The organism is Bacillus sp. PK3-067, from assembly GCF_056738645.1.
In genome coordinates, this window is sequence record NZ_CP096490.1 from 4,251,762 (window position 1) to 4,309,432 (window position 57,671).

The following is a 57,671-nucleotide window of genomic DNA, read 5'->3' on the forward strand; positions in this document are numbered from 1 at the left end:
GAACCGCCACCTGTAAAGACTATTTTCTTCATACGTCTCCCCCTTCTAGACTATAATACACTAAAATATCTTGCCTCAGGGTGAGAAAATACCATAGCCGTTACGGACGCTTCTGGCTCCATCATGAATCCTTCTGTTAATGAAATACCTATTTCCTCTGGATGAATTAAGCGAAATAGCTTTTCTTGATCTGCAAGTTCTGGACACGCCGGATAACCAAATGACACTCGTATTCCTCTATATTTCGTACGGAAACGTTCTTCCATCGTCAGTTCAGGTGAGTCCGGAATGCCCCAGCGGTCACGAATGAGCATATGTGTTTTTTCAGCAAGTCCTTCCGCTAATTCAAGCGCTAACGATTGAATGGCATGACTACGTAGGTAATCACCTTTCGCCTTCCACTCTTCAGCAATATCCCGAACTCCTTCCCCAACCGTAACAGATAAGAAAGCAACATAGTCCATCTCATCTCCTATTGGGCGCAAATAATCACCTAAAGTACGATAGGGAGCCTTTCCTTGTCTAGGGAATGTGAAACGCTCTATAACACGCGTATGATCTTCTGGATCATATATTACAATGTTTTGTCCGTCGCTTTGCGCTGGGAAAAATTGATACACTGCTTTCGGCTTTAACCAAGATTGTCCTTCCTGCAATAATTCATCTATTAAATCATTTAATTCATGTGCTCTCTTATCTCCCTCTTTCAAAAGCTTCTTCACATTTCCTTTTAATCCAAGGTGATGCCCAAGTAGCATTTGTCTATTCAGAAATGGTGCGAGATGAAGGGCGGGAACATCTCGTAATACAATTCGTTTTGTTGAATCAGGCACCATAACCTCTGATTTTGGTAATGGCTCAATTACTGCTGGAATTTCTACTTTCTTCTCCTCTTTTTTTACGATATGAAGATGACGTTCTTTTTTATCCTGCTTCATCTTCTCACGCTCTTCTTCTTTTTGAAGCTTATTAATAATATCGAGCCCCGTCATCGCATCACTCGCATAACAAACGAGTCCTTTATATGATGGTGAAATCCGATTATCTGTAAACTTTCTCGTTAACGCTGCACCACCTACAACAATGGGCACATCAATATTTGCCGCTTTTAAATCTTCAGCAGTCGTTACCATTTGTTGAGCTGATTTTACTAATAAACCTGAAAGGCCTATAATGTCCGGCTTCTTTTCTTGTACTTCTTGAACAATTCGATCCGAACGTACATTAATTCCTAAATTAATAATCTCATATCCGTTATTCGCTAAAATAATTTCAACGAGATTTTTCCCAATATCATGCACGTCACCTTTTACAGTTGCTAACAATACTTTCCCTTTTTTCGCACTATCACTAGATTCCATATGTGGCTCTAAATAGCTTACAGCGGCTTTCATACTTTCGGCACTTTGCAATACTTCAGCAACAATAAGTTCATTATTATTAAATAGTCGTCCTACCTCGTCCATCCCTGTCATAAGCGGACCGTTAATAATATCAAGAGGTTTTCTTCCTTCTTCAAGTGCAAGACTTAAATCCTCGTGTAATCCTTGTTTCGTACCTTCTACAATATAATTTGCTAGTCTTTCATCAAGCGTTAACGTTTCTTGCACAACGACATCTTTCTTTTTAGCAACTCGGTAAAAGTTTGTAAATTCTTCTAACGTCTCTTTCGTCGTTTCAAACAGTAATGCATCTGCAAGGCGTTTTTCTTCCTCTGGAATCGACGCATAGCGTTCTAATTTTTCCGTATTCACAATCGCGTAATCTAATCCTGCTTTCGTAGCATGATATAAAAAGACTGAATTTAATACTTCACGTCCAGCCGGTGGTAAACCAAATGATATGTTACTTACACCTAAAATCGTTAAACACTCTGGTAACGCTTCTTTAATAAGGCGAATTCCTTCTATAGTCGCTGCCGCTGAGCCAATATATTCTTCATCACCTGTCCCTACTGGAAACACAAGTGCATCAAAAATAATATCTGACGGGCGTATCCCATACTTCTTTGTAAGTAATTCATAGCTTCTTTTCGCAATTTCTATCTTTCGTTCCGCACTAACCGCCATACCGTCTTCATCAATTGTTCCTACAACTATAGCGGCACCATACTTTTGAAGAAGCGGTGTCACTTTTTTAAATCGTTCTTCTCCATCTTCTAAATTAATTGAATTAATAACAGCTTTTCCTTGAATATAAGTAAGAGCTCGCTCCATCACATTTTCATCTGTTGAATCAATCATAATCGGTACTTTTAAAACTTTCGTAACTTCTGCTAAGAAGTTTTCCATATCTTCTATTTCATCGCGATCAGGATCTGCCATACAAATGTCAATAATATGAGCATTTTTCTTCACTTGCGCTCTTGCCACTTCAGCAGCCTCTTCAAATTTCCCTTCTGCTACTAAGCGTTTAAATTTACGTGACCCAATAACATTCGTTCTTTCACCTACAAATAACGGTCTCATAGACTCATCATATTGCAGTGCTTCTAATCCACTAATTCCATGTCCTTCTCTCTCATGATGGTCACGAGGCCTAAGAGATGCTAGCGCGGATTTCATTGCTTTTATATGTTCTGGTGTCGTGCCACAACAACCACCAATAATATTAACCCATCCTTCTTCAGCAAATCGCTTCACCTTTTCAGCAAGAGAAGATGGAGATTCATGGTAATGTCCATCTTCATCAGGAAGACCTGCATTTGGATAACAAGAAATGTAACACTCCGATAAATCAGATAGTGAACGAATATGGTCCCTCATAAACTCCGGACCAGTCGCACAGTTTAACCCAACAGATAATGGTTTCATATGTTCTACTGATAAATAAAAAGCTTCAATTGTTTGCCCAGCCAGAGTCGTTCCCATTGGCTCAATCGTTCCTGAAATCATAATAGGAACCGTTTTTTTCAGTTCTTCAAAAGCGGCTTGAATTCCAATATAAGCTGCTTTCACGTTACGCATATCTTGACTCGTCTCAACGAGTAATACATCAACTGCTCCTTTTAATAATCCTCGTGCCTGCCTTGTATAAGCCTCAATCAATTCTTCAAAAGTCACACCACCTGTAACACTAATTGCTTTCGTTGTTGGTCCCATCGCTCCCGCAACATATACTTCCTTCCCGCTTTCTTTAACAGCTTGCTTCGCCAAAAGTGCTGCCTTTTCATTTAGTTCTTCATCTAAATGAGACAGATCATAATCACTTAGTACAATATTCGTTGCCCCAAATGTATTTGTTTCAATAATATCCGCTCCAGCTTCAATATAAGCTTTATGAATCTTTAAAATAACGTCTGGTCTTGTTTCCACTAAATATTCATTACAGCCCTCGTACTCTTCTCCTCCGAAATCTTCAGCAGTTAAATCCTCTTGCTGAATCATTGTCCCCATTGCACCATCTAATATTAAAATGCTATTTTTTAATTTTTCTTCTATACACTTCATCAATTAATACCTTCTTTCACTTCTTGCTTTTCTCTTACATATTTAACAAGATGTTCTGTAATTTCATACTTTAAAAATGGTGTAATAAGATAAATACCATTAAAATATTTCATCGCTGCGTCGACCAATTCTTGTGAAATGCGGATCCCTTCCTCAATTGCTGCCTCTTTCGTTTCATGTCCATCCATTCTCTCTCTTATTTCTTCAGGAAGAGTAATACCCGGCACCTCAAAATGAAGAAAATCTGCATTCCGCTTACTTACTAACGGCATAATTCCAATAAAAATAGGTTGTTCCAAATGCTTTGTCGCTTCATACACTTCTTCAATTAACTTGATATCGTAAATTGGCTGAGTTAAAAAATACTCCGCTCCAGCATCTATTTTTCGTTCCATTCGCTTAACCGCTGCTTTTAAGTGCCTCACGTGAGGATTAAATGCGCCGCCTACAGAAAACCTTGTCGCCGGTCCAATTGATTTCCCTAAAATTGAACGTCCATCGTTCATTTCTTTAATCATTTTAATAAGCTCAATAGAGGATAAATCATATACAGAAGTGGCACCGGGAAAATCACCAACGCGCGCTGGATCACCAGTTAAAGCTAACACTTCTTCCATCCCTAACGCCGATAAACCTAACAAATGAGATTGTAGTCCAATGACGTTATGATCTCTACACGTTAAATGCGTCAATACTGGGATATCATGCTTCGTTAATAACGCACCCATCGCCATATTAGAAACACGAGGCGATGCTAATGAATTATCTGCTAGAGTAATAGCATCTGCTCCCGCTCTTTTTAACGCTCTTGCTCCTTCAAAAAAACGCTGTGTATCTAACGTTTTCGGTGGATCTAATTCCACTACAACTGTTGTTTGTTTTTTCGCTTTCTCTGCTAGAGTGACGTGAGCCTTCGAACGTTTCTCATGCGTATGAACGACTTTCGGCCTTTGAATCGTGTCTTTTTCTATTACAGGGGTAATATTCGCAACAGCGCGCTTCATACTTTGAATATGTTCTGGAGTCGTACCACAACAACCACCCAATAACCGAATACCTTGCTCAATAAATCTCGGTGTCATCGCTTCAAAATAAGCTGGACTTCCCTCATATACGTAACGTCCATCCACATAATTCGGGAGGCCTGCATTTGGGTATGCTGATAAATAGCCATTTTGAGGAATCGATATCATTTTGAAAGCTTCCGTCATATGAAGCGGCCCTAGTTGACAATTCAATCCAACAACATTTGCACCGTAATCTATAAGTTGCTTTAATATTTCATTGACATCATTTCCATTTTGAGTCGTACCTGCTTCATGTAACGCTAATTGCGCAACAATTGGAATATTCGTTTGCTTACGCAATACTTTAACGGCATGAAGTAATTCAAATTCATCGTAAAAAGTTTCTAATAGTAATCCATCAACCTGTTCTTCTAGTAAAGCCCCTGCCTGTTCAAGTAACATAAACTCTCTTTCCATATCAGTCGTTGTAACAGCTCCGATATGTTTCATACCACCAATTGTTCCTAAAATTGCATTTTTATCTGTCACAGATGCTTTCGCTAGTTTTACTGCCGCTCTATTAATTTCTGTAACTTGATTTTCTAAACCATACATACGTAATTTCGCCTCATTTGCTCCATACGTATTCGTTTGAATTACATCTGCTCCAGCAGCTACATATTGTTTATGAATCGATATAATTAAGTCTGGATCAGATACATTCAATTCTTCAAAGCTACTTTGCAAACCATGTGAATGCAATAACGTCCCAACCGCACCATCACCTATTACAATTCCTTTTGATAATAAATCTAGTAATTTCACGACTCTCCCTCATTTCTATCAATATAAAAACCCCCTCTTCACTTTGAAGAGGGGGACATAATCGTTCCTCCTCTTATTATGCAAAACATTCGTTTTGCAGGTATTAGCACCGTTTCAAACATTTCGTTTGAAGGTTGCCGGGTTTCACAGGGCCTTTCCCTCCACCGCTCTCAATAAGAGTTGTCTTTATTATTTTATTTATGTAGCTAAAAGGAAATGCGTTCCCCTTTTAACAATGTTTGTTAATTTTTTAATAAATTTAGCATGCACAAAAGTAAAAGTCAATGACACTTGCGGAAAAATAAAAATTATTTAAAATAAAGTTGCAATTCAGTTATATTTTATTGTAAAGTTAAAAACATAATAAAAATTTCATACGAACATTCTTATCTAGAGAGGTAGAGGGACTGGCCCTGTGACGCCTCAGCAACCATTAACATTTTGTTAATAAGGTGCTAATTCCAGCAAATTGTGAAAGATTTGACAGATGAGAAGAAGACTCTATTCAAACCGAAAGCCTTCTTCTTAGAAGGCTTTTTTTATTTTATATTCACTTAATGTTTCAATTTAAAAAGGAGGAATTTTCATATGTCAACAATCGAAACAAAACTAGCACAAATCGGAAATCGCAGTGAAACTACAACCGGAACGGTTAATCCACCAGTTTATTTCTCAACCGCTTATCGTCACGAAGGAATTGGTAAATCTACTGGCTTTGACTATTCACGAACTGGCAATCCAACTCGAGGTCTTTTAGAACAGGCGATCGCAGACTTAGAATATGGCGAACAAGGTTATGCCTGTAGTTCAGGGATGGCGGCTGTTCTCCTCGTCCTTTCTCTATTCCGCTCTGGAGACGAACTTATTGTATCTGAAGATTTATACGGGGGAACGTATCGATTATTTTCTGAGCATGAAAAAAAGTGGAATGTTCGATGTAGATACGTAAATACACAGTCTATTAAACAAATTGAGCAAGCTATCACAACTGAAACGAAGGCTATTTTCATAGAAACTCCAACTAATCCATTAATGCAAGTTACTGATATTGCTGCTGTCGCAACTGTAGCGAAAAGGAACGGACTACTCCTTATTGTAGACAACACTTTCTACACACCTTATATACAGCAACCATTAACAGAAGGTGCTGACATTGTACTTCATAGCGCAACGAAATATTTAGGGGGACATAACGATGTACTAAGCGGGCTTGTCGTTGCAAAAGGAAAGGAACTTTGCGAGGAAATCGCTCATTATCATAATGCATCAGGTGCAGTTTTAAGCCCATTTGACTCATGGTTATTAATTCGCGGTATGAAAACGTTAGCGCTTCGCATGAGGCAACATGAAGAAAATGCGAAAGCAGTTGTTGCGTATTTAAATGATGAAGACGGGGTGACAGATGTATTTTATCCAGGAAGAGGTGGCATGATCTCATTCCGCCTTAAAGATGAAGCTTGGATTAATCCATTCTTACAATCTTTATCCTTAATTACATTTGCCGAAAGTCTTGGTGGTGTAGAAAGTTTAATGACTTATCCAGCAACGCAAACACATGCTGATATTCCTGAAGAAATTAGAACAGCAAACGGCGTATGCAATCGTCTTCTTCGATTCTCAGTTGGCATTGAAAATAGTAACGATTTAATTCAAGACTTAAAGCAAGCAATTAAACTCGTAAAAGAAGGTGTAAGAATATGAGCTATTCTATAGATACACTCTTACTACACAACCAATATAAACACGACTCGCAAACAGGCGCTGTGAACGTTCCTATTTATAACACATCAACTTTTCACCAGTTTGATGTAGATACGTTCGGAAAATATGACTATAGCAGGTCAGGAAACCCAACTCGTGAAGCTCTTGAAGATATCATTGCTTTATTAGAAGGCGGAACAAAAGGATTCGCCTTTGCATCAGGCATTGCAGCGATTTCCACTGCATTCCTCCTTCTTTCACAAGGTGATCACGTACTCATTTCAGAAGATGTGTACGGAGGCACTTACCGAGTGATAACTGAGGTACTCTCCCGTTACGGTGTTTCACATACATTTGTTGATATGACCAATTTAGAAGAAATAAAACAAAACATTAAACCAAATACAAAGCTCTTTTATGTAGAAACACCTTCTAACCCACTTTTAAAAGTGACAGATATTCGCGAGGTTTCTAAACTCGCAAAATCTATTGGGGCTCTTACTTTTGTTGATAATACATTTTTGACACCACTATTCCAAAAACCACTTGAACTTGGAGCTGATGTCGTTCTTCATAGTGCTACAAAATTTATTGCTGGTCATAGTGATGTTACTGCCGGATTAGCAGTAGTAAAAGATTCAGAACTCGCTCAAAAGCTTGGATTTTTACAAAATGCATTCGGTGCTATTTTAGGACCTCAAGATTGTTCTCTCGTACTTCGCGGTCTAAAAACATTGCATGTACGCCTCGAACATTCAGCTAAAAATGCCAATAAAATCGCACATTATTTACAAGAGCACTCTAAAGTAAAAAATGTCTATTATCCGGGATTACAAACTCATCTCGGATTTGATATTCAACAATCTCAAGCAACATCAGCTGGAGCGGTCTTATCGTTTACTTTGCAGTCAGAAGATGCACTCCGCAAATTTTTATCAAAAGTAAAATTGCCTGTTTTTGCAGTTAGTTTAGGAGCTGTAGAGTCAATTCTTTCTTATCCAGCAAAAATGTCACATGCAGCACTGTCGCAAGAAGCTCGTGATAAAAGAGGAATATCTAATTCATTACTTCGGTTATCAGTCGGTCTTGAAAATGTTAACGATTTAATATCCGATTTTGAAAATGCCCTTTCTTATGTAGAAGAACCTGTAAATGCATAGAGAAAAAGAAGATATGAGATTAGGTTTTCATATCTTCTTTTTATGCGGTTTAGCTATATTCATTTGAATTTCTTCTTTTCTTATAGTCCATAAAAAATAAAAGTATATCATCTATTTCTAAATAATGGATTAATTGATATATTAAGAAATAAAAAGGGGTGAAAATAATGGATACTTGTGCAGATATTTTAATCGTTATCGATTTACAAAATGGCGTATGTTATAGCGAGGAGCATTTATTTGATTTACAGAACTTACTAAAAAAAGTAAATAAAAGAATTTATTCATATAGAAAATTAAATAAACCAATCCTTTTTGTTCAACATTGTGATGATGATTTAGTACCCGAGAAAGAACTTTGGGCTATTCATACCGATCTAGATGTTCAAGAACAAGATTTTTTTGTAAGAAAAACACATGCAAATTCATTTTATAAAACAAACTTAAAAGAAATTTTAGATCAATTATCTGTAAATCGCATTGAATTTTGTGGCGCCCAAACAGAGTACTGTATGGATGCAACGATTAAGTTTGCCCACGGGCTAGGATACGAAAACTTTATGGGACAGAAAACAACCTCTACGTTGAATAATCCTTTTATGTCCGCAAAAGAGACAATTGATTTTTATGAGAACATATGGAATCACAGATTTTTAACGTTGCTAAAAGATGAATTTTAGAATAAATGACTAATGACTTGATCATCCTAAGATTTATCAGCCGTAATCAAATATTTCATTATCACCATAAAGAAGCGAATGACATTCAGCTTCTTTTCTTTTAACCTGTTTTATATTCTATATATATCATTATAATTCCTTTGTCATATTATTTTAAAAATTTCGTATATTCATTTGAAAGAATAAGAAAATCATGATAAAATTGTGTTACAAATATATCTATATCTTTCAATTTTTAAAACGCATCGAAATTTTCACCCAAAAATGTCATTTTACAAAAACATGCTAATTTACCTATTTTATTTACATCCGGGTCTCTTTTCTTACAATTTCTTTACTTTAGGACTTTTTTTCTGCAACAACTATTTTCTTTTCTTTAAATTTTTGGTATGTATAGTATGGTATAATAGCTCACACGGAGGTGGAAAAGAACATGTTAGAAACCTTTCAAAAAGAATTAGAACTATATGAAAGTAATGCAGAATTATTAAAAGTGCTAGCTCATCCTGTTCGTTTATGTATCGTAAAAGGATTAATCGAGCGCGGTCCAAGCAACGTTTCTACAATGTATACTGGCTTAAACATGCCACAATCTACAATTTCACAGCATTTAGCAAAATTAAAAAGCGCTAAAATCGTTTCTAGTGAAAGAAAAGGATTGGAAATTTATTACAAAGTAGAGAATGAAACAATCATTCAACTCGTTCGTGTATTATTAGGTTAGGGACTAATAATCGCAGAAAAAGAACGTATTCTATATTTTTTATCTCATATCTTTAATATAAATATATATCATGAGAGGAAATATATAATACTACATAAGTCGTATTAAAAAACAAGACACAGTATATACTGTGTCTTGTTTTTTATATTGTTACATACTGATCCAAATGTAAATGTTGCATATCTTTTGTATGTATAACAACATCAAACGAACTCCCTACTCCTCCATTTAAAATCATAGAACGAACTGCTCGATTTTGTTTTTGCGTTTCAGAAAAAGGATTCGTATCTTGATGGCTCGTAAGCTGTTCTAATATCCCTGCAGCTAACAAGAACTCAGATTGTTTCTTATGCCATACTGCACTCATTCCTTGCATACTAAAGATCTCCTTTAGCTCGTCCCAATGAACATGAGTAGTAAGATCCATTTCACCTGGATGCGCTAGTGGGTTACGCATTAGCTTATGCTGATAATATCCTCGCAAACTTCCTTCGCGGTGTGCTGGATGCATCCATTCTTCTTTTGTGTATCCGTAATCAACTGTAATACATATACCTTTTTGAAACCATTTCGAAATTTCTTTTATATACTCCTCCATAACAATTGGTACTTCAAAACGTTGCCCTTCAGCAATATAAATATTATATTTCAATAAATAGCGACCAATTCTTTTATTTAACGGCCTACATACTTCTGAAAGGTTTCCTTCCTCTGTATATGTAATACGTACTTCATACAATATACCATTTCTTTTCTCAATTACTTCAACAGGAAATGCATCAAACAACTCATTCGAAAAAAGAATTCCCTCGAAAGAATCTCCCATTTCACTATAGGAGGTATAGTACGATACATTAGAAAATGAGCCAAGTTGCTCCTGCTGTAATTTCCTATGAAAAGGGCTCACTTCAATCATTGAATAGTTTAAATTAATAAAGGTGTTTGGAGATAATTGCTTCCATTCTTGTAAAACATCATAGGCAAACTTCCCTGTTCCCCCACCAACCTCACAAATATTCGAAGCAACTTCACCATTTTCAACAAGACGAATAAAAAGTTTAGCAAAAGTTTTTGCAAAAACAGAGGATACATTGCTACTTGTAAAAAAATCCCCTTGTCTTCCAATCTTTTCACGTTCTTTCATATAATATCCATGACCCTCCGTATACAATACAAGGTTCATATACGTACTATATGAAATTGAATAATCCTTTTCTTTCCCCATCCATTCTCTTAAAATAAGCTCCATTCCCATAATAACTCCTTATTGTAAAAACGGATTATTTTCTTTTTCAAAGCCAATGCTTGTTTCTGGACCATGTCCACATAACACCGCTGTTTCATCTGGTAATACAAATAATTTCTCTTCAATACTTCCAATTAATTCAGCAAAACTTCCACCAGGCAAATCTGTTCTTCCAATGCTCATTTGGAACAATACATCTCCTGAGAATACAGCATTCGCTTCTTTACTATAATAAGAAATACTTCCTGGAGAATGTCCTGGTGTCTCAAAAACTTCAAAATTAAATGATCCAATTGTTAATGTACCTTCTGCATCAATAATATGATCCGCTGGTTTTGCTGTAATACTGCGGTTCATCATAAAAATTTGAGAGCCGTTTACAGTTGCATCTCCTAACCAATCTGCTTCTTCTTTATGTACGTACACAGGAATATAAAAAGCGTCTCTTACGGCATCAACAGCACCGATATGATCAAAGTGAGCATGTGTTAATAAAACAGCCAATGGTTTTAATTGTTCTTCTTGTAAATATGTAACGAGCTTTTCACCTTCATGACCAGGGTCAAAGATAATGCACTCTTTTTGATCGTTCATTAAAATATAAGCATTTGTTTGTAATGGGCCTAACGGCATTTGTATCCATTTCATATAAAAATCTCCTCCAGTTATTAAAAACTTACTTTTAATGATACAACATTTCTTTCTCTGAGGAAAAGAAAGGATGCTATCTCGACAATCATTTTTAAAACATGTACAATATAAAAGAGTAAATATTCCAAAAACTCATAATAAGAAATGGGTAGACAGAGGAGGATATTGTATGGGCCTTGTTATTATTTTTACACTTGTCACTCTGTTAGCTGTATTTGCTACGCTTAGAACACTTCGTGAAAAAAACTTTTTCGCGAGCGGCTTTGCAATTGCAACTGTACTCGTTTTCGGATGGTTTACGATCATGACTGTTCTATATAACGGGTATCCACCAGCAGCTTAATTCGTTTACACTTTATTCTTCATCGAGATTTTACACAAAAAGAGGAAGGGTTCCCCCTTCCTCTTTTCATATTTCACAACTTATATCATCTTCGCTTCGTATTTGTGCTTTTTTACAAGCCAAGCTCCTCCGATAACACCTGCATCATTACCAAGTGTTGCAATAGCTAACTTCGTGCTCTTTACAGCACGTGAGAAAGCGTATTGCTCGAAATAGCGTTGAATTGGTTCTAATAGCGCATCTCCAGCTTTAGACACGCCTCCACCAATAACAATTTTCTCTGGGTTCAATGTACTAGAAAGGTTCGCTACAGCTAATCCTAAATAAGAAGCTACTTTTTCTACTACTTCACCTGCTAATTCATCACCTTGTCCAAGTGCTTCAAAGACATCTTTTGATGTAATACGTCCTTCTTCAGCTAACATAGAACGCAACACGCTCTCTTTATTAGTCTCTTGTATTTTTTGCATAGCAACACGTACAATACCTGTCGCAGATGCTACTGTTTCTAAGCAACCAGACTTCCCGCAATTACATGGGAAAGCATTTTCTGTAACGACTGTAATATGTCCAATCTCACCAGCAGCACCACTCACGCCGTGTACAATCTCACCATTGGCGATTACACCACCACCAACGCCCGTACCAAGTGTCATACAGATTAAATCTTTTGCACCTTCACCAGCACCTTTCCACATTTCACCAAGCGCTGCTAAGTTCGCATCATTATCAATAACAACAGGTAATCCTGTTTCTACTTCTAATAAATCTTTTAGCGGATAGTTTTTCCATCCTAAATTAACCGCTTCATAAATCATTCCAGACGCCACATGTACAGGACCAGGAGCTCCCATACCAATACCAATTAATTTGCTCTTCAATTCGCCTAATTCTTCTAGCTTTTTATCAATTGCTTTCGCAACATCAAGTGTAATATGTTTTCCTTGCTCACCTGTATTCGTAGGGATTTCCCACTTATGTAAAATTTCACCGTATACATTAATAAATGCTAATTTAATCGTTGTACCACCAAGGTCAACACCAACTAACCATTTCTCTTCCATGTTGCTTACCTACCTTTATCTAATTCTTATTTAGCTCTTTTTGAATTTCTTGCTTCAATAAAAATAAAGCTGTTTGATAGTCTTGTGGATCGATTAGCTGTGATTGATTTAATTCACGCAATTCATCTTGCATTAATTGTAAATCTGCAATTCGATCTCCCGTATAAATAATCGTACCAAATTTCTTTAGCAATTGCTGAATATCATAAATAGATACCATTTCATCACCCTCTATGCTCACTTACTATAAAAAATTATAATAAGAAAACGTTCACATATTTTATTATAATCAAGAAGAAAAAGTCTCGTCAATTTTTATTTGTCTATACAAGCTTATTTATAAGCAGTGTTCCTTTTTCTGTAATAATTTTTTCTATGTTTTTATCAAATGGCTCTACTGGAATGTGTTTTACCATTTGAAAATCATACGCTAATGACAGCGTTTTCCCTTTATAATGCACGAGATAACGATCATAATAGCCACCGCCGTACCCAATTCGCTCTCCTCGTTCTGTATAAGCTACGCCTGGGACAATTTGAAGATCAATTTCATCCATATTCACTTCTTCCGTAAGCCCGGGAATCGGTTCACGTAAATTCATATACACCGTTTCTAATTGATCAAAATTATTAATTTGCCGGAAGGACATCGTTCTAGTTCCTTTATTACACTTAGGAACTACAACTTTCTTTCCTTCTTCCCAAGCTTTTTCGATAATAGGATATGTATTCACTTCATTTTCCATTGAAAGAGTAATTCCAATTGTTTTAGCTTCAACCCACTCTTTTTGCGCATACAACGAAAATGCAATCTGTTCTGATAAAGTTGTATACTGTTCTTCTGATAAAGAATTCATGTGTTCTATTATTTGTTTACGTAAACGTACTTTCTCTGCTTTCACACATTCTCCCCCTTACAGTGACACTTTACTCTATGCTGATAGTGTATCACTTTTAACATAGGAATCGAATAAAAAAAGAAACAGTAGGAAAATATTCCTACTGCTTACTTTGTTTCACGGTGTAACGTAGACTTCTTGTCACGCTTGCAATACTTTTTAAGCTCGATACGCTCAGCGTTGTTACGTTTATTTTTCTTTGAGATATAGTTACGATCTCCGCATTCTGTACATGCTAGAGTAATATTCACACGCATTCTTATTTCCCTCCAGTACTAATAACTTAAATCAGACTATACTATAATACCACTTTTAAAATAAAAATTCTACACCTTTTGATATTGTCTAATTTTTTCTATAAGATTTTTCATATTTTCCCTTGCTATTACTGGGTTTCTAGCATGTGAATACACCAAAAATTTTGGTTGTTTTGTGTCAGAAACGATATAAGACCACTCTTTTTCAGTATATTTGAACTGTACTCCTTCAAATATACCTTCTCCCTTCCTTTCTATATCATCCAATAATTTCCTCATAATTTCCCCTTTTTCATTCCATGAACATACCACTTCATCATAAAGTAAATAGAGCGGAGGTGATTGCTCTACTATGCTGAGAAACGTTTTTCCTTGCAATGCTATTAGCTCGAATAATTTTCCAATCCGATATAAAATATCTCGCTTCCACCTTACTTGAAACGACTTTCTTTCATCCTGCGTATAAAATAGAAGATAACATTCTCCTAACTTCAAAGACATTGGGTAAATATTTCCTGTCGATTCGAGTAAGAAATCTGGAATATCGACCTCTTCCAAATCTGTACCTTGGTAAATATTACTATGTTTATCGTATAACTCGAAATGATTTCCTTGCTCAGAAAACATAAGAGCCATATTCGCTTTACTTGATTTCATCAAAGCTTTCACATGATCTTTTTGTTCGCTTGCATAAATCCATGTAACTGTACAACCAAGTCTTTGCAGAAAGAGCATAAGTAAATGTTGCAACGTATCATTTCTCTTATTAATAAGAAGATGAAACTTCTGCATCTGTATTTTCTCGATATCAATATGCCCCAATATAACTTCTATATACTCATTCATAGAAACATGAACCAGCTTATTTCGCCCCATCTCTTTCTCATGCACGTAATAAAACAATTCGGACATATATACTTGTTCTATCTCTTTTTGCTGCTTATACGTTAACGGCATGCCAGCTTGACCATACAACTTTATAACAATCTCATTCTCATTCTCCACTTGAATGAAAACCCCACCTGCACATTGCAAATGATGAACACTATATTGAAAAAGTGACTCGTTCATTTCTTTACATTCCATCGTATGAATCCCTATACCATGAATAGCATGTAAAAATAAATTTTTATAAGAGGTTGTTTCTATATTTTCTTGACTTCCAATTAATATACTTTCTCCTTTTTTAAAAAGAGAACCATACGCCATCGCAATCTTCACGATAAACTGGGGAGTAATTTCAACATTCCCTCTTCCTACAATGCGGCTTTTTTGTAACCACCCTGCACTCATTTCACTCTCTTGAATACCAGCCGCTCCTACTATCGAATGACTATCAATCGCCTTATAAGGCCATAGTTTTCCTTTTTGCTTAATTACCGTACTTCTTCCGATGTGACAGTGATCCGCTACAACACTTTTTTGAAACAGTGTAACATCATCTTCAACTATTGTACGCTCTCCTATTGTCGTTTCTAATAGTTCACAATACTTCCCAATGTGGGCATTTGCAAAAACAATACTTTTTTGAAGATGAGAATAATTTGAAACGATACTATTTTTCCCAATAATAGAATATGGCTCAATTACAGCTCCTGTACCAATCTTTGCTCCTTCTCCAATAAAAGAGGGGCCATGAATTTTCGTCCCTTTACCAATCGTCACCCCTTCTCCCATCCATACCATCGGTAATACTTCTGTATAAGGAATAGGTACTTGTAACTTTTTCGTTAACAAATCAAATTGTGCTTGTCGATATTGATTAAATGTGCCGATATCTAACCAATAACCTTCTGACAAATATGCGAATAACACATTTTTGTTTGCCAATAACGGAAACACATCATGACTGAAATCAAAAAATTGCCTAGGCGGTATGTAAGAAAAGACTTCTGGCTCCATAATATATATGCCTGTATTCACAACATTAGATACTACCTCATTCCAGCCCGGCTTTTCTATATATCGTGTAACCTCCTGGTCTTTATTCATTACAACCAATCCAAATGAGAGTGGATTTTCTATTTCTTTCACAAACATTGTTACCATTCTTTTCTTTTGTTCATGAAACCTAATTCCTTCTGATAATTGAAAGTCAGTTAATGCATCCCCGCTTATCACAACAAATGTTTCATCTAAAAATTGTTCTGCTTGTTTAATACTCCCTGCTGTGCCAAGCGGAGGAGAGTCTTCAAAATAATACAAGTTAACTCCCCATTTACTACCGTCACCAAAATATTGCTTAATGGTCGTACTCATATATTGAACAGTAATTGCAATTTCACGAATACCATGCTGGCGTAATAACTCAATATTATATTCTAAAACTGGTTTTTCTAATAATGGTAACATCGGCTTTGGAGTATTACATGTTAATGGTCTAAGGCGCCTTCCTTTTCCTCCAGCTAAAATAACCCCCTTCATATACTTCAGCCTCCACTTATATAATGTTCAGTAACTCCATATACCATATGTATATTCCCTATCCCACATGAACTAGCAGCATAAACTTGATTAGTTAAACACATCCTCATTTAGAAGACTATATAATTAAATTTCTAACCTATAAAAACGTACATTTCAAACAACAAGAAAGCGCTTACTATAAATTGGTAAATAATACTTATTAACGACAAACATATATACTAATTTTTCCATTACATTATGATACATCTTATCATCATAAACTAAAGGAAACAACGAGCTTTTTTTGTCATGTTTTGACTAAAAAAAGCAGGTGATTTCTCATCACCTACTTTCATTCCTACTCATTCAATAAATAATGCTTTCCTTTTACTAAATAAAAGACATTTTCAGCAATATTTGTAATATGATCTGCTACACGCTCAATATATCTCGCGACAAATGATAATTGTGTAATTTGCGTAATTGCTTCTGGTTGTTCCGGAACTGAAGATATAAACTCACGAATTGCTTTTCCATATATTTCATCAACGGAATCATCCATTTCAGCAATTTGTTTCGCAAAAGTTAAATTTTCTTGTTCATATGCTTCTAACGCTAAATGCAACATCTCATTTGCAACCGCAAACATTTCATCTAGGTTGTGCAAACTAACAGCCACTTCTTTTTCCCCAAGACGAATTGTAGCCTTTGCAATATTAACAGCATGATCTGCAATGCGCTCTAAATCTGTCGCTGTTTTAATTGAAATAAAAATCCTTCTTAAGTCACTTGCTACAGGTTGCTGCTTCGTAATGAGCATAAGCGCAAGATCGTTTATTTCCTCTTCTAAATTATCCATGCGGTAATCACCATCAATGACCTCTAACGCTTTCTCTACATCTCTTGTATGCAGACCTTCCATAGCAATCAATAAAGCCGCATTTGCTAATTCTCCAAGCTCAATCACCTTTTGCTGTAACGCTTTTAAATCACCTTGGAACTGTTCTCTTACCATTTTTCTTCCCCCTCAATATTATGTGCCATTATATAAAAGTGAAACTTTAATCAACCCTCATCAATCGGGATTTGATAGGCAGCAAGATCCCCTCCCTAACTTCTTTGCTTTCGCTAAATTTTAAGGTGGGGGTCTTACTGCCCGCAAATAGCGGGGTAAATCTCCTACATAGCCTCTTACGCTTGTAATAAAACTTAAGATAAGGAGAAGTATTACTTCTTTATTAACAGTAAGATAAAATAAGAAATGCCCTCTGTTAAGAGGGCATTTGCTCTTAGCTTTGAAACGATATCAACCAAAGCGACCTGTAATATAATCTTCTGTACGCTTATCTGAAGGAGTCGTAAATAATTTGTTTGTATCTGTATACTCCACAACTTCCCCGCTTAAGAAGAAAGCTGTTTTGTCTGAAATACGCGCTGCTTGTTGCATATTATGCGTTACGATAACAATACTAAAATCTTTCTTTAGCTCTTGAATTAATTCTTCTACTTTTAATGTTGAAATTGGGTCTAATGCCGATGTTGGCTCATCCATTAAAATAACGTCTGGCTCAATAGCTAAGCAGCGTGCGATGCATAGACGCTGTTGCTGTCCACCAGATAAACCGTATGCATTATCGTGCAAACGATCTTTTAACTCATCCCAAATCGCTGCTCCACGTAAACTTTTTTCAACAATTTCATCTAATGTCTTTTTGTCACGAATACCATGGATTTTTGGACCGTATGTTACATTCTCATAAATAGATTTTGGAAATGGATTTGGCTTTTGGAACACCATTCCTACATGCGTTCTTAATTCTTCAACTGGATATGATTTATCAAATATATTGCGTTCTCTATACTCAATTACACCTGTAGTTCGAACGATCGGTACTAACTCTACCATGCGATTTAATGTTTTTAAGTACGTTGATTTACCACAGCCACTTGGACCGATAATGGCTGTAACTTCATTCTCATGAATACTTAAATTAATATCTTTTAAAGCATGGTCTTCCCCGTACCATAAATTTAAGTTTTTCGTATCAAATACTACCTTCTTTGGCGCAGTCTCGATTTTCTCTTCGTTTTTCACCTGTACATTTACTACTGTTGCTACCATTTGAATTCCCCTTTCATCCACTTCCAACTTATTTTCGATTTCGTAACCATAAAACAAATATATTGATAAATAGCAACAAACCTAACAAAACAATCATCCCAGCTGCTGCTACATACTGAAATTCTTCTTGTGGCCTACTCATCCAATTAAAAATTTGAATTGGTAGAACTGTAAATCTATCAAACATACTAAATGGAACATAATTTGCAAACGCAAGTGCCCCAATAACTAATAGTGGTGCAGCCTCTCCAATTGCTCTTGATATCGCTAACGTACAGCCCGTTATAATCCCTGGGAAAGCATATGGCAATACAATTTGATACATCGTTTGCCACTTCGTAGCACCTAATCCGTAAGAACCCTCTAATAAAACACTTGGTACTGATCGAATTGCTTCTTGACTCGCCACAACAACTGTTGGTAAAACGAGTAGACTCATCGTCAATGCTGCTGCAACTATACTCTCTCCTAAATGAAGAGCATATACAAAAATAGTTAAACCAAGCAATCCAAATACAACGGACGGTACTCCTGCCAACGTTTGATTATTAATCTCTATTATTTTTTTAAATAGAGATTCCTTCGCATATTGCTCTAAATAAAGTGCTGTTCCAACTCCAAATATAAAAGAAACAGGTATAACAATACTCATAAATAATATTGTCCCTGACAAAGCTGCAGCAATACCAGCTTCTTTCGGATTACGTGAAGCGAAATTTGTAAAGAAATCTATTGAAAGATAACTTATACCTTTTTCAACAATTTGAAACAGTAACAAAAACAAAATTACGATTGAAAATAAAATTGCTATATAAAATAACAATTTGTAAATTCGATCTTTTAAAAAGCGTGATGCCATATTTTTTTGTATTTTTTTATGATTCAACATTCGCATATTATGTCATCCTCCTAAAACGGCGCATAATTGACTGCGAAATGATGTTCATAATAAAGGTAAACAAAAATAACGTTGCGCCTACAGCATACATGCTGTAATACGTAATCGTTCCATGCGGAGCATCACCTAAACTTACTTGCACAATATAGGCTGTTAACGTTTGAATAGAATGTGTCGGATCAAGCGATACATTTGGTGTGGATCCTGCTGCAATTACAACGATCATCGTTTCACCAATTGCACGAGAAGCTGCTAATATAATTGCTGCCATAATCCCTGTAAAAGCGGACGGAAACACCACTTGTTTTACCATTTCAAACCGCGTCGCTCCGAGTGCTAATGAAGCTTCTTTCGTCCCTTTCGCCACAGCTCTCATCGCGTCTTCAGATAGAGATGCAATTGTAGGCATCATCATAAATCCGATAACGATTCCTGGACTAATCGCATTAAAAAACTGTAAATCTGGTATAATCCTTTGTAAAAGCGGTGTAACAACTGTTAATGCAAAAAAACCATATACAATTGTCGGGATACCTGCTAATAGCTCTAACATCGGCTTTAATATTTTCCGTGCACTATTTGAAGCATATTCGCTTAAAAATACGGCACACGCTAAACCGATAGGAATTGCTACAAACATAGCAATTGCTGTTACAAGGAACGTTCCACATATAAGTGGTAATATACCGAATTTAGGATCTTCAAAAAATGGTAACCATTCTTTCTCCGTTAAAAAGGAGTATAATGATATTTTTTGAAAAAACATGATTGTTTCATTAGAGAGCGTAAAAACAATTCCAAGTGTCGTCACAATAGAAACACTAGCAATTATTTTTAGTAATAAAGGCACTATTCGATTGATTCGCTGCGTTTTTTTTCTTTGTTTTGTATTTCTTTCAATCAAATGTTGTACAGAAAATGTAATTTGACTTTTGTCATTATGAGCCAAAGATGAAAACCCCTTTCCACCCTGACATTACCCTTTTATTTCTGTTAACATACGCAGCTGTTCATTGTATTTTTCTTTTCTTAATTTTACATATCCGACCTCTTCAGCGAGGTTACCGACATGCTGAATCATAAACTCAACATAGTTTGCTACATTCATTTTATTTCGGATAGATGCATTATTCACATAAGTAAGTAGCGGCCTAGATAACGGCTTATACTTACCTGATTGAATGGTCTCTTTCGTCGGAAATACACCATTTACTTTTATTGCTTTCACCTTATCTCGATTAGCCATATAATAAGCATATCCTACAAAAGCAATGGCATGTTTATCATTCATTACCCCTTGCATAATAACTTGATCATCTTCAGACAAAGAGACTTTTTTTACAATGCGATGATTTTGTAAGATGACATTTTGAAAATAATCATACGTACCAGAGTCTACGCCTGGTGCATAAAACTTCACTTGTTCACGTGGCCATGTTGAATGAATTTGTGACCATCGCTTCTCTCTTCCATCTTCACTCCAAAGTAGTCGTAACTCGTCTACTGACATATCGTCTACCCATGTATTATGGCGATTCACAACAATCGTAAGACCGTCGTTAGCAACCTCAAAAGGTGTGAACTGAATAGAGTTTTTCTTCATTTCATTTTTCTCGACTTGTTTCATTACTCTCGAAGCATTATTTATATCTACTTCTCCTTTACTGAAACGATTAAATCCTCCCCCAGTTCCAGAAATACTGATGGAAATTTTCACGTCTGGATGCACCTTTGTATATTCCTCCGCTACTGCTTCTATAATAGGAAAAACCGTTGAGGATCCATCAACTCTCACTTCTCCCGTATCATTTAAAGCAAATGCAGTAGACATTTCAAAACAGAGGAACCATATTGATAATACGAAAACTTTAATCGGTGTACGCATCCATTTCACGTGTTCTTCCTCCTAGAAGTAACCGGAAATAACAGGATTACAGATATAAGAATACTGCTAAACTATTAATTCGGTTTTAATTGTTTGTAAAAGTTTTGTAAAGTTCCACAAAAATCAACATACGGTACAATTTTAATTCAGTAGTAGCTATTCATTTCCTCTGATGATTTCCCTATAAAACAGTTATCCCCTATCCCATCATATACAAGTATCATTTATACGGCCGCGTTTTTTCAATGTTGTATACTTGTCCACATTTATTACACGATATGCATAAACCATAAAAAAAAGCACACTATCTTTTCAGATAGTGTGCTTTTTTACAACTTTTTTATTCATCATCTTGCTCTTTATTTTTATTGTCTTTATCATCTTTTGGAGCTTCACCATTTACTTCCTTGTTTTTCAAATCAAAGTAAGCGTCCATAATTTCACGACCAATATATCCATTAATACCAGTCTTATCATCATGTACCCATGGAACGACAACAGAGAATGCTACTTCTGGATCTTCAAGTGGCGCATAACCTACTAATGTTAAGTTATATGTTTCCACACGTTCACCTTTTGCATTTCTACCAATCTCTTTATCTCCACCATACACAGTTTGCGCCGTACCCGTCTTCCCTGCCGCTTTATATTTTGCACCTGTAAAGTATTTTGTAGCTGTACCACCTGAATCATTATACACTTGTCTAAATCCTTCTTGAACATGTTTAATTTGCGATTCCGGCATATCAATACGATTTAATACTTTCGGTTCCATAGATTGAACAACTTTCCCAACTTCATCTGGTTTCACTGCCGGTTGACGAATTTCTTTTACAACTTGTGGTTGCATGCGATATCCGCCATTGGCAATCGTCGAAATATATTGCGCTAATTGAAGCGGTGTATACGTATCATACTGTCCAATTGATAAATCTAGTAAGAAACCTGGTTGACTACTTCTACCCATCTGACCAGCAGATTCATTCGGTAAATCAATTCCTGTTTTTACACCAAGTCCAAACTGTCCAAAATAATAACGCATCGTATCAAATGCTTTTTGAGGTATATCTAACGTACCACCTCTCACATATTTAACACCGGCGATATTCATCGCTGTTTTAAACATATAAACGTTAGAAGACATTTTTAAAGCTGTAAGGTCATTAATGTATCCCATCGTTTTCCAAGACGACTTCGTAGGTGTACCTTTTAATTTAATTGGTTCATCCAATTGCACCGATCCTGGTTGAATCGCACCAGTTTGATATCCAGTAAGTACTGTTGCACCTTTTACAGTTGATCCCATCGGATAAGAACTTGTCATGGTACCTAATGCAAAGTCATTTACTTTCGTTTGACCATCTTCGTTAACTAATTGTTTCCCCGCCATAGATAAAACTTCACCATTTTTTGGGTTCATCATTACAACGAATGCGCGATCTAAAAGAGGTTCGCTTCCTTTAAATCTCATTAAATTCTTCGCAAGAATATCTTCCACACGCTTTTGTAATTCCATATCAATTGTTAAATTCAGATCATTACCACTTTGTCCTTTTGATACATTAATCGTTTCTAAAATATTACCGTTTTTATCTGTAACATTTCTAACTTCTGCTTTCGTACCGTGCAGACTATCTTCATACTGTTGTTCAAGATAACTTTTTCCTACTCGGTCATTTCGATTATAATCACGAACAAGATAGTAATCTAGTCTTTCTCTCGGTAAGCCTTCATCAGATGTCGACACCCCACCTAGTACACTTCGGAATAAATCATCGTACGTATATTTTCGCTCCCAATCAACATTCGTATCTACACCTGGTAATGCTGCTAGGTTTTCACTAATAATCGAATATTCCTTTTCTGTAGCATCCTTTTTAATAACTTGAGGTGTCATTGCATATCCGCCGTCCATCTTACTTTTAATCGCTAGTATTTCTAGATCTTTTGCGGATAATTGATTAATCTCTTCTTCTGTTACACGACTTCGCTGACGCTCGTCTAATTCTTTATCATCAATTTTTTTATCTTTAAACTCTTGACGATCTTTATTCGTAATTTTTTCTTTAGCTTCCTCTTTATGCATAGCAAGCCAATAATCTTTTTTATCGCGATCTGTTAATTTATCTGTCGGTACTTCAATCAAATCTGCTAGCTTTTTCGCTGTTTCTAAGCGATCTTCTGCAGTTGATCCTTTCATTTTTGTAAATGTAATAGTACGAACGGCTGCATTATCTACTACAGGTCGCCCATAACGGTCAAATATTTTCCCACGCGGTACAGGATTACTTATCGTTGAGTTTTCTTTCTTCTCCACTTCATTCTTATATTCTTCACCGCGAACAATTTGTACATATCCGAGCCTTACAATAACAGCGGAGAACATTAAAAACACGCAGAAAAACAGCACGTTTAACCGAAAAGGAACGTGGGTCTTTTTCTTATTTTGCTTCTGCTTCTTGCTCATACAAACCCCCTCTACCAACAGCTATGTAATGTGAAAGGGACACCTTCATACAGGTGTCCTCACTGCTGTCTTACATCTTTTTCTATTCTAGCATAAAACAAACGAGAAGTTAACCTTCTGGTTCAGTTTGGTTTTGCGCGTTCCCTTGCGTTACAACACTTGCTTTACTCGCATTTCCCTCATCATATTTGACATTTTTAACTGCAAAATAAATAAGAAAATGTCCAGCACCTAAAATACATAATAAGTAAGGTAAACTTTTTTCAGGTGGAAAGAATAGTACAGCACATAAAAAACTTAAAATGGAACAGATTCTTCCGGCGTTTAACCATAGCTCCCGAACAACGACATATTCCACACGCCATTCTCTCGCATTTTTCGCTCTACCAATTACGTCATATGTCATTGATCCGTACGGAACAAGTAAAATAGGATATGCAATTGCAATACATGCCGCATAAATAAGTAATTTCGTGTATGTAACATTGAAAATAACTAAAAAGACGACAGCATATAAAATAATGCCTCCAAGTAAAATTGCTTTTTTTCGCCACTCCTTCTTTAACATACGAGCAACTAAGTAATAACATACAAAGGATACAGCAGAGTTCACTAAACTGTATTTCCCTAATGCAAACTCACTATTAGTTGCTAAATAAACATATACTGAAATGACAAAAATAAACGTTCCTTCTCTCAATCCTTGGAAAAAATGAGCTCGTGTAATCTTTCCCCAATTTTTATCAATCCGTCGTTCTTTCAATACTTGCACGATTTCATAACGCCCTTCACATTCTCTTTTAGATAAAAAGAAGCTTAAGACGACAGCAATTGCAAATAGAACTAATGAAAGAAAGAATATAACAGTATAGCCACTCCATTTCTCCATACGTGAAATTGTGTATCCTGCTGCTATTGGTCCAATCATTCCAGAGAAGGATGTAAGAAGTCCAAGAAACCCATTAAAGAAATCTCTTGTTTCTGGTTCTGTAATTTCAAATGTCAATAAGTTAAAAGCCAACCAGTAAAAACCGTATCCTACTCCTAAAAGAGCCCCCATTAATAAAATATACTGAGAAGCACTTTTCCCTGCTACTAAGACAACAATAAAAAAAATTGCGAGCGTCCCTACTCCTATTCGTAATAAAATCGAGCGATCGATACGTTTCGCTAATTTTCCCCCTACAAGAAATGTGAGAGGCTGTAATACCACGCTGGCTAAATTATACAAGCCAAGATTCACATAATTTTGTGTTTGTTTCCATAAATAAATATTTACAAACGTATTCGATAAAGAAATTGCGAGCGTGTATAAACCTCCTATAAGGAGCAATAACACTAAATCCCGATTCACTTCAACGTCACCAATTATATGTTTCCATTTCATACACAACTCTCCTTTACTTCATGTTCTAGTCTTCCAAAGACAAGCCCAATTATGTAAAAGGAAAGCATAGAAAAAAGCTAGGAGCTCTCCCCTAGCTTTTTCTATATTTATTACGATTATTTTGCTTCTTGGTAACGTTTTTCAGCAGCGTTCCAATCTACAACGTTCCAGAATGCGCCGATGTAGTCTGGACGACGGTTTTGGTAGTTTAAGTAGTAAGCATGCTCCCAAACATCTAAACCGATAACTGGAGTTTTACCTTCAGTTAAAGGAGAATCTTGGTTTGGAGTGCTTGTTACTTCTAACTCACCATTGTTTACTACTAACCAAGCCCAACCAGAACCGAAGCGAGTTGCGCCAGCTTTTGCGAATTCTTCTTTGAATGCATCGAAGCTACCGAATTTTGCTTCAATTGCAGTTGCAAGTTCACCTACAGGTTGTCCTCCGCCGTTTGGAGATAGGATTGTCCAGAAGAATGTATGGTTAGCATGTCCGCCACCATTGTTACGTACTGCTGTACGGATTGCTTCTGGTACTTCGTTTAAGTTTGCAACTAATTCTTCTACGCTTTTGTCAGCTAATTCTGCATGACCTTCTAAAGCAGCGTTTAAGTTTGTAATGTACGTGTTGTGATGTTTTGTATGATGGATGTTCATTGTTTCTTTGTCAAAGTGAGGCTCTAAAGCATCATACGCATAAGGTAAATTTGGTAATTCGTGTTTTGCCATTGTTATATTCCTCCCAGTTTATGTATTGCCACTTAAGTGACATACAACTTCATTCTACCCTAATTGCCATAGGGTGCAAACAAATAAATCACATTGTCTTGCTATCATTAAAGTAGCAAAATTCCCACTTCTTTTCAATTAAAATGCTCATATATTCCGTAAAAAAAGCTTCCTTCTACAAGGAAGCTTCCTGCTAACATAATAAACATGCGAAATGGATATGGACCCTGTAGGACTCGAACCTACGACCGGACGGTTATGAGCCGTCTGCTCTAACCAGCTGAGCTAAGGGTCCACAATTATGTATGTAACAACATATCAAATAGAGGAATTCCTATCGGATATGCTCTTTAAGAAATGTAAGATAAATTTACCATATAGAAAAGAAAAGTGTCAATTGTATTTTTCTTATTTAAAAGAAGAAAGTTAATAAAAGAAATTTAGTTATCTCCACTATATGTAAATATAATATATCTTGAGATTCTCTAGATTCCTACGTTACAATGATTTTATACATACATAAAGGAAGTGAATCTATGTCCATATTTACCCAATTCGTAAAAAGCATATACTCGCCTAAAGATATGGCGCTATTCCGTTTTCAAAAAATCGGTAAAACCATTTTGTATATTATGCTACTTTGCTTAATTACTACTATTCCAAGAACTTTTTTGTACGGTAGTTTTATCCAGGATGGTGTTGGCATGGTAAATCAAGTCATCGATAAAGATTTACCTGATTTTAAAATCGAAAATGGCGAACTAAAAGCCGATATTGATCAACCTATTGAAAAAGAAGAAGGAAATACACTTTTCGTATTTGATCCAAATTCAACAGACCTAGAAAAATATCAAAATAAAACAGGTTTATTTGTTTTAAAAGATAAAGTAGTCTCTATGGGAAATGGTCAAACACAAACGTATTCTTATAACGATTTGTTAGGTGCATCTCTTGAGAAAAAAGATCTACAAGAATTTATTTCTTTATTCGATAATATTTATCCAATTTTATTATTTGTTATTGGATTCTTAGTGTACCTATTCCAATTATTCATAACTTTTGTAGGCGTGACTTTACTTGCGTTCATCGGTTCTGCTATGAGCGGTCAACGTAAACTATCCTATAAACAAGTTTGGACACTAACTGCATACAGCTACACGATCCCAACCATTTTCTTCATGATTATGGATTTATTCAAAATCGTCGTACCTGGAGCAACGTTCATTTATATCGCTGTTGTTTTAATCGTTCTATACTTAACGATTAAAGAGGTACCCAAACCGAAAGAAAAATAAAAAATGCCTAAATAGGCATTTTTTTTTTGGACAAGCATATATTCCTAGCAAAGGAGTGAAGAATATGAAGAGATTAGGTATATTCCTATTCGTGCTTGTTCTCGGTTATATATTTTATTACGATATAAAAATCGGTACTTTACCGATGTTAAGTTCATATAAAAAAACAACTGCTGCTCAAACAATTAAAAAAGAAAACACAGACAGTCAACAAAATAAAGCGAACAAAACAGAAAAAGAAACGGATGTATCTTATAAAACAATTGAAGTAAAAACTGGTGAGACAGTTCTTTCTATTACAGAACAAATTAACAAGAAAAAAATTCCTTCCATAGAAAAAGTCATTGACGACTTTAAACAATTAAACAAAAGTACATCTGCTACAAAAATACAAATTGGAAAGTCTTATAAATTCCCGTTATATCAATAAGCTATCACTTAATCCTTGTCAATTACATAAAGGCGCTGATACAATAGTAAAAGTGAAACCGAGTACTTCGGTTTCTATAGCCCTATATCACGTATACTATCATTGATATGAGGGACTAAATAAGAAACTTCTTTTATAAGGAGAGCGATCTATTCGTGAATGAAATGACTCATCGTACAAAAACACGTCCAGTTAAAGTCGGTAATTTAACAATCGGCGGTAATAATGAATTAATTATACAAAGTATGACAACAACAAAAACACATGATGTTGAAGCAACAGTTGCTGAAATCAAGCGTTTAGAAGAAGCCGGCTGTCAAGTCGTCCGCGTTGCCGTTCCAGATGAACGCGCAGCAGATGCTATTGCTGATATAAAAAAACAAATCAACATTCCACTTGTTGCTGATATTCATTTTGATTATCGCCTTGCTTTAAAAGCAATTGAAGGTGGCATCGATAAAGTACGTATCAATCCAGGTAATATTGGTCGTCGCCATAAAGTAGAAGCTGTTGTAAATGCAGCAAAAGAGCGCGGTATTCCAATCCGTATCGGTGTAAACGCTGGTTCATTAGAGCGACACATTTTAGAAAAGTACGGGTACCCAACTGCAGATGGTATGGTTGAGAGCGCGCTACATCATATTAAAATTTTAGAGGACTTAGATTTCCACGATATTATCGTATCTATGAAAGCCTCTGATGTTAACTTAGCAATCGAAGCATACGAGAAAGCTGCTCGTGCTTTTGATTATCCATTACATTTAGGTATTACAGAATCTGGAACATTGTTTGCCGGAACTGTAAAAAGTGCTGCTGGTCTTGGAGCAATCTTAAATAAAGGCATCGGAAATACACTACGTATTTCATTAAGTGCTGATCCAGTTGAAGAAGTAAAAGTTGCTCGCGAATTATTAAAATCATTCGGTCTTGCGTCTAATGCAGCAACACTTATCTCTTGTCCAACTTGTGGTCGTATTGAAATCGATTTGATTAGCATTGCTAACGAAGTGGAAGAATACATCTCTACACTTCAAGTACCAATTAAAGTTGCAGTACTTGGTTGCGCTGTAAATGGCCCTGGTGAAGCTCGTGAAGCTGATATCGGTATTGCCGGTGCACGTGGAGAGGGATTATTATTCCGTAAAGGGCAAGTCGTTCGTAAAGTACCAGAAGAAACAATGGTAGAAGAACTGAAAAAAGAAATCGACGTAATTGCTGCTGAAATGGCTGCTGAACGAGAAAAAGAAAAAGAGACACAAGAACAATAAAAAGAAGGTTGCCACAATATTTGTGAGCAACCTTCTTTTCTACGTAAAAAAGCTCGTCAGTTACATAACCGACGAGCTTTTACTTTGCACATTTTGGACAACGACCATATATTTCAAACTTATGACCCGTTACTTCATAACCAGTAAAATCTTTATTCATAAAATCCATTGGGCAGGAAGTAATCTCTTTCGTCCCCCCACAATCCAAACAAATAAAATGATGATGATGTTCCATAATAGAACAAGTAAAACGAAAATGTTTTTCGCCATTTAATTCCGTTTGTTCTAAAACACCAATCTCAGCAAAAACTGTTAAGTTACGATAAATCGTATCAAAACTAAGCCCTGGATAATCGTCTTTCATATGTTCTAAAACGTCTTTCGCAGTTAAATAACGATTATGTGCTGCAAATAATCTGAGCATCTCTTCTCTTTTTCCAGTATGTTTATATCCTTTTTCTTTCATTAGGCGTAAAGCTTCTGTTAGATTCATACCTATCCCTACTTTATGCAGTTTTTTTCTTCTTCCATAAAATCGCACCGATTAAAATAAGAACTGCTATCATAACAATTGTACCACCTGGCGCTAGATCAAGTTGATACGAAGCAAACATTCCACCAATTACTGCAATTTCACCAAATAAAATGGAAAAGAAAATTGTTTGTTTAAATCCTTTAGCAATACGAATACTTGCTGCAACTGGTAATGTCATTAATGATGATACGAGAAGAACCCCCACTACACGCATTGATACTGCAATGACAAGAGCAACTAATATAATGAAAATAAAGTGAATCCATTTCGCTCTTAAACCAGTTGATACTGCGTATTCCTCATCAAATGATAATAGAAACAGCTCTTTATATAATAAAATAATTGTCGCAACAACAACAATTGCTACAATCCCAATAATAATTAAATCTGTACTTGTTACAGCACTGACACTACCAAATAAATAACTAAATAAGTCTGTGTTAAATCCATTTGCAAGTGAAATGAAAATAACTCCAACCCCCATCCCTGCCGAAAGGATAATTGGAATTGCTAATTCTTGATAGTGCTTATATACAGTTCGTAACTTTTCGATTAGTAGCGCTCCACCAATCGAGAAAATCATCCCCATATATAAGGGGTTTAAAAATCCACCTGTAAAAATGGTTTTTTCAAGTAATAAACTTGCTGCAATACCCGATAACGTCACGTGACTTAATGCATCCGCAATAAGAGATAAACGACGAATAACAACAAACACACCAATTAGCGGTGCAACAAGTCCAATTAAAATACCTGCGTATAAAGAATTACGTAAAAAGTCATATTGTAAAAAATCTTGTATCATTATATCCTCCCGTGATGCTCATGTTCGTGTTCTAAACGATGAACATGATGTCCATATAAGACGGACATTTCTGCATCTTCTAACTCTCGGAACTTCTCTACATTTCCATGGAAATGTAGATGTTGGTTCAGGCATGCAACATGTGTTACTTTTTCAGTAACAGCTCCCATATCATGAGTAACAAGAATTAATGTGATCCCGAGCCTTTTGTTTAAATCCTCTAATATTTCGTAAAAACTTTCCACATTTTTCACATCGATTCCAACAGTAGGCTCGTCCAAAATAAGCAATTCAGGATCACTAACGAGCGCACGAGCAATAAATACACGCTGTTGCTGTCCACCAGAAAGCTCTCCAATGTTACGACCTTGAAACTCACTCATCCCTACATCAGCAATTGCTTTTTCTACCTTTTTTTTATCCTCTTTTGTAAAAAAGCGAAAAAGCCCTTTTTTCGAAACAAGTCCCATTGAGACAACTTCAGAAACAGTTGCTGGAAAACCAGAATTGAAACTATTTGCCTTTTGGGATACATAACCAACTTTGTTCCATTCCTTAAACCTCTTACTATCAACGCCAAACACGCGTATACTTCCTTCTTTTGGCTTTAAAACGCCTAATAAACACTTAAGTAAAGTTGATTTACCTGAACCATTCGGTCCCACTAAACCTAAAAAAGCTCCCTTCGGAACTTGCAAATTAATATTTTCTAACACATTCCGATCTTCATATCGGAATGTTAAACCTTCAATTTCTAATATATTATTCATAGCATCTCACCTATTTTAATTCAGAATGATTCCGATTTATATCTATTTGAATTATAGTACAGCTTATTATAGTTGTAAACCAATCTGCCTAAAATATATCTATTTTTTCAAGAAACCTTACTATTATAACAAAAAGCAGAGAAAAATTCTCTGCTTTCAAAAAATATTCCTATAAACTTTTAGTGAATAGCCGATTTAAACTTACCACCATTTGTCTCTTGCGTGCTCATAATCGTAACAAACGCATTTTCATCAATTTCATGCACAATTGACTTTAATTTCGTCACTTCTAGACGCGTTACAACTGCATAAATAACTTCTTTTTCTTTATCCGTGTAACCACCTTTTGCTACAAGCTTTGTCGTTCCACGGCCAAGACGATGCAAAATCGCGTTTGATACTTCCTCATATTGATCAGATACAATTAAAACCGCCTTCGTTTCATCTAGCCCTTGAATTACTGTATCGATTGTTTTAAATGCGATATAGTACGTCATAACAGAATACATCGCTTGTTCCACACCAAACACAAATGCTGCCCATGCAAAAATAAATAAGTTCACAAACATTACGAATTCACCAACAGAGAACGGTAGTTTCTTCGTTAATAAAATCCCCATAATTTCAGTTCCATCTAACGACCCACCATGACGAATTACAAGTCCTACACCAAGACCTAAAATAAGCCCACCAAACACTGTCGCTAAAATAGGTTCTGTTGTAAATGGTGGCACCGCATGTAACGTTGACTCAATGAAAGCTAACGCTACAATACCAAATGTCGAAGATAACATAAATGTTTTTCCAATTTGCTTATAACCGGAATACATAAATGGGATATTGAGAACAACGACTAAAGTAGAAAAACTTAACCACCAAATGTTAGGAGTAAGATAATCTAATATAAGAGAAATACCAATAATTCCACCATCAATAATTTTATTTGGCATTAAAAATAGTTCAATCGCCACCGCCGCGCATGCTGCTCCAAAAATAATCATAACTAAACGATAAATGAGATGAATAACACTTTCTTTTCGATGTTGCTTTTGCTCCATAAGCCCTCCCTGTACTCTTTTTCTGTAGTTTCGTCCTTATATTATAACATACGCTTCTTTTCCTCATGAAAAAAGAAACTCCATACGAATATGTACAAGCTACATGCTCATATATTTCGATAGAAGAACGCGTGAAGGAGGATAATAAGATGAACCTCATTAAACAAATTGTTAATAAAAAATTAAATCATATTTCTACAAAAGAGTTATTAAAATATAGCAAAGAATACGAAGTTCCTATTACAGCCGCACAAGCTGACCAAATCGTTTTACTTATGAAGGGTAAAAATATTAATATTTACGATAACAACGAGCGACTAGAGCTCTTAAAACAGATCGCAAAAGTAACTTCCCCTGCCACTGCCCAACAAGTAAATACATTATTTCAGCAACTACTAAAATAAGGAGGGGATTTCCCCTCCTTATTGCGCTTTAATTTTTTCAAGAAGCCCTTCATCAAAAGTGCCGTTTTTCAGCATTTCGATTTCCAATTTATATGGTGGCTTCTTATCTTTTTTATCTTCCCCTACATACGGTGTTTCAAGAATTTTTGGTACATGCATTAACTGTGGATGATGTACAATGTGATGCAATGCTTTATACCCAATGTGACCAAATCCAATGTTTTCATGACGGTCTTTTCCTGCTCCGCGTACATTTTTACTATCATTAATATGAAGTACTTGTAAACGATCTATACCAACGATCTTATCAAATTCGTTTAATACGCCGTCAAAGTCATTTACAATATCATATCCTGCATCGTGCGTATGACACGTATCAAAGCATACGGATAGCTTTTCATTATATTTTACACCATCAATAATTTTTGCAATTTCTTCAAAGCTACGACCGCATTCTGTTCCTTTTCCTGCCATCGTCTCTAACGCAATGTTAACCGTCTGTTCTGGCGTTAATACTTCATTAAGCCCTTTAATAATTTGTTGAATACCAGCATCTGCTCCAGCACCAACGTGCGCTCCTGGGTGAAGAACAATTTGTTTCGCTACACCTAATGCCGATGTTCTTTCAATTTCCATGCGAAGAAAGTCTACGCCTAATTGGAATGTTTCTGGCTTCGTCGTATTCCCAACATTAATAATATACGGCGCATGGACGATAATTTCCTCAATTCCGTTCAGCTCCATATGTTTTCTTCCTGCTTCTATGTTCAATTCTTCAATTGGTTTTCTTCGTGTATTTTGCGGTGCACCTGTATAAATCATAAACGTTGTTGCACCGTATGAAACAGCCTCTTCACTTGCTGCTAATAACATTTTCTTACCACTCATGGAAACATGAGATCCAATCTTTAACATACAATCACCTCTTCAATATACAATAGATATAATGATAGCATAATTTGTAGAAATATGTAGTGAATTGTTTGTTCACAAAAGACGCACTACACAAATTCATATGACTATTTAGACAGACTATACTCTTCATTTAAATTAGCGGGATTAAAAAAAGATAAGGGAAACCCCTTATCTTTTTTTATTGCTATATTTTCTCTTCACTTTGTCACGTTCTGTTGCAAGTTTACGTTTATAGTTTGGTTTTACTTTTTTCGGTTTTTTAATAACTTTCGTTGCCATAACATCAAGTTCGTCATTTGGTTTTTTACGGCTCTTACGACGACGACGCTCACCTAAATCTGCCCACTCATCTCCACGTAAATCTACATGTTTAAACTCGATATGACGTTGTTTTTCTAAGCTATCTAACGCTTCTTCGTTTGCTGGATCATAAATCGTCACTGCAATACCAGAATGCCCTGCACGTGCTGTTCTTCCAACGCGGTGAACGAAGAAATCTAAATCTGATGGTAGCTCATAGTTAATAACATGGCTAATCCCTTCAATATCAATACCACGTGCTGCTAAATCAGTCGCAACAATATATTGGAATTCAAGGTCACGAATTTGTTTCATCATTTTTTTACGATCACGTGGTGATAAATCCCCGTGAATTCGTCCAACTTTTAAGCCACGTTCCATTAATCCATCAGCAACTTGGTCTGCCATCTTTTTCGTATTCGTGAAAACAACTGCTAAATACGGTTTAAATTGAAGTAGCATTTTATGCACTAAATCAATTTTATTACGATGTTTAGAAGGCACTAAATAGTGTTCAATGTTTCCAGCTGCAACTTGTTTTGGATTGATATGAATATGCTCTGGATTCTCCATATATTTCTTCAGAAACGGTTTTAGTTTTTGAGGAATTGTTGCAGAGAAAACTAACATTTGCAAGTTTTTAGGCATGCGTGCTGCAATTTTGTCTACATCATGAATGAATCCCATATCAAGCATTAAGTCTGCTTCATCGACAATAATCGTATTTGCTTTATGAACAAATAACGCTTGTTCTTCAACTAAGTCTTTAATACGTCCTGGTGTCCCAACTACGATATGAGGTTGTTTTTTCAATTTCTCAATTGAACGTTGTTTATCAGTTCCACCAATTAAACAACGTGCTGTAATCATTTGGTCTTCCGCACAAAACTTTGTTAATTTCACGATTTCTTCGTAAATTTGTTGTGCTAACTCACGAGTAGGCGCTGTAATAACAAGTTGTACTTCTTCACGACTTGCATTAATTCTGTTTAATGTAGGAAGTAAGTATGCATGTGTTTTCCCAGAACCTGTTTGGGATTGTCCAATTACACTTACACCTTTTTTCACGACTGGGAAAATTTTCTGCTGAATTCCTGTCGGCTCTGTAAAGCGTAGTTCACGAACTGCATCTATTAAAAATGGTTTAAAATCATACTGTGTAAAAGTTTGTTGTGTCATAAGTTACACCTTCTTTCTAAAATTTCTACTGCGCGCACAAATCAGTCAAGTCTACATTATATCGAAATCTACAAGTAAAATCCATCTTTAGTTTAGGTTTTCACTTCAAAAACTAACCTTCTTCCCTTTTATTGCATATTGTATGTGTATATACCTAACTGAAGAAAGGAGGATTTCTCACATGTTTCCGAAATCCCCTACAAGGCAAATGTATCCGAATCCAGGGCAGCAACCTTATACACCATATCCAATTCCACAACTACCACCAATGGCACAAAAAAAGAAAGGTTTTCTTGCTAAGCTTTTTAAAAAACACGATCCAACCGAGCCATTTATGCAAATGGTTCCACCTTACCGACAAATGGAAGGGCAACCAATGATGCATCAGCAACCACCACCGCCGCAATATCATCAGCAATATCCGCAGCAATACCAGCAACAATATCCGCAGCAACATCCACAATATCAACCATACATGCAGCAACATCCTGAGCAAATGATACCGCCTCAAATGTATGAATCAAATGAAACGCGCGGCGGCTCAACTACAACTGCGGCAACAGCAAGCAGTGGCATCGGCAGTTTTTTTTCGAACTTAATTTCGAATCCAACTAATATGATAAATAACATCGAAAAAGTATCCCAAGTCGTTCAATCTGTAGGTCCTGTCGTCGAACAGTATGGTCCTATTATGCGTAGTCTACCAAGCATTGTTAAAATCCTCACCTCTGGAAAAAGCACGGAAGAAAATCAAACGGAAAATGTAACAGAGCCAGTTGAGGTAGAAAGTCCGCCTCCTGCACCTCAAAAAAAGAAACGAAAACGAAAGAAAATAGTGATTGAACCTGTAATAGAAAAAGAGTTACCGAAAGAACCAGTTCAACAAACAGCAACAAAACCAAAACTATATGTGTAACAATCCTTTGTTTTCTATCCACTCCTCCTTTATAATGTAAAAGACTATGCACAAAAGTATCCCTTGTTTAGAAGGAGAGGATTACTCATATGAAAATTGTTAAAATTTCCCCTCGTGGTTATTGCTACGGTGTTGTCGATGCAATGGTAATTGCACGTAACGCCGCATTAGATAAATCATTGCCGAGACCCATTTATATTTTAGGTATGATTGTTCACAATAAACATGTTACAGACGCTTTTGAAGAAGATGGAATCATCACATTAGACGGTCCAAGTCGCTTAGAAATTTTAGATAAAATTGATTCTGGTACTGTTATTTTCACTGCACACGGTGTTTCTCCAGAAGTTAAACAACGCGCAAAAGAAAAAGGTTTAACAACAATCGATGCTACTTGCCCAGATGTTACCAAGACGCATGACCTTATCGAAGCTAAGAAAGCGGAAGGGTATCATGTCATTTATATCGGTAAAAAAAATCATCCAGAGCCAGAAGGCGCAGTTGGTATTGCACCTGACATCGTTCACCTTATCGAAAGAGCCGATGATTTAAAAACATTAGAAATCCCAACAGATAAAATTTTAGTAACAAATCAAACAACGATGAGTCAATGGGATGTTCAACATTTAATGGAGGACATTCAAAAAAAATTCCCAACAGCAGAATTCCATAAAGAAATTTGTTTAGCAACTCAAGTTCGCCAAGAAGCTGTCGCTAAACAAGCTGATGTTGCAGACTTAACAATTGTTGTTGGTGATCCGAAAAGTAACAATTCAAATCGCTTAGCACAAGTATCACAAGAAATCGCGGGTACAAAAGCATATCGAGTTGCTGATGTAAGCGAAATTCAATTAGAGTGGCTACAAGGTGTAGAAAACGTAGCTGTTACAGCAGGTGCTTCTACTCCAACGCCAATTACGAAAGAAGTTATCGCTTTCTTAGAGCAATATAACCCAATGAATCCCGCTACATGGGAAAGAGTTCGAAAAGTACCGTTACAAAAAATATTACCTCGCGTGAAAGTGAAAAAAGAACAATAATAAAAACCGTTGCTTGCATGAGCAACGGTTTTTATTTTTCTTATACAAATATAAATGGATCTGTATGTAACTGCGAAGCATGAATGTGTACATTGAGTTTCTTTGCATCCACTTTTTCTTGTAATTGCTTTTGTACACCTTGTTTCATTACTTTTTCAACATTATGTCCTGGGTCAACTATATTTAAACCGAGCATCATCGCATCATGAGCAACATGATAGTACATGTCACCAGTTACATATACATCTGCTCCTTTAAATTTCGCTTGGTTTATATATTTATTACCATCTCCACCAAGTACAGCTACTTTACGCACTTTATCGTCTAACTTACCGACAACTCTTGCGCCCTTCACGTCTAATGATTGTTTCACATGTTCTGCAAATTGACCAAGCGTCATTTCTTCTTGTAAGTATCCTATTTTTCCTAGGCCTAACGTTTCACCTTTATTATCAAGCGGATACACATCGTATGCTACTTCTTCATAAGGGTGCGCCGTTACCATTGCTTTAATCACTTTCCGCTGTAATGAAGCTGGAATAATCGTTTCGATTCGCACTTCTTCTACACGTTCTAACTGTCCAGTTTCCCCGATATAAGGATTTGTCCCCTCTTGAGGTACAAATGCGCCTGTACCCTCGCTACTAAACGTACAGTGGCTATAATTGCCGATATGACCAGCACCTGCGTCTCCTAATGCATTCCTTACTTCTTCTGCATGAGTGACTGGCACAAACACAACAACTTTTTTCATTTCTTCTGCATATGTCGGTGCCAAAACTTCTGTATTTTGCAATCCTAACGCCTCAGCAAGTAAATCATTTACCCCGCCCTTAGCAACATCCACATTTGTATGCGCTGCATAGATTGCAATATCATTTTTAATACACTTTTCAATAATTTTCCCATACGCCTTATCTGTATGAATCGCTTTTAACGGGTTAAAAATTAAAGGATGATGAGCAATAATGACATTTGCCCCTAATTGAATTGCTTCATCCACAACTTCTTCCGTTACATCTAACGCAATCAATACGTGCCGCACGGGTTTATTAAGCGCTCCAATCTGCAGGCCAATCTTATCTCCTTCCATCGCCAAATGCTTCGGATACATACTTTCAAATAAAGAAATAATTTCATGGCCATTTGGAATTTTACTCATGATAAAACCTCCCCTATCATTTTCATTTTCGCTTCTACTTCCCCACGCTTCGCTTTTGTTTCTTCAGAATCAGCTGCACGTTCTAACTGTTTTAAAATATTTTGGAAGTTTTTTAATTCTCCTTCCCATTTTTCAACGAAGGCTTCACTTTTTTCTGTTATTAAAAATGGTCCCATAAACAATTCAGCTTGTTTATTTTCAGAGTAAGGCGCTGCAACATTTCCTCGCTCCCCTACTAAAATTTCGTAAATTTTCCCATCTTCTTTTACGATTTTTTCATGGATAAGCTCCCAACCATTCTCAATAAACCATTCACGAATATGATGCGCTGCAATATTAGGCTGTAAAATTAAACGTGTTACACCTTCTAATTTTTCTTTACCACTTTCTAAAATGTCACGAATTAACGCTCCGCCCATTCCGGCAACCGTAATTACATCTACTTCTCCTGGTGCGATAACAGCTAATCCATTCCCTTTACGCACATCTACTTTATCTTGTAAACCACTTTCAGCTACAGTTGCTTGCGCAGAGCGAAATGGTCCATCTACGACCTCTCCTGCAACTGCTTTTGTAGCAATATTATTTATAATTGTATAACACGGTAAATACGCATGATCCGATCCAATATCAGCGACTGTAGATCCTACTGGTATTTCACGTACAACTTCTTCTAATCGTTTTGAAAGCTTTACTTCATTCATGTATTTCCATTACTCCTTCTCTTGTCAGTCTGTCTCCATGATAATGAATTTATAGTAGTTGTTGCAAGCCCATAACAACAATTCACTGCTCTATCATTCATCGTATTTTAGAAAATATAGAAAAACAAGCCCTTTGCATAAGCAAAAGGCTTGTCATACGGAACTTTATTTTTTCTTCGATAACCAATCAGCTACTTTAGCGGCTTGATCAGCTGGAACTATATTGGCAGGCATATTGCCTTTTCCTTTCGAAAGAATTTCTTTAATTTCATCCTTTGAAAGTTTCCCACCAATTTTTTGCAAGTTAGGTCCAACTGCCCCTTGTAACTGATCACCATGGCAGCTCGTACAACTTTGCTTCACAATATCTTCTGGTTTTGATGCCGTTTGTGCTGGCTTCCCGCCATTTTTTGCATCAGCTAACTCTTTAGATTTATTTAGCCCCTGAAATGAAAATACAAACATAACGATAATACCCAATGCTGCAATAAGAGCGAACGGAATCAGCGGATTACGTTTCATATCTCTTCTCCCCCTTCTATATCCCTAAATAGTTAGATGATTCAGTCATTTCCATTGTACTTGAAAACGCTCTATCAGAAAAGAGTAAACTACCACTTGTTAAAAATATTCCATAAATTCAGTTTATTGTTTTTTATTGTCATATCGCTTATTATTTCGATAATTATTAACGTTTCTCATCATATTTTTCGCTTTTCTACATATATTTTTGTATAGAATAAACAAAATTAATCGAAAAATCGAAAAATGAGCATTTGCAAATCAAAAGACAATTCTGTAAAATAAATTACAAGAAATTGTAATCGTTGCCGATAGCTAAATTTTAACAAAAATTAACAAAATAAAAAAGTTTACTTCACAATGGTGAAGTAAACTTAAAAAATAACCTATTCTAAGAAATCCTTAAGACGCTTACTACGGCTTGGATGTCTTAATTTGCGAAGTGCTTTTGCTTCAATTTGACGGATACGCTCTCTCGTTACGCCGAATACTTTCCCAACTTCTTCAAGCGTACGAGTTCGTCCATCATCTAAACCGAAACGAAGACGTAGAACATTTTCTTCACGATCTGTTAGCGTATCTAACACATCTTCTAATTGTTCTTTTAGCAATTCATAGGCTGCATGGTCCGCAGGCGATGTTGCTTCTTGGTCTTCAATAAAGTCACCTAAATGGGAGTCATCTTCTTCACCAATTGGTGTTTCAAGAGAAACTGGCTCCTGTGCAATTTTTAAGATTTCACGTACTTTTTCTGGAGCAAGATCCATTTCTTCACCAATCTCTTCAGGAGACGGTTCACGACCTAAATCTTGTAATAATTGGCGTTGTACACGAATTAACTTGTTAATCGTTTCAACCATATGAACTGGAATACGAATTGTTCGCGCTTGGTCTGCAATGGCACGTGTAATAGCTTGGCGAATCCACCAAGTTGCATACGTACTAAATTTGAAACCTTTACGATAATCGAACTTTTCAACAGCTTTAATTAGACCCATATTACCTTCTTGAATTAAGTCTAAGAAAAGCATACCACGGCCTACATAGCGCTTTGCAATACTTACTACAAGACGTAAGTTTGCTTCTGCAAGACGACGTTTCGCTTCTTCATCGCCTTCTTCAATACGCGTTGCAAGTCGAATTTCTTCTTCTGCAGATAGTAAGTCTACACGACCAATTTCTTTTAAATACATACGAACAGGATCGTTGATTTTAACCCCTGGTGGTACACTTAAATCATTGAGGTCAAACTCTTCTTCTGTTTTTGAAATTTGGCGATTATTAGGGCCTTCTTCGTTGTCATTATCACCAACTAAGTCAATGCCTTGTTCACCTAAATATTCATAGTATTCATCCATTTGATCGGATTCAATTTCAAATCCATTCATGCGTTCTGCAATCTCTTCATATGTAAGAACGCCACGTTTTTTTCCGAGCTCAGTGAGTTGTTCTTTCACTTGCTCAAGGGTCATTTCAGTTTCAATTTGTTTAGAACGAGCTGGTTTGTCAGCCATCTGTTCCCCTCCTTACGCGAGATACAAACATTCATTATACTAAAACTTTATCAAAAAAGCTATTTTCTCGCTTTTTGATTTTGTAAATATGCTACATAATATTTAGCAGCCTCTACAGGATCTGTTTTTTCCATTTGTTTCACTTTAAAGATGATCTCCATCTTTTCAAGTTTTTCCTGATGCCGTCTAAGCGTCTCCAAATGGCCTTGTAACACTTCTTCTGTGTATTCTGGATTAATAAATTCATCCGTCGAAATATCAGTGATAATATTTTTCAACTTTTCATCAGAGAGCCAACTTAAAAATGTTCCGACTGAAGGTTCATTTCCCTTTTCATAATATGCGTATAGTTCATATAAAATCCCTTTATGTTCTTCTGTATGAAAATCTTCTATATGGGATTCCATACGAACAGCTACTTCTGCACTTTGCAACATATGGTAAATAATTTCTCTTTCCGCTCTTTCAAAACCTGTTAACTTCGGTTTTGTTTGAACGACTTGAGACGGTTTAGCAACCTGCTTTATTTGTTTTTGCTGTACCTTTTGTTCTTTGCGATATTGGTGCAATTGATTCAAAAGTGTTTCCATTGAATACGAAAATTCTTGCGATAATGACTTCAAATATGACTCTGCCTGCATCGCATCTTGTAACAACGATAACTCTTTTAAAACACTTTTCACATATTCTTCTTTGCCAGACTCATCTTGCAAATTTTTCCCTAAACGCAAATAATTTATTTTAAAACCAACAAAACTCACACTTGATTTCACAAGATTTTCAAAAGCAGTAGTCCCATATTGTTGCACATATTCATCAGGATCAAGCTTATCTGGCAAGGATGTGACTTTCACTTGGCAACCAACCTTTAGCAATAATTGCCCTGCTTTCATCGTCGCTTCTCGCCCTGCTTTATCACCATCATAGCAAAGAACAACAGTTTCAACGTTACGTCGCAGAAGTTTTGCTTGTTCTTCAGTTAAAGCTGTTCCCATTGTCGCAACAGCTTCTTCCACACCACTTTTTACCGCAGCTAGCACATCGGCATATCCTTCAAAAAGAACCACTTGCCCACGCTTTCTAATAAACGGTCTTGCTTGGTGGAAGTTATACAACAATTTACTTTTGTGAAAAATCGGTGTTTCAGGGCTATTTAAATATTTCGGAGTGTCATCCCCTAACGCCCTTCCACTAAACGCTATCACCTTACCTTGTAACGTATAGATCGGGAACATAACTCTTCCACGGAAGCGATCGTAATGACTACCATCCTTCTCACTTCTTATTAGAAGGCCAGCTTGTTCCATACTAGACAGCGATAAACCTCTTTTTTGTAAAATTTTCGTCGCCGCATCCCAAGCAGGTGATGCATAACCAATTTCAAACTTCTCAATCATCTCTTTCGTAATACCACGGTTTAATAAATATGAAAGTGCTTCATTTCCCTCTTCCGTATTTACTAATAAATGATGATAATACTTTTTCAATAATTCATGAGCTTGTTGCATGATGACAGTGTCATCAGATATGTCTTCTTGTTGTCCTTGTCCTGATGTGTACTCTGCAACCGCAATTCCATTTCTTTCGCCTAGCTTTTGAACAGCCTCGGTAAAAGCCAGTCCTTCCATTTTCATTAGAAAGGAAAATACATTTCCACCTTCTCCACATCCGAAGCAATGAAAAATTTGCTTATCAGATGAAACAGAGAATGAAGGAGAATTCTCACCATGAAATGGACAAAGGCCGAAATAGTTACGCCCCTGTTTTCTAAGTTGAACGTATTCACCAATGACTTCTACAATATCGGATGATGTCCGAATCTGTTCAACAACTTCTTCGGGAATTCTGTTCCCCATAACTCCATCTCCGTGTCGTATTTTGTATTCGATATAAATTAAAAAATTCCTTTATAATTCGACAATATTTTTCTAAACTTGTTAGAAAGTGTTGCCGATTACATTGTATAAACGATTTTGAACCTTTCCTATAGGTCCTTTATCTGCATAAATCGCATATACATACTTGCTATATAAAATTGTATACATTTGCTCATCTGTTACAAATGTATCTCTTAGAAACAATACATATACACCTTTTTCCAAGAAGAGTAGCAAGCCACATATACTGTTTGATCTTGAGATCTGTAACTTTTTCATGTTGATCCATATAACAATCAACTCCATTTTGTTCAGTATCTACAATGATCCAATTGCCTTGCTATTTCCTTAAAGGATGAGCATATGATGCGACAAACAAAATTCCGACATGAAATTCCGCTCCAACTTGCACAATTTCAGCCTTCACGGGATATACATCTACACCAACTAATATGTTGTTGATGTTTTGCATATTTCTGTATTCTACATCCCTTCTGTGAATCCTTCCATAATGTGCGTTTTCTTGTATAGATTTTGTCGATTTAACGTAATTACATGTCTTTTTCGTAAATCCTATCCCTAGTTTATTCTGAAAAATTAAAGTCTAAACGTAAAATATAGGTTTTTATCACAATTTTTTATTATAATATATTTTCTTCAACTACGCTACATATCCCTTTATTTTTTCATCTTACATTTCAGGATGACAAACTCACACCTTGAATATACTAAAAGACAAAGGAGTATAAGTATAACCATTACACTACAATCTATTACAAAATCCATAGGTATCATATTTCACACGAGCGAAAAAAGCACATTCACCTTTGGTAAATGTGCTAAAACATTTTTTGGTTTTGCACTGCATTCACAATAATATTTGCTGTTTCTTCAATCGCTTTATTCGATACATCGATTACTTGGCAATTTATTTTACTAATTACTTCCTCAAAATGATCAATTTCTTCTTGAATACGATTAATATTTGCATATGTTGCTCCATCACTTAATCCAAGTGATTTTAATCGTTCTTTTCGAATATGATTTAACTTATCTGGCGTAATTTTCAAACCGAAACATTTTTCTTTTGCCACTTGATATAGTTCTTCAGGTGGGTCAACTTCTGGCACGAGTGGTACATTCGCAACTTTCAAGCGTTTGTTATGAGCTAAATATTGGGAAAGTGGTGTTTTTGATGTACGCGAAACACCAATCAACACGATATCTGCTTTTAAAATACCTCGTGCATCTCTGCCGTCATCATACTTCACAGCAAACTCAATCGCTTCAATCTTTTTAAAGTATTCTTCATCTAACCTACGGACAACACCTGGCTCATATCTCGGCACTTGCCCCGTAATTTCTTCAATTTGATCAATAAGAGGGCCGATAATATCGTATGCCTCTACCCCTTCTTTTGCAGCCTCTGTTACTAAATACTGGCGCATATCAGGCTTAACTAACGTAAAACATATAAGTGCTTGATTACTCTTAGCAATCGAAATCACTTCTTTTAATGTCCCTGTATCTTCTACATACGGTACACGTCTAATATCAGGAGCAAATGGGAATTGCCCCATTGCTGCTCGAACAACCAAATCAGCCGTTTCCCCTACAGAGTCAGATACGACATATACGATTTTATTATCCATTACATTACCTCACTTTAAACAAATTACACTTATTCGTTATTTACTAAATTTACAAACGCACGTGTAATATTTGTTTTTGTAATTCGCCCAATCACTTCTAAACCTTGTTTCGTATCTTTTACAACTGGCATTGCATCAATCTGTCTTTCTATTAATTCCATCGCAATATCATATAAAGAATCCTCTCTACGACACATCGCAATGTTTGGCATCCTTGTCATGATAATATTAACCGGAAGAGAGGTTAAATCCTGCTTTCCTAAGCTCGCTCTTAATAAATCTTTACGAGACACAACACCAACTAATAGAGTCATCTGATCTACAACGAACAATGTACCAACGTCCTCTAAAAACATCGTACAAATTGCATCGTATACGGAAACATTTTTATCAATTACAACCGGTCTAGATTGATAATCTTGTACTTTAATTTTCTTAACAGCTTCAGATAATAGCTGCCCCCCAGTTTTACCCGTATAAAAATAACCTACGCGTGGACGTGCTTCTAAATAACCAGCCATCGTTAAAATTGCTAAGTCTGGTCTTAGCGTCGCACGTGTTAGACCCAATTGCGCTGCAATTGATTCCCCTGTAATAGGACCGTGATCTTTTACAATCTGAATGATATGTTCTTGCCGTTTATTCAGCTCTATGATAATCACCACCTTTAATGCACAACGAAAAAAGTTATACTATCTCTTAAATATTATATACTAAATATGCTATTCGAAAAAGAAAGTATGTAAAAAGGACCGTATACGGCCCAAAATTATATTTGAAACTTATCAAGTTGTTCTAAAAAACGTCTTGATTTCAAATAAATTCCGCAATATTCATCATAATATGTATTCAATACTAAACGCATTTGTTTTTTTGTGCTATCCTTTACCGATACATTTCCGAGCCTATGTAAATCGAAATGGAAGAAAAGACGTAATAATTTATGAACAGCTTCTCCTACCGGTATACGATATGGGTCTTGCTCTGCATGACGTGAGCACAGAAAACCGCCTTCCCTGACGGAGAAGGCGACAAAGTCTGTTTCTTGATGACAAATCGCACATGTATCAAAGTACGGGCGCATCCCTAATACCGGAAGCATTTTCGTTTGATAAATTAATGATAATACTTCTGGATCAACACCCTCACACATATAATGCAACGTTTGATATAACATTTCAAATAAATACGGATTATGTTTTTTATCTTCTGTTGCTTTATCAGTTAACTCAACAATAAATGATGCATAAGCAGTTAAAAATATATCCTCGCGAATTTCTTTCATAGTTGAAATAATCTCGCCTTGTTGCAATGTTCCAAGCCCAGATCCCATTTGAATTAGAAAATGGCCATGTGTCATTAATTGCGACACAGATGCTAATCGGCTTTTCGGTTTTTTTGCCCCTCTTGCCATTGCACTTACCTTACCAAGTTCTCTTGAGAATATTGTAACAATTTTGTTCGTTTCTCCGTAATCTGTCGTACGGATAACGATGCCCTCAACTTTTTGAAACATGTTCGTCACCATCCAAGGTTTGAACAAAACGGGTCAAGAAATTGGAGAGTCTAGATGCGCTAGCTCCTCTTCATGTTGATCCATCTCATCGTTTACGTCTTTTTCCATTTCTTTCAAAAGCAAGTACGTTTCAATGCTTCCTGTTTTGGAGAAAAACTTCCAGGTAAAATCTAGCATAAGAATCCACCTTTCTCAATAAGCGTAGCCTATAAACCAATTTCCTTTGTTGTTATTAAATTGACCCATTTTGTCCATTTTCATGTGAGAAAAATTTTTCCTAATTTATCAAAGTTCATAAAAACCAATAATCAGTGGATGAACCAACCATCCACTGATTACAACTTTACTCTATTTTAGTACTCATCCTCGCGGAAACCTAGGTCACGAAGCTGAGACATTTTATTACGCCAATCTTTTTGCACTTTTACCCATACTTCTAAAAATACTTTAGAACCAAGTAGCGCTTCAATATCAAAACGAGCTCGCTTACCAACTTCTTTTAACATTTTTCCTTGTTTTCCGATGATGATTCCTTTTTGTGATGCACGTTCAACAACAATCGTTGCATTTATATAAACTGCCCCGCCCTCACGCTTTTGAATCGCATCGATAACAACAGCCACAGAATGCGGCACTTCTTCACGTGTTAAATGTAGTACTTTCTCACGAATAAGCTCTGCAATAATAAATCTCTCCGGATGATCCGTTACTTGATTCTCTGGATAGTATTGTGGTCCTTCTGGTAAATACTTTTTAATTGTTCCAATTAAAGCGTCCACATTATTACCGTCTAACGCAGAAATTGGTACAATCTCTGCAAATTCATGTAGTTTACGATATTGATCAATTAACTCTAGTAATTGCTCTGGATGAAGTTGGTCAATTTTATTAATGACTAAAAATACTGGTTGTTTCGTTTCTTTTAATTTCTCAATGATGAATTCCTCACCACGACCAAATCCTTCAACTGCATTAACCATAAACAGAACAATATCAACTTCTTTTAATGTCGTTTGCGCCATCTTTACCATGAAGTCGCCTAATTTATGTTTAGGTTTATGTATTCCTGGTGTATCAATGAAAATAACTTGTGCATCATTTTCTGTATATACACCTTGAATTTTATTACGAGTCGTTTGTGGCTTATCACTCATAATAGCAATTTTCTGGCCGATAATACGGTTTAAAAATGTAGATTTTCCAACATTCGGTCTGCCAATAATAGAGACAAAACCTGATTTATAACCTTTTCTATTCATGTAAATCCTCCGCTAAAAATGCTCCTGGTAACAATTCTCCGACTGTCGTCTCTTGAACGTCACCATGTAAGTTTGATAAGTATACTTTCGTATCCTGTTTACATAATTCTACCATAACTTGTCGACATGCTCCACAAGGAGGTACTGGACGCTTTGTATCTGCTACAACCGCAATGGCTACAAATTCGTTATCCCCTTCAGAAACCGCCTTAAATAAAGCTGTTCTTTCAGCACAATTACATAAGCCATATGATGCATTCTCAACATTACATCCACGATACACTTTTCCATCGCGCGTTAATAATGCTGCACCTACTTGAAATTTAGAATATGGTACGTACGCTTGTTTACGCGCTTCGATTGCTTCTAGAATTAATTGTTTACTATTCATATTCCCGCATCCTTCCTGTTCACAGCTATGAAGAGATACACTCTCTCATTAAAGGCCCTTACGGCACTTCCAAAGCTTAATAAAAGCTTCGGAATGCAACTATACCATATACGGTAAAAAGATAATAGCACCAATTATAACAGCTATAATTGCAAACAATAAAACCGCTCCTGCCGCAACATCCTTTGCAATTTTTGCAAACGGATGAATATCGGCAGTCGCTAAATCTACCGTTTTTTCCACAGCCGTATTTACCATCTCTAAACTCATTACACTCCCTATTACAATAAGTAATATCATCCACTCTATTTTCGTAATATGGAAATAAAAGCCGCAGCATATAACAATGACTGCGGCTAAATAATGGATTTTCATATTTCGTTCATGACGAAAACAAAAGAATATACCAGCTATAGCATATCCAAAACTATCTATAAGTTTTCCTTTTTTCATCGTCCTAATCCAAAAGCTTCTAAAATTTCTTTTTGTCTTCCGAACATTTCTTTTTCATCTTCTTCTGTCATGTGATCATAACCAAGTAAATGTAAAAAGCCATGTAACGCCAAAAATCCAAGTTCACGATCGAAAGAATGTCCGTACTCTTCAGCTTGCTCTTTCGCCCTTGGAATAGAGATAATAAGATCCCCTAACATGCGCGGCATCTCTGCACCAACAATCTCCATTTCTCCTTCTCCCATCTCTTCCATGGCAAAGGATATTACATCTGTAGGTTGATCTTTATCTCGGTAATCACGATTAATTTCTCTAATGCGCTCATTATCTACAAATGTCACCGATACCTCCGCACCATCCTCGATATTTTCCATTTGAGCTGCTTTTTCTAACACTTCACGAATTAAACTCATATACTCTTCTTTTACTTCTTCTGTTTCATCAATAAAATCAATTAACAAATTCATTCTTTCTCCTTTTCTTCCGGAGGTTCCGGATATGTAATACGCGAATGGAAAATACCATTTAACGTTTCACACAACGTTTTTCCAACGATTTGTAGTTCCTTAAACGTCAAATCACATTCACTAAATTGACCGTCTTGCAGTCGATCTTTAATAATACTTTGCACCAAATTATTAATTTGTTCTGGCGTTGGGTGATTCATAGAACGTACCGCAGCTTCTACACTATCAGCAATACCAACAATTGCCGATTCTTTCGAAGTTGCTTTTGAACCTGGATAACGGAACATCTCTTCTGTATATTTTTCTTTATCTTCTTTAATAGCTTTATAATAAAAATATTTCAGTAACGTTGTACCGTGATGTTGCCCAGCGATATCAATAATTTCTTGTGGAATATGATATTCTTCGAGCATTCTTACTCCATCCGTTACGTGAGCAATTATAATATCTTTACTCGTTACAGGATCTAATTTATCATGCGGGTTTTTAATTCCCATTTGGTTTTCAATAAAGAATTGCGGTTGTACTGTTTTTCCTACATCATGATAATATGCCCCTACACGCGCTAATACACCATTTGCCCCAACTGCTTCACAAGCAGCCTCAGAAAGATTCGCTACCATTACACTATGATGATATGTCCCTGGCGCTTCTAACAAAATTCTGCGTAAAAGCGGATGATTTGGACTTGATAGTTCCATAAGCTTCATACTTGATACGATTCCAAGTCCACTTTCTAAATATGGTAAAATCCCCATAGCCAAAACGGATGATATAATCCCTGAAAGTGAAGCCATTAATAATTGCGTACCAATTTCAAGAGGCGAAAAATTCCCATTACGTAATAATAAAAGCGCCGCCAATACGACTACATTTAATACAGAAACGAGTATACCAGCTTGTAAAATCATTGTACGACGATTTTTTTCTCGCAAGAAAATACTAACCGATAACGAACTTAACAATACGTAAATCCCTACACTATAATTTAATGTACTCGTTACTCCTTCATTAAACATAATACTTCCGCATACAGAAAAAATCATACTCGTTAAAAAGACAAATCGATCACCAATCATTAGTTTTACAAGTATTGTTCCCATCGCAACTGGGACAACATATGCAATCCCTGCGTATTCAAGTTTTTGAAACAAACTAATGATTTTCATTAAGACGATTGTGATAGACAAAATTGTAATATACGCTAAAACATACGGTCTATCTTCTCTTTTTCTCTTTAAAAATAATTCAAATTGTTTATGCATAAAGTATAGTAACACACCAATGAGTACCGCTAATCCAACATAAGGTTGAAAACCGTTCCCTTTTTCTAACAAACCAACTAATTTCAACTGATTATACACATCACTTGAAATTGTTTCACCTTCTCTAACAAGAACTTGTCCTTGAAGAATATAAACAGGTGGAACTAAATCTTCCTCTGCTTTTCTCTTCTCTTTCGTTAAGATTGGGTCATAAAAATAGTTAGCTGAAATTGCATATCTTCCTAGCGCCTTAATTGATTCTTTTAAACCATTATCAACATTAACACTATTCATCTCACTTACATATCGTTCTTTCGCATCTTTCAATTCGTCCATTTTAATATGCTCAGTCATGATACTATTAATCGCTGTGACCGCAGCATCTTTCGCTAATACTAATTGGCTCGGATCTGCATTAATCAAATTCAGTAAGTTTGAATCAGATAACTCTTTCGTTAAGTCAGCGGGTAGTTTCTTTTTTAACTTGTCCACTTTCTCAGCATCAGTCATCTTTTTTTGATCATCCGGTCCAACAGCTTTAATCTCTTGCACCACTTCATCCACTTTAGCAAAGACGTCATTCACAATATCAACTTTGTTTTGTTTATACTCACTTTTATATGTATATTGATCTTCAACTTTTGTAGCGGCTTCTTTTTTCTTTTTATCCGTTGTAACTTTATCTTCAATTTTTATAGGAGAATGGATTGTCTTTTTCGCAATAGAATACATATTAACATCTAATTGTTCTGGTTTTACATTATTCATAAGCGCAAAAAACAGCACTGCTCCTAACACAACGTAAGAAATCCAACTTAGTTTTTTCGAATGTTGTAAATTACGAAACCACTTAGAAATTTCTTGAGATCTTGACATGATTTCAATACCTTCTCCTCTCCAGAAATAAAGTGAAACTATTTATAGCTTTCATTTCTTCTACCAAACGATACTTTGAGGCAATATTTTATACACTAGTACCAATAGTTTATTTTCCTTATCTTTCATGATAGTAAAAAATATGACGTTCGCCAACCTTATCATACAAAAAGAAATGATCCTGACAAATAGGATCATTCCATTTTATCATATGCCTCAATAATACGTTGCACCAATGGATGTCTCACAACGTCCGTTTGTTCTAATGTAATAAATGACAGACCTGATACACCAGATAAAATATTAGCAGCTATAGATAGCCCTGATTTTACCCCTTTTGGCAAGTCTACTTGTGAAGGGTCCCCTGTAATAACCATTTTAGAACTAAAACCTAATCTTGTTAAAAACATTTTTATTTGAGCACCCGTTGTATTTTGAGCCTCATCTAAAATAACAAATGAATCATCAAGCGTACGCCCCCTCATATAAGCAAGCGGAGCTATTTCAATTACTCCTCGCTCCATCATACGCTGCGTATATTCTTGTCCAAGAATATCATGTAAAGCATCATATAACGGGCGTAAGTATGGATCTACCTTCTCTTTCAAATCCCCTGGTAAAAAACCTAAATTTTCTCCAGCTTCTACAGCAGGTCTTGTTAAAATAATTTTCTTTACATATCCTTGTTTTAAAGCCCTCACAGCCATTACTACAGCTAAATATGTTTTTCCAGTTCCTGCAGGCCCTATCCCAAAGACAATATCATTCTTCTTCATCGCATGAATATATCTTCTTTGCCCCATTGTTTTTACACGAATGGATTTACCTTTTGCAGTCTTGAAAATTTCTTCCTCATATAACTCTTCAAATTGAGCAATTTTCCCTTGTTGTGCAAGCTGAATCGCATACGCAACATCTCTCTCTGAAATTGATATACTTTTACGAATTACAACAAGTAATTGCTGTAAGATTTTTTCTACGAGTGCCACCGTTTCAACTGCCCCAGATACATGAACAGTTTCTCCTCTAGTTACGATCGATACATTCAGTTCTCGTTCAATTACTTTTAAATGCGCATCATTAACTCCAAAAAGAGCGATTGCTTCGTTAGCATTTTCCAATTGTTGGTTCATTTCTACTAATTGTTCTGCCATTACTCAGTCTCCTTGAATATCGGATTCGGATATTGGTTGTGGCTCTGCAATATTTTCAACCACAGTATAATGCAATGTAACTTTTAGTTGATCCGCCTCAACCTCTTTACTCAAAATCTTATCACTTACAATCATAGCATGTTCATCCAATTTTTTCTTTAGTTCTTTTTCGGCCATCTCCTTCGCTACTTTCAGCGCTTGCTTTTCTGTATATTCTCGATTCGCTTCTTCCTCTTCTCTCACAACATCTTTTTCATATGCAATCGGCAGTGTAAAACCAAATAATTTCACATCATGCTTTACACTTTCAGTACGAGAGCGTTTATACTTATCATGCTGAAATCCCCATATTTTTATTTTCGTATCCCCAAATTTAAGAAAATGTTCATTGTATACATTACCAGTATACACTTGGAATTGCGTCTTTAACGGGACATCCACCTTAGATGTATACCACGTTTCGCCATATACAATACCTTTCGCTGAAACAATCGTCGGACTTTCCTCATTACCATATATTCCCGATACGAGAATCTGTCCTTTTTCTACATGATCATTTTTCAGTACAACCGGCTTTCCAACTTCTACAAACGTTTTTGTAATAATCGCTTCTTTTTTTGCTACTAAATTTTGCGGCCTTTGTTCCTTTTCTTTCTTCGGTTCGTTTTTTTCAACAATTTTAAAATGATAAGTCGTTCCCCTTACTTCTAGTCCCGCCCAAGTAATGGCATTAATATTATCTGTCAAATGGCGTTGTACATCTTCTACATTCGGCATTTGAAATTGTAGTTTCCCTTTTTTAATACCCATTTTATCCAATTCTTTCATCAATATATATTCTGTTTCAGGTTTAGCTCCTGTAATTTCAATTTTCCAAACCATATTTGACATTGCAATCACACCAAAAAAGAAAATTAAAAAACCAATTAAAAATCCACTGTTTTTAATTAAACGTTTATTCCAAAAAGGAAAACCATAACGTCCAATAAAATATAATTTACATTCATTTTTTCTATAAATTGGTTTTATTTTTTTCACATCGCGTAACAACATACAAAAAACTAACGTTTCATCAGCTATCTTTTTAACATCCCAAACTAATAAATTCCTCCGTACACATTCATTAACAAACCGTTCCGCTCCTCTACCTTCAATTCGCACTTTTACATATCCAAGCCACTTTATAAACCATTTATTTTTCATTTACCACCTTCACTACCTTTCTAAAAGTAGATATACTACTTTTTATTTGAAGCATTAAAATAGCTCGTACTAAAATAAAACAGAGTAAAACTGTAATCAGTCTCTATCAACGGAACTTTTACAGGATAAAGAAGAAAAACTTCACAAATGGAAGTTTCACTTCAATCACCTTTTTTTTCATTTTCTAAAAATGTTACTTGCTCAATTATCCCCTCGAGTAAAAGCTCTTCTGGAAGAATCGTTTTAATAACAAAGGATTGTCCTTTAATTAATAATTGACCGTGTTTTAAAAGCAATCGCACTTCTTTATCTGAAAACACTAATAACCCCCGATGATTTTCTATATAAATATGTATTTGCCCAACAAGAGTAATCCGAGGTAGATCCATTAATACATCCACTGGTAGGTCTACTTGTTTTGTCAACCAATTTTTCATTTGTTCTAATTTCTTCATCTCGAAAGACCCCCTCTCATCCCATATATATGTATTTCTTCACAAGTGCCTATCGTGTTATAACGACTTCACTAACATAACTATATTCTGCAAGAGTTCATATCATGTTAATTAAAACAGTCGCTATATGAAATCATATTTGTCAGGACAATGATGGATCAGAGGATGTTACCTTTAATAATAGAAGTATTAATACAAGAATATGCGCCCCTACAGGATATCAGTACAAGTTACATTAAGAAATTGAGCCTAGCGAGAAGTGGGAAACTTGAAAAAACCTGTTACAATTCGTTCTGGACGTGACATACTGACCATAGAATAAGTAGTTGTCATTTATTGGACAACTGAGATAAAGTAAAACTATAATCAATCCTCACCAATCGGGCTACCCGTTAATGCGGGATAAAATCAAAAAAAAAGAAAATTTCTTCACTCTGAATGTTACGTTGTAAGTAAGAATATTTTATAGATGGTTGTTATATGAATTTCAAAAAATATTAGGGTTCATTAAAAAATGAATTAATAAATGAGGAAATACGAAAGGAAATCGGCTTTGGTCAAGAAGTTTTGAATGTTATAAAACAAGTTACCGACAGTAATATCCAGCCATTTTATGCAACTGATGCAAAATCTAAAATAGTTAGAATCTCTTTCGTTACCTTTGAGGATTATGCTGAAGAGCAAGCTATAAAACTTCAATCTGAGTTTCAGAAGGCTCGGTACTTAGCTTTTATTCGCGAAAGAAGTTTTAGTCAAGGAAGTAAGAATAGGTGTAGAATCGGAATTATACAAGGAAATAATAAATTGAAACTTTAACTAGAGGGGTTTTTATCACTTACAGAAACGCTTTTTAAGCAATATAGCGTTTCTCCTTAATCAGAACAATAAAAAAACGTCTCATACGAAATGAGACGTTTTTTTATGCTAATAGCTGGATAACCAGCTTATTCACAAGTGATCCGTCTGTTTTACCTTTTACTTTCGGCATAACAGCAGTCATCACCTTACCCATATCTGCTTTAGAAGTCGCACCAACTTCAGAAATAACTTGCTTGATTACATCAACTAGTTCTTCTTCAGTTAATTGCTCTGGCAAATATGCGCTTAAAATCTGAATTTCACTTTGCAGTTTATTAACAAGGTCTTCACGACCAGCTTTTTTAAATTCAAGGAGGGAGTCCTTATACTGTTTTACTTCACGAGCTAAAACTGTTATTTCCTCTTCTTCAGTAAGAGTATGTTGCAGTTTAATACCTTCATTTTGTAAAGCAGCCTTAACCATACGAATAACGGTTAATTTTTCTTTTTGTTTATTCTTCATCGCTTGTTTCATATCATCGTTTAAACGACCGAGAAGACTCATAACTTACACCCTCTCTTAGAATTTACGCTTTCTTGCCGCTTCAGATTTCTTCTTACGTTTTACACTTGGTTTTTCATAAAACTCGCGCTTTCTTGCTTCAGCAAGTGTACCAGTTTTAGAAACCGATCTTTTAAAACGGCGAAGTGCATCCTCCAAAGACTCGTTTTTACGAACGACTGTTTTTGACATTCTCTTTCCCTCCCTCCGAAACATCACACTTACATACTAACTTCAGCATGCAAAAAGAAACACTTCTTCAGCATGTCTTTTACGATTATAATACATTTTATCACTTCAGGTCAACTATTTGGCAGAATAAAAGAAGAATAGAAGCATTTCCTTTTCAAAAGTTATGCAAATAACTAGTATCCTTCACTGATGAAGACAACTATATTTTTATCATTTCATCTTTTTTCATACAGGGATGCATGAAACGCCTCCCCACCTTCTATTACTTAACCGCTTCAAATAAAGAAAGCATGCAAACCGTTTCCGGTTGCACGCTCTTTTTATGCGCTAGCTGATTCTTTTTTCACATCATCTTCAAGAACACGAACAAATTGCGCTTCGTTATATGGATAACCAGCTTTCGTAATTTTCACTTTCACTAGCTTACCAATTAATTCTTCTGATCCTTCAAATACAATTTTCAAGTAGTTATCTGTATAACCTACATATAACCCTTCACGGTCGCCCTCTTTAAATTGCTCTTCCGGAATGATTTCAAGCACTTCACCTTCAAACGCTGATGCGTACTCTTTCGCTAATTGATTAGATAGCTCAATTAAACGATGAACACGATCGTTCTTCACATCTTCAGGAACTTGATCTTCCATGCGCGCTGCAGGTGTTCCTGTACGTTTTGAGTAAGGGAACACATGTAACTCAGAGAAGCGGTTCTCTTTAATGAAATTGTATGTTTCCATGAATTCTTCTTCTGTTTCACCTGGGAAACCAACGATTACGTCAGATGTAATCGCAAGGCCTGGTAACGCTTCTTTCAAACGATCTAAACGCTCTTGGAAGAATTCCATCGTATATTTACGACGCATACGTTTTAATACAGTATTAGAACCAGATTGCAACGGAATATGCAAGTGGCGTACAACTACTTCAGATTTATCTAACACTTCAATTACTTCATCTGAAATTTGACTCGCTTCAATAGAAGAAATACGAAGACGTTTTAATCCGCCTACTTCCGCTTCCATATCACGAAGTAATCCAGCTAAGTTATAATCTTTTATGTCTTCGCCGTATCCACCTGTATGAATACCCGTTAATACGATTTCTTTATAGCCTGCATCCACTAATTGTTGCGCTTGTTTAATAACTTCTTTTCCATCACGAGAACGCATTAAACCGCGCGCCCAAGGAATGATACAGAATGTACAGAAGTTATTGCAACCCTCTTGTATTTTTAAAGACGCACGTGTACGATCCGTGAAATAAGGTACATCAAGTTCTTCGTACACACGTGTTTTCATAATATTGCGGACAGCATTAATTGGTTGACGCTCTTTACGGAATTCTTCGATGTAACCTAACATCTTTTCACGATCCTGTGTACCAACTACAATATCCACACCCGGGATCGCCATAATTTCAGCTGGAGATGTTTGTGCATAACATCCCGTTACACAAATAACTGCATCTGGATTTTGACGCACAGCACGTCTGATTACTTGACGGCTTTTTTTGTCCCCAGTATTCGTTACTGTACATGTGTTAATAACATATACATCAGCTTTCTTTTCATATTCTGTTCTTTCATAACCACCTTGTTTAAACAATTGCCAAATGGCTTCTGTTTCATAGTGGTTTACTTTACAACCTAACGTATGGAACGCAACAGTTGACATTGATCATCACCCCATCAATTCAAAATGATACGAAGCAGCACTTAACGCGTATAACGGCGCCGTTTCTGTTCTTAAAATTCTTGGTCCTAAACTACATGGTACAAATTTATGTTCACGAAGCGCTGTAATCTCTTCCTCAGCTAAACCGCCTTCTGGGCCAAATACAATCAATAGCTTTTGACCTGGTTTCATTGTCGTTAAAGCTTTCGCAAAATTAGATTTCTCGCCTTGTTTTGCTTCCTCTTCGTAAGCAACAAGACAAGCATCATACTCACCACTCATTGAAAGCAATTGCTTAAATGATGCTGGAGCATGTACTTCTGGAATTTCACTTCTATGTGATTGTTCCGCAGCTTCTTTCACAATTTTTCTTAAACGCTCAACTTTTTTATCAGCTTTTTTCGCATCCCATTTTACGATAGAGCGAGATGCTTGAAATGGTAAGAATGCAGCTGCCCCAAGCTCAGTTCCTTTTTGAAAAATTAACTCTAGCTTGTCTCCTTTTGGCAGTCCACTTGCAATCGTCACGAAAACAGGAAGTTCACTTGACGCCTCTACCCATTCTACAATAGCCGTATTAATAAATTCACTGGTAATTTCATCAATTGAACATACTGCTGTTTTTCCATTTACACAGCAATAAATATAATCACCAGCTGACATACGCATCACTCTTGCGATATGATGTACGTCATCACCTACAATGCGAATACTTGTCTCATTTACATATTTCTCTTCTACAAAATAACGTTGCATATAATCACCTTAGTAGAGTTTCGTTCCTTTCGTAAGTCAACACTTACGAAAAGAACGAAACGTTATCATTTTTCATATAACAAACGGCAAGTCCCTCACCTTATAGTGAGAGACTCCCCTTTTCATTATAGACTAAAATCTATATTACGCATTTCGTGCAATAATTGCTACCCAATCTTCCATTCGTAACACTTCTTCAATTGTAAATCCAGCTTTTTCTAGCGCCTCAGAAATTACTTTTTCCTTCGCAGCAATAATGCCCGATGTAATAAATAATCCACCTGACTTCACAACTCTTGCTGCATCTTCAGGGAATAATAGAATAATTTCTGCTAATAAGTTAGCTACGATTAAATCAACAGGACCTTCAATACCTTCTAAAAGACTATTTTGTCCAACAGACACG

Annotated in this window: 58 protein-coding genes, 1 tRNA gene and 2 riboswitches (2 of these 61 cut by a window edge); of the genes, 11 read left to right on the forward strand and 48 right to left on the reverse strand. The window is 36.0% G+C overall.

The features are described from left to right. The 3 genes in view from murG to M1D73_RS21900 are tightly spaced (at most 18 nt apart) and all read right to left on the reverse strand, a layout consistent with a single transcriptional unit that may run on beyond the window. On the reverse strand, positions 1-32 hold the beginning of the coding sequence (gene murG, locus M1D73_RS21890; protein ID WP_000724776.1) for an undecaprenyldiphospho-muramoylpentapeptide beta-N-acetylglucosaminyltransferase. It extends 1,027 nt beyond the left edge of the window; 32 of the gene's 1,059 nt are visible here — the first part of the coding sequence; the start codon lies at positions 30-32; the stop codon falls past the left edge of the window. Positions 33-50: 18 nt separating this feature from the next. Continuing rightward, positions 51-3,449, reverse strand: a complete 3,399-nt coding sequence (gene metH, locus M1D73_RS21895; protein ID WP_000649674.1) for a methionine synthase — start codon at positions 3,447-3,449, stop codon at positions 51-53. Then, positions 3,449-5,281, reverse strand: a complete 1,833-nt coding sequence (locus M1D73_RS21900; RefSeq protein WP_000770352.1) for a bifunctional homocysteine S-methyltransferase/methylenetetrahydrofolate reductase — start codon at positions 5,279-5,281, stop codon at positions 3,449-3,451. Before M1D73_RS21900 ends, metH begins: the two co-directional genes overlap by 1 nt. A 70-nt stretch (positions 5,282-5,351) precedes the next feature. Beyond that, positions 5,352-5,461: riboswitch (SAM riboswitch) on the reverse strand. Between the two features lie 203 nt (positions 5,462-5,664). Next, positions 5,665-5,775, forward strand: a riboswitch (SAM riboswitch). A gap of 94 nt (positions 5,776-5,869) precedes the next feature. Between M1D73_RS21900 and metI the strand changes: the two genes are divergently transcribed. From metI to M1D73_RS21920, 4 genes are all read left to right on the forward strand, one after another. Then, positions 5,870-6,982, forward strand: a complete 1,113-nt coding sequence (gene metI / locus M1D73_RS21905) for a cystathionine gamma-synthase/O-acetylhomoserine thiolyase (protein WP_000103897.1) — start codon at positions 5,870-5,872, stop codon at positions 6,980-6,982. Continuing rightward, on the forward strand, positions 6,979-8,142 hold the full coding sequence (metC, locus tag M1D73_RS21910; protein WP_000122299.1) for a cystathionine beta-lyase: 1,164 nt from the start codon (positions 6,979-6,981) through the stop codon (positions 8,140-8,142). Before metI ends, metC begins: the two co-directional genes overlap by 4 nt. Before the next feature lie 167 nt (positions 8,143-8,309). Continuing rightward, entirely contained in the window at positions 8,310-8,822 is a 513-nt protein-coding gene (locus M1D73_RS21915) for a cysteine hydrolase family protein (RefSeq protein WP_000379156.1), read from the forward strand. Positions 8,823-9,255: 433 nt separating this feature from the next. Next, positions 9,256-9,546 (forward strand): ArsR/SmtB family transcription factor, encoded by a 291-nt coding sequence (locus tag M1D73_RS21920; protein ID WP_000894377.1) that lies wholly within the window; start codon positions 9,256-9,258, stop codon positions 9,544-9,546. A gap of 142 nt (positions 9,547-9,688) precedes the next feature. Here the strand turns inward: M1D73_RS21920 and M1D73_RS21925 are convergent, their stop codons facing one another. Further along, a complete protein-coding gene (locus tag M1D73_RS21925) occupies positions 9,689-10,801 on the reverse strand; it encodes a class I SAM-dependent methyltransferase (protein ID WP_000525154.1) in 1,113 nt (370 codons plus the stop codon). Between the two features lie 9 nt (positions 10,802-10,810). Then, positions 10,811-11,440, reverse strand: coding sequence for an MBL fold metallo-hydrolase (locus M1D73_RS21930; protein WP_000871231.1), 630 nt, complete (start codon positions 11,438-11,440; stop codon positions 10,811-10,813). A 172-nt stretch (positions 11,441-11,612) separates the two neighbouring features. Between M1D73_RS21930 and M1D73_RS21935 the strand changes: the two genes are divergently transcribed. Then, a complete protein-coding gene (locus tag M1D73_RS21935) occupies positions 11,613-11,786 on the forward strand; it encodes a DUF2759 domain-containing protein (RefSeq protein WP_000524852.1) in 174 nt (57 codons plus the stop codon). Between the two features lie 80 nt (positions 11,787-11,866). Here the strand turns inward: M1D73_RS21935 and glcK are convergent, their stop codons facing one another. The 14 genes from glcK to M1D73_RS22005 all read right to left on the reverse strand — a co-directional run bounded on the left by glcK (position 11,867) and on the right by M1D73_RS22005 (position 26,194). Further along, the gene (gene glcK / locus M1D73_RS21940) at positions 11,867-12,850 is read right to left on the reverse strand and encodes a glucokinase (protein ID WP_000391704.1); all 984 of its coding nucleotides are present in this window, start codon (positions 12,848-12,850) and stop codon (positions 11,867-11,869) included. A gap of 19 nt (positions 12,851-12,869) precedes the next feature. After that, positions 12,870-13,070, reverse strand: coding sequence for a YqgQ family protein (locus M1D73_RS21945; protein WP_000253699.1), 201 nt, complete (start codon positions 13,068-13,070; stop codon positions 12,870-12,872). A gap of 103 nt (positions 13,071-13,173) precedes the next feature. Then, a complete protein-coding gene (locus M1D73_RS21950; protein ID WP_000642750.1) occupies positions 13,174-13,752 on the reverse strand; it encodes a 5-formyltetrahydrofolate cyclo-ligase in 579 nt (192 codons plus the stop codon). A gap of 104 nt (positions 13,753-13,856) precedes the next feature. Then, positions 13,857-14,006 carry a 50S ribosomal protein L33 gene (rpmG, locus tag M1D73_RS21955; protein WP_001265616.1) on the reverse strand — a complete coding sequence of 50 codons (150 nt, stop codon included), beginning with the start codon at positions 14,004-14,006 and terminating at the stop codon, positions 13,857-13,859. Between the two features lie 69 nt (positions 14,007-14,075). Continuing rightward, a complete protein-coding gene (locus tag M1D73_RS21960) occupies positions 14,076-16,430 on the reverse strand; it encodes a sugar phosphate nucleotidyltransferase (protein WP_121868073.1) in 2,355 nt (784 codons plus the stop codon). A gap of 340 nt (positions 16,431-16,770) precedes the next feature. Further along, positions 16,771-17,427 carry a phosphate signaling complex protein PhoU gene (phoU, locus tag M1D73_RS21965; protein ID WP_000251240.1) on the reverse strand — a complete coding sequence of 219 codons (657 nt, stop codon included), beginning with the start codon at positions 17,425-17,427 and terminating at the stop codon, positions 16,771-16,773. A gap of 291 nt (positions 17,428-17,718) precedes the next feature. Continuing rightward, positions 17,719-18,534, reverse strand: a complete 816-nt coding sequence (gene pstB, locus M1D73_RS21970; RefSeq protein ID WP_000226686.1) for a phosphate ABC transporter ATP-binding protein — start codon at positions 18,532-18,534, stop codon at positions 17,719-17,721. A gap of 28 nt (positions 18,535-18,562) precedes the next feature. Beyond that, positions 18,563-19,429, reverse strand: coding sequence for a phosphate ABC transporter permease PstA (gene pstA / locus M1D73_RS21975; protein WP_001242557.1), 867 nt, complete (start codon positions 19,427-19,429; stop codon positions 18,563-18,565). A 1-nt stretch (position 19,430) separates the two neighbouring features. Next, on the reverse strand, positions 19,431-20,381 hold the full coding sequence (pstC, locus tag M1D73_RS21980; RefSeq protein ID WP_000940918.1) for a phosphate ABC transporter permease subunit PstC: 951 nt from the start codon (positions 20,379-20,381) through the stop codon (positions 19,431-19,433). 27 nt (positions 20,382-20,408) lie between these two features. Further along, positions 20,409-21,326: a PstS family phosphate ABC transporter substrate-binding protein gene (locus tag M1D73_RS21985; protein ID WP_000871829.1), complete on the reverse strand. Its 918-nt coding sequence runs from the start codon at positions 21,324-21,326 to the stop codon at positions 20,409-20,411. Positions 21,327-21,657: 331 nt separating this feature from the next. Continuing rightward, entirely contained in the window at positions 21,658-23,784 is a 2,127-nt protein-coding gene (locus M1D73_RS21990) for a peptidoglycan D,D-transpeptidase FtsI family protein (protein WP_000038992.1), read from the reverse strand. 109 nt (positions 23,785-23,893) lie between these two features. After that, positions 23,894-25,171 (reverse strand): MFS transporter, encoded by a 1,278-nt coding sequence (locus M1D73_RS21995; RefSeq protein ID WP_000871384.1) that lies wholly within the window; start codon positions 25,169-25,171, stop codon positions 23,894-23,896. A 116-nt stretch (positions 25,172-25,287) separates the two neighbouring features. Beyond that, a complete protein-coding gene (gene sodA, locus M1D73_RS22000) occupies positions 25,288-25,899 on the reverse strand; it encodes a superoxide dismutase [Mn] (protein ID WP_001052031.1) in 612 nt (203 codons plus the stop codon). A 221-nt stretch (positions 25,900-26,120) separates the two neighbouring features. Next, positions 26,121-26,194 (reverse strand) — tRNA-Ile (locus M1D73_RS22005). Positions 26,195-26,435: 241 nt separating this feature from the next. Here M1D73_RS22005 and yqgB point away from each other — a divergent pair. The 3 genes from yqgB (at position 26,436) to ispG (ending at position 28,892) form a co-directional block, all read left to right on the forward strand. Further along, positions 26,436-27,194: a protein YqgB gene (yqgB, locus tag M1D73_RS22010; RefSeq protein ID WP_000021898.1), complete on the forward strand. Its 759-nt coding sequence runs from the start codon at positions 26,436-26,438 to the stop codon at positions 27,192-27,194. Between the two features lie 64 nt (positions 27,195-27,258). Beyond that, positions 27,259-27,624 (forward strand): protein YqfZ, encoded by a 366-nt coding sequence (yqfZ, locus tag M1D73_RS22015; protein ID WP_000825414.1) that lies wholly within the window; start codon positions 27,259-27,261, stop codon positions 27,622-27,624. Positions 27,625-27,788: 164 nt separating this feature from the next. Then, a complete protein-coding gene (ispG, locus tag M1D73_RS22020; RefSeq protein WP_153577907.1) occupies positions 27,789-28,892 on the forward strand; it encodes a flavodoxin-dependent (E)-4-hydroxy-3-methylbut-2-enyl-diphosphate synthase in 1,104 nt (367 codons plus the stop codon). Between the two features lie 79 nt (positions 28,893-28,971). On the opposite strand, the gene M1D73_RS22025 is transcribed toward ispG, so the two are convergent. From M1D73_RS22025 to M1D73_RS22040, 4 genes are all read right to left on the reverse strand, one after another. Next, the gene (locus tag M1D73_RS22025) at positions 28,972-29,385 is read right to left on the reverse strand and encodes a Fur family transcriptional regulator (RefSeq protein ID WP_001054516.1); all 414 of its coding nucleotides are present in this window, start codon (positions 29,383-29,385) and stop codon (positions 28,972-28,974) included. A gap of 13 nt (positions 29,386-29,398) precedes the next feature. Continuing rightward, a complete protein-coding gene (locus tag M1D73_RS22030) occupies positions 29,399-30,232 on the reverse strand; it encodes a metal ABC transporter permease (protein ID WP_000613815.1) in 834 nt (277 codons plus the stop codon). Further along, a complete protein-coding gene (locus tag M1D73_RS22035; RefSeq protein WP_001059663.1) occupies positions 30,232-31,002 on the reverse strand; it encodes a metal ABC transporter ATP-binding protein in 771 nt (256 codons plus the stop codon). Before M1D73_RS22035 ends, M1D73_RS22030 begins: the two co-directional genes overlap by 1 nt. Before the next feature lie 179 nt (positions 31,003-31,181). Next, the gene (locus M1D73_RS22040; protein WP_000435963.1) at positions 31,182-32,060 is read right to left on the reverse strand and encodes a YitT family protein; all 879 of its coding nucleotides are present in this window, start codon (positions 32,058-32,060) and stop codon (positions 31,182-31,184) included. A gap of 149 nt (positions 32,061-32,209) precedes the next feature. Between M1D73_RS22040 and M1D73_RS22045 the strand changes: the two genes are divergently transcribed. Then, the gene (locus tag M1D73_RS22045; protein WP_001048954.1) at positions 32,210-32,464 is read left to right on the forward strand and encodes a DUF2624 domain-containing protein; all 255 of its coding nucleotides are present in this window, start codon (positions 32,210-32,212) and stop codon (positions 32,462-32,464) included. Positions 32,465-32,482: 18 nt separating this feature from the next. On the opposite strand, the gene M1D73_RS22050 is transcribed toward M1D73_RS22045, so the two are convergent. Together M1D73_RS22050 and M1D73_RS22055 are read right to left on the reverse strand one after the other, a co-directional pair. Next, positions 32,483-33,379: a deoxyribonuclease IV gene (locus tag M1D73_RS22050; protein WP_000912460.1), complete on the reverse strand. Its 897-nt coding sequence runs from the start codon at positions 33,377-33,379 to the stop codon at positions 32,483-32,485. Positions 33,380-33,547: 168 nt separating this feature from the next. Beyond that, positions 33,548-34,858: a DEAD/DEAH box helicase gene (locus tag M1D73_RS22055; protein ID WP_000194017.1), complete on the reverse strand. Its 1,311-nt coding sequence runs from the start codon at positions 34,856-34,858 to the stop codon at positions 33,548-33,550. A gap of 181 nt (positions 34,859-35,039) precedes the next feature. Between M1D73_RS22055 and vrrA the strand changes: the two genes are divergently transcribed. Next, the gene (gene vrrA, locus M1D73_RS22060) at positions 35,040-35,774 is read left to right on the forward strand and encodes a VrrA/YqfQ family protein (protein WP_000484166.1); all 735 of its coding nucleotides are present in this window, start codon (positions 35,040-35,042) and stop codon (positions 35,772-35,774) included. Between the two features lie 89 nt (positions 35,775-35,863). Further along, a complete protein-coding gene (locus tag M1D73_RS22065; protein WP_000706662.1) occupies positions 35,864-36,814 on the forward strand; it encodes a 4-hydroxy-3-methylbut-2-enyl diphosphate reductase in 951 nt (316 codons plus the stop codon). 40 nt (positions 36,815-36,854) lie between these two features. On the opposite strand, the gene M1D73_RS22070 is transcribed toward M1D73_RS22065, so the two are convergent. The 23 genes from M1D73_RS22070 to prmA all read right to left on the reverse strand — a co-directional run. After that, positions 36,855-37,976 (reverse strand): Nif3-like dinuclear metal center hexameric protein, encoded by a 1,122-nt coding sequence (locus tag M1D73_RS22070; RefSeq protein ID WP_000036242.1) that lies wholly within the window; start codon positions 37,974-37,976, stop codon positions 36,855-36,857. Then, complete coding sequence (locus tag M1D73_RS22075; protein ID WP_001006542.1) at positions 37,973-38,680, reverse strand: tRNA (adenine(22)-N(1))-methyltransferase; 708 nt, start codon at positions 38,678-38,680, stop codon at positions 37,973-37,975. The genes M1D73_RS22070 and M1D73_RS22075 overlap by 4 nt, the downstream gene beginning before the upstream one ends. Positions 38,681-38,845: 165 nt before the next feature. Beyond that, complete coding sequence (cccA, locus tag M1D73_RS22080) at positions 38,846-39,202, reverse strand: cytochrome c550 (protein WP_000828141.1); 357 nt, start codon at positions 39,200-39,202, stop codon at positions 38,846-38,848. A 386-nt stretch (positions 39,203-39,588) separates the two neighbouring features. Then, positions 39,589-40,716 (reverse strand): RNA polymerase sigma factor RpoD, encoded by a 1,128-nt coding sequence (gene rpoD, locus M1D73_RS22085; protein WP_000764065.1) that lies wholly within the window; start codon positions 40,714-40,716, stop codon positions 39,589-39,591. A gap of 59 nt (positions 40,717-40,775) precedes the next feature. Further along, complete coding sequence (gene dnaG, locus M1D73_RS22090) at positions 40,776-42,572, reverse strand: DNA primase (protein ID WP_000528221.1); 1,797 nt, start codon at positions 42,570-42,572, stop codon at positions 40,776-40,778. An 81-nt stretch (positions 42,573-42,653) separates the two neighbouring features. Then, positions 42,654-42,797, reverse strand: coding sequence for a hypothetical protein (locus tag M1D73_RS22095; RefSeq protein WP_000479733.1), 144 nt, complete (start codon positions 42,795-42,797; stop codon positions 42,654-42,656). A gap of 635 nt (positions 42,798-43,432) precedes the next feature. After that, positions 43,433-44,245 (reverse strand): pyruvate, water dikinase regulatory protein, encoded by an 813-nt coding sequence (locus M1D73_RS22100; RefSeq protein ID WP_000368944.1) that lies wholly within the window; start codon positions 44,243-44,245, stop codon positions 43,433-43,435. A gap of 29 nt (positions 44,246-44,274) precedes the next feature. Further along, positions 44,275-44,907 carry a transcriptional regulator CcpN gene (gene ccpN, locus M1D73_RS22105; RefSeq protein WP_000583756.1) on the reverse strand — a complete coding sequence of 211 codons (633 nt, stop codon included), beginning with the start codon at positions 44,905-44,907 and terminating at the stop codon, positions 44,275-44,277. A gap of 107 nt (positions 44,908-45,014) precedes the next feature. Next, complete coding sequence (gene recO / locus M1D73_RS22110; RefSeq protein WP_000487009.1) at positions 45,015-45,761, reverse strand: DNA repair protein RecO; 747 nt, start codon at positions 45,759-45,761, stop codon at positions 45,015-45,017. Between the two features lie 33 nt (positions 45,762-45,794). After that, complete coding sequence (locus tag M1D73_RS22115; protein WP_000883924.1) at positions 45,795-45,938, reverse strand: YqzL family protein; 144 nt, start codon at positions 45,936-45,938, stop codon at positions 45,795-45,797. A gap of 176 nt (positions 45,939-46,114) precedes the next feature. Then, a complete protein-coding gene (era, locus tag M1D73_RS22120) occupies positions 46,115-47,020 on the reverse strand; it encodes a GTPase Era (protein ID WP_001080230.1) in 906 nt (301 codons plus the stop codon). Then, the gene (locus M1D73_RS22125) at positions 47,013-47,411 is read right to left on the reverse strand and encodes a cytidine deaminase (protein ID WP_001086283.1); all 399 of its coding nucleotides are present in this window, start codon (positions 47,409-47,411) and stop codon (positions 47,013-47,015) included. Before M1D73_RS22125 ends, era begins: the two co-directional genes overlap by 8 nt. A 99-nt stretch (positions 47,412-47,510) precedes the next feature. Beyond that, positions 47,511-47,864 (reverse strand): diacylglycerol kinase family protein, encoded by a 354-nt coding sequence (locus M1D73_RS22130; RefSeq protein ID WP_000715464.1) that lies wholly within the window; start codon positions 47,862-47,864, stop codon positions 47,511-47,513. After that, positions 47,861-48,331, reverse strand: coding sequence for an rRNA maturation RNase YbeY (gene ybeY / locus M1D73_RS22135; protein ID WP_001050397.1), 471 nt, complete (start codon positions 48,329-48,331; stop codon positions 47,861-47,863). Before ybeY ends, M1D73_RS22130 begins: the two co-directional genes overlap by 4 nt. Next, entirely contained in the window at positions 48,328-50,472 is a 2,145-nt protein-coding gene (locus M1D73_RS22140) for an HD family phosphohydrolase (RefSeq protein WP_000091510.1), read from the reverse strand. The genes ybeY and M1D73_RS22140 overlap by 4 nt, the downstream gene beginning before the upstream one ends. Positions 50,473-50,666: 194 nt before the next feature. Then, entirely contained in the window at positions 50,667-51,626 is a 960-nt protein-coding gene (locus tag M1D73_RS22145) for a PhoH family protein (RefSeq protein WP_000840501.1), read from the reverse strand. A gap of 3 nt (positions 51,627-51,629) precedes the next feature. After that, entirely contained in the window at positions 51,630-52,829 is a 1,200-nt protein-coding gene (gene yqfD / locus M1D73_RS22150) for a sporulation protein YqfD (RefSeq protein WP_000792498.1), read from the reverse strand. Positions 52,830-52,990: 161 nt separating this feature from the next. Then, on the reverse strand, positions 52,991-53,284 hold the full coding sequence (yqfC, locus tag M1D73_RS22155; RefSeq protein ID WP_000732269.1) for a sporulation protein YqfC: 294 nt from the start codon (positions 53,282-53,284) through the stop codon (positions 52,991-52,993). Between the two features lie 919 nt (positions 53,285-54,203). Continuing rightward, positions 54,204-54,647, reverse strand: a complete 444-nt coding sequence (locus M1D73_RS22160) for a GatB/YqeY domain-containing protein (protein WP_000054562.1) — start codon at positions 54,645-54,647, stop codon at positions 54,204-54,206. Between the two features lie 15 nt (positions 54,648-54,662). Next, positions 54,663-54,836: a 30S ribosomal protein S21 gene (rpsU, locus tag M1D73_RS22165; protein ID WP_000048061.1), complete on the reverse strand. Its 174-nt coding sequence runs from the start codon at positions 54,834-54,836 to the stop codon at positions 54,663-54,665. A 320-nt stretch (positions 54,837-55,156) separates the two neighbouring features. Next, complete coding sequence (mtaB, locus tag M1D73_RS22170; RefSeq protein ID WP_000108680.1) at positions 55,157-56,509, reverse strand: tRNA (N(6)-L-threonylcarbamoyladenosine(37)-C(2))-methylthiotransferase MtaB; 1,353 nt, start codon at positions 56,507-56,509, stop codon at positions 55,157-55,159. A gap of 6 nt (positions 56,510-56,515) precedes the next feature. Beyond that, complete coding sequence (locus tag M1D73_RS22175; RefSeq protein ID WP_121868074.1) at positions 56,516-57,265, reverse strand: 16S rRNA (uracil(1498)-N(3))-methyltransferase; 750 nt, start codon at positions 57,263-57,265, stop codon at positions 56,516-56,518. A 144-nt stretch (positions 57,266-57,409) separates the two neighbouring features. Then, on the reverse strand, positions 57,410-57,671 hold the end of the coding sequence (prmA, locus tag M1D73_RS22180) for a 50S ribosomal protein L11 methyltransferase (RefSeq protein ID WP_000872097.1). Its footprint extends 677 nt past the window's final position; only the last 262 of its 939 coding nucleotides appear in the window; its start codon lies beyond the right edge, outside the window; the stop codon is at positions 57,410-57,412.

Bases quoted from the DNA above. Each gene is read 5' to 3' on its own strand.
- metH (WP_000649674.1), bottom strand. From the start codon at position 3,449: ATGAAGTGTATAGAAGAAAAATTAAAAAATAGCATTTTAATATTAGAT.
- metI (WP_000103897.1), top strand. From the start codon at position 5,870: ATGTCAACAATCGAAACAAAACTAGCACAAATCGGAAATCGCAGTGAA.
- metC (WP_000122299.1), top strand. From the start codon at position 6,979: ATGAGCTATTCTATAGATACACTCTTACTACACAACCAATATAAACAC.
- M1D73_RS21915 (WP_000379156.1), top strand. From the start codon at position 8,310: ATGGATACTTGTGCAGATATTTTAATCGTTATCGATTTACAAAATGGC.
- M1D73_RS21920 (WP_000894377.1), top strand. From the start codon at position 9,256: ATGTTAGAAACCTTTCAAAAAGAATTAGAACTATATGAAAGTAATGCA.
- M1D73_RS21925 (WP_000525154.1), bottom strand. From the start codon at position 10,801: ATGGGAATGGAGCTTATTTTAAGAGAATGGATGGGGAAAGAAAAGGAT.
- M1D73_RS21930 (WP_000871231.1), bottom strand. From the start codon at position 11,440: ATGAAATGGATACAAATGCCGTTAGGCCCATTACAAACAAATGCTTAT.
- M1D73_RS21935 (WP_000524852.1), top strand. From the start codon at position 11,613: ATGGGCCTTGTTATTATTTTTACACTTGTCACTCTGTTAGCTGTATTT.
- glcK (WP_000391704.1), bottom strand. From the start codon at position 12,850: ATGGAAGAGAAATGGTTAGTTGGTGTTGACCTTGGTGGTACAACGATT.
- M1D73_RS21945 (WP_000253699.1), bottom strand. From the start codon at position 13,070: ATGGTATCTATTTATGATATTCAGCAATTGCTAAAGAAATTTGGTACG.
- rpmG (WP_001265616.1), bottom strand. From the start codon at position 14,006: ATGCGTGTGAATATTACTCTAGCATGTACAGAATGCGGAGATCGTAAC.
- M1D73_RS21960 (WP_121868073.1), bottom strand. From the start codon at position 16,430: ATGAAGGGGGTTATTTTAGCTGGAGGAAAAGGAAGGCGCCTTAGACCA.
- phoU (WP_000251240.1), bottom strand. From the start codon at position 17,427: ATGGTAAGAGAACAGTTCCAAGGTGATTTAAAAGCGTTACAGCAAAAG.
- pstB (WP_000226686.1), bottom strand. From the start codon at position 18,534: ATGGTAGCAACAGTAGTAAATGTACAGGTGAAAAACGAAGAGAAAATC.
- pstA (WP_001242557.1), bottom strand. From the start codon at position 19,429: ATGCGAATGTTGAATCATAAAAAAATACAAAAAAATATGGCATCACGC.
- M1D73_RS21990 (WP_000038992.1), bottom strand. From the start codon at position 23,784: ATGAGCAAGAAGCAGAAGCAAAATAAGAAAAAGACCCACGTTCCTTTT.
- M1D73_RS21995 (WP_000871384.1), bottom strand. From the start codon at position 25,171: ATGAAATGGAAACATATAATTGGTGACGTTGAAGTGAATCGGGATTTA.
- sodA (WP_001052031.1), bottom strand. From the start codon at position 25,899: ATGGCAAAACACGAATTACCAAATTTACCTTATGCGTATGATGCTTTA.
- yqgB (WP_000021898.1), top strand. From the start codon at position 26,436: ATGTCCATATTTACCCAATTCGTAAAAAGCATATACTCGCCTAAAGAT.
- yqfZ (WP_000825414.1), top strand. From the start codon at position 27,259: ATGAAGAGATTAGGTATATTCCTATTCGTGCTTGTTCTCGGTTATATA.
- ispG (WP_153577907.1), top strand. From the start codon at position 27,789: ATGACTCATCGTACAAAAACACGTCCAGTTAAAGTCGGTAATTTAACA.
- M1D73_RS22025 (WP_001054516.1), bottom strand. From the start codon at position 29,385: ATGAATCTAACAGAAGCTTTACGCCTAATGAAAGAAAAAGGATATAAA.
- M1D73_RS22030 (WP_000613815.1), bottom strand. From the start codon at position 30,232: ATGATACAAGATTTTTTACAATATGACTTTTTACGTAATTCTTTATAC.
- M1D73_RS22035 (WP_001059663.1), bottom strand. From the start codon at position 31,002: ATGAATAATATATTAGAAATTGAAGGTTTAACATTCCGATATGAAGAT.
- M1D73_RS22040 (WP_000435963.1), bottom strand. From the start codon at position 32,060: ATGGAGCAAAAGCAACATCGAAAAGAAAGTGTTATTCATCTCATTTAT.
- M1D73_RS22045 (WP_001048954.1), top strand. From the start codon at position 32,210: ATGAACCTCATTAAACAAATTGTTAATAAAAAATTAAATCATATTTCT.
- M1D73_RS22050 (WP_000912460.1), bottom strand. From the start codon at position 33,379: ATGTTAAAGATTGGATCTCATGTTTCCATGAGTGGTAAGAAAATGTTA.
- M1D73_RS22055 (WP_000194017.1), bottom strand. From the start codon at position 34,858: ATGACACAACAAACTTTTACACAGTATGATTTTAAACCATTTTTAATA.
- vrrA (WP_000484166.1), top strand. From the start codon at position 35,040: ATGTTTCCGAAATCCCCTACAAGGCAAATGTATCCGAATCCAGGGCAG.
- M1D73_RS22065 (WP_000706662.1), top strand. From the start codon at position 35,864: ATGAAAATTGTTAAAATTTCCCCTCGTGGTTATTGCTACGGTGTTGTC.
- M1D73_RS22070 (WP_000036242.1), bottom strand. From the start codon at position 37,976: ATGAGTAAAATTCCAAATGGCCATGAAATTATTTCTTTATTTGAAAGT.
- M1D73_RS22075 (WP_001006542.1), bottom strand. From the start codon at position 38,680: ATGAATGAAGTAAAGCTTTCAAAACGATTAGAAGAAGTTGTACGTGAA.
- cccA (WP_000828141.1), bottom strand. From the start codon at position 39,202: ATGAAACGTAATCCGCTGATTCCGTTCGCTCTTATTGCAGCATTGGGT.
- rpoD (WP_000764065.1), bottom strand. From the start codon at position 40,716: ATGGCTGACAAACCAGCTCGTTCTAAACAAATTGAAACTGAAATGACC.
- dnaG (WP_000528221.1), bottom strand. From the start codon at position 42,572: ATGGGGAACAGAATTCCCGAAGAAGTTGTTGAACAGATTCGGACATCA.
- M1D73_RS22100 (WP_000368944.1), bottom strand. From the start codon at position 44,245: ATGGATAATAAAATCGTATATGTCGTATCTGACTCTGTAGGGGAAACG.
- recO (WP_000487009.1), bottom strand. From the start codon at position 45,761: ATGTTTCAAAAAGTTGAGGGCATCGTTATCCGTACGACAGATTACGGA.
- M1D73_RS22115 (WP_000883924.1), bottom strand. From the start codon at position 45,938: ATGCTAGATTTTACCTGGAAGTTTTTCTCCAAAACAGGAAGCATTGAA.
- era (WP_001080230.1), bottom strand. From the start codon at position 47,020: ATGAATAGAAAAGGTTATAAATCAGGTTTTGTCTCTATTATTGGCAGA.
- M1D73_RS22125 (WP_001086283.1), bottom strand. From the start codon at position 47,411: ATGAATAGTAAACAATTAATTCTAGAAGCAATCGAAGCGCGTAAACAA.
- M1D73_RS22130 (WP_000715464.1), bottom strand. From the start codon at position 47,864: ATGAAAAAAGGAAAACTTATAGATAGTTTTGGATATGCTATAGCTGGT.
- ybeY (WP_001050397.1), bottom strand. From the start codon at position 48,331: ATGAATTTGTTAATTGATTTTATTGATGAAACAGAAGAAGTAAAAGAA.
- M1D73_RS22140 (WP_000091510.1), bottom strand. From the start codon at position 50,472: ATGTCAAGATCTCAAGAAATTTCTAAGTGGTTTCGTAATTTACAACAT.
- M1D73_RS22145 (WP_000840501.1), bottom strand. From the start codon at position 51,626: ATGGCAGAACAATTAGTAGAAATGAACCAACAATTGGAAAATGCTAAC.
- yqfD (WP_000792498.1), bottom strand. From the start codon at position 52,829: ATGAAAAATAAATGGTTTATAAAGTGGCTTGGATATGTAAAAGTGCGA.
- yqfC (WP_000732269.1), bottom strand. From the start codon at position 53,284: ATGAAGAAATTAGAACAAATGAAAAATTGGTTGACAAAACAAGTAGAC.
- M1D73_RS22160 (WP_000054562.1), bottom strand. From the start codon at position 54,647: ATGAGTCTTCTCGGTCGTTTAAACGATGATATGAAACAAGCGATGAAG.
- rpsU (WP_000048061.1), bottom strand. From the start codon at position 54,836: ATGTCAAAAACAGTCGTTCGTAAAAACGAGTCTTTGGAGGATGCACTT.
- mtaB (WP_000108680.1), bottom strand. From the start codon at position 56,509: ATGTCAACTGTTGCGTTCCATACGTTAGGTTGTAAAGTAAACCACTAT.
- M1D73_RS22175 (WP_121868074.1), bottom strand. From the start codon at position 57,265: ATGCAACGTTATTTTGTAGAAGAGAAATATGTAAATGAGACAAGTATT.